Source organism: Merdimmobilis hominis (assembly GCF_016901855.1).
GTDB lineage: Bacteria > Bacillota > Clostridia > Oscillospirales > Ruminococcaceae > Paludihabitans.
Genome location: NZ_JACJKY010000004.1, coordinates 114,371 through 168,766, shown reverse-complemented (window position 1 = coordinate 168,766; position 54,396 = coordinate 114,371). Strand labels below are relative to the sequence as shown.

Annotated in this window: 59 protein-coding genes and 1 tRNA gene (1 of these 60 running past the window's edge); 11 read left to right on the top strand and 49 right to left on the bottom strand. The window is 46.2% G+C overall.

Annotation, left to right across the window (positions count from 1 at the left end; genetic code table 11):
* Positions 1-133: 133 nt before the first annotated feature.
* From H6A12_RS03990 to H6A12_RS03970, 5 genes are all read right to left on the bottom strand, one after another.
* A complete protein-coding gene (locus H6A12_RS03990) occupies positions 134-862 on the bottom strand; it encodes a hypothetical protein (protein ID WP_204444993.1) in 729 nt (242 codons plus the stop codon).
* Positions 863-934: 72 nt separating this feature from the next.
* A complete protein-coding gene (locus tag H6A12_RS03985; protein WP_204444990.1) occupies positions 935-2,401 on the bottom strand; it encodes a TasA family protein in 1,467 nt (488 codons plus the stop codon).
* A gap of 183 nt (positions 2,402-2,584) precedes the next feature.
* Positions 2,585-3,364: an alpha/beta hydrolase gene (locus H6A12_RS03980; RefSeq protein ID WP_204444988.1), complete on the bottom strand. Its 780-nt coding sequence runs from the start codon at positions 3,362-3,364 to the stop codon at positions 2,585-2,587.
* Positions 3,365-3,399: 35 nt separating this feature from the next.
* Positions 3,400-3,939, bottom strand: a complete 540-nt coding sequence (locus H6A12_RS03975; RefSeq protein WP_204444986.1) for a hypothetical protein — start codon at positions 3,937-3,939, stop codon at positions 3,400-3,402.
* A 191-nt stretch (positions 3,940-4,130) separates the two neighbouring features.
* Positions 4,131-6,713 (bottom strand): glycoside hydrolase family 3 N-terminal domain-containing protein, encoded by a 2,583-nt coding sequence (locus H6A12_RS03970; protein WP_204444983.1) that lies wholly within the window; start codon positions 6,711-6,713, stop codon positions 4,131-4,133.
* Between the two features lie 213 nt (positions 6,714-6,926).
* On the opposite strand from H6A12_RS03970, the gene H6A12_RS03965 reads away from it, so the two are divergent.
* The 4 genes from H6A12_RS03965 to H6A12_RS03950 are packed head-to-tail and all read left to right on the top strand — an operon-like array spanning position 6,927 to position 12,464.
* A complete protein-coding gene (locus tag H6A12_RS03965; RefSeq protein WP_204444981.1) occupies positions 6,927-8,318 on the top strand; it encodes a polysaccharide biosynthesis C-terminal domain-containing protein in 1,392 nt (463 codons plus the stop codon).
* 25 nt (positions 8,319-8,343) lie between these two features.
* Positions 8,344-9,798, top strand: coding sequence for a nicotinate phosphoribosyltransferase (locus H6A12_RS03960; RefSeq protein WP_204444979.1), 1,455 nt, complete (start codon positions 8,344-8,346; stop codon positions 9,796-9,798).
* A 21-nt stretch (positions 9,799-9,819) separates the two neighbouring features.
* Complete coding sequence (locus H6A12_RS03955) at positions 9,820-11,562, top strand: DUF4838 domain-containing protein (protein ID WP_204444977.1); 1,743 nt, start codon at positions 9,820-9,822, stop codon at positions 11,560-11,562.
* A complete protein-coding gene (locus tag H6A12_RS03950; protein WP_204444974.1) occupies positions 11,559-12,464 on the top strand; it encodes a radical SAM protein in 906 nt (301 codons plus the stop codon). Before H6A12_RS03955 ends, H6A12_RS03950 begins: the two co-directional genes overlap by 4 nt.
* A 41-nt stretch (positions 12,465-12,505) precedes the next feature.
* On the opposite strand, the gene H6A12_RS03945 is transcribed toward H6A12_RS03950, so the two are convergent.
* The 3 genes from H6A12_RS03945 to H6A12_RS03935 all read right to left on the bottom strand — a co-directional run bounded on the left by H6A12_RS03945 (position 12,506) and on the right by H6A12_RS03935 (position 13,694).
* The gene (locus H6A12_RS03945; protein ID WP_204444972.1) at positions 12,506-12,781 is read right to left on the bottom strand and encodes a hypothetical protein; all 276 of its coding nucleotides are present in this window, start codon (positions 12,779-12,781) and stop codon (positions 12,506-12,508) included.
* A gap of 164 nt (positions 12,782-12,945) precedes the next feature.
* Complete coding sequence (locus tag H6A12_RS03940; protein ID WP_345941219.1) at positions 12,946-13,281, bottom strand: inorganic diphosphatase; 336 nt, start codon at positions 13,279-13,281, stop codon at positions 12,946-12,948.
* An 8-nt stretch (positions 13,282-13,289) separates the two neighbouring features.
* Complete coding sequence (locus H6A12_RS03935) at positions 13,290-13,694, bottom strand: hypothetical protein (protein WP_204444970.1); 405 nt, start codon at positions 13,692-13,694, stop codon at positions 13,290-13,292.
* A 430-nt stretch (positions 13,695-14,124) separates the two neighbouring features.
* On the opposite strand from H6A12_RS03935, the gene thrS reads away from it, so the two are divergent.
* The 3 genes from thrS (at position 14,125) to H6A12_RS03920 (ending at position 17,867) form a co-directional block, all read left to right on the top strand.
* Positions 14,125-16,065, top strand: a complete 1,941-nt coding sequence (thrS, locus tag H6A12_RS03930; protein ID WP_204444968.1) for a threonine--tRNA ligase — start codon at positions 14,125-14,127, stop codon at positions 16,063-16,065.
* A gap of 494 nt (positions 16,066-16,559) precedes the next feature.
* A tRNA-Ser gene (locus H6A12_RS03925) sits at positions 16,560-16,648 on the top strand.
* Positions 16,649-16,727: 79 nt separating this feature from the next.
* Positions 16,728-17,867 carry a DUF4238 domain-containing protein gene (locus tag H6A12_RS03920; protein WP_204444966.1) on the top strand — a complete coding sequence of 380 codons (1,140 nt, stop codon included), beginning with the start codon at positions 16,728-16,730 and terminating at the stop codon, positions 17,865-17,867.
* A gap of 49 nt (positions 17,868-17,916) precedes the next feature.
* On the opposite strand, the gene H6A12_RS03915 is transcribed toward H6A12_RS03920, so the two are convergent.
* The 6 genes from H6A12_RS03915 to H6A12_RS03890 form a co-directional block, all read right to left on the bottom strand.
* Positions 17,917-18,456 (bottom strand): hypothetical protein, encoded by a 540-nt coding sequence (locus H6A12_RS03915; protein WP_204444964.1) that lies wholly within the window; start codon positions 18,454-18,456, stop codon positions 17,917-17,919.
* A gap of 45 nt (positions 18,457-18,501) precedes the next feature.
* Positions 18,502-19,698, bottom strand: coding sequence for a tyrosine-type recombinase/integrase (locus tag H6A12_RS03910; protein WP_204444961.1), 1,197 nt, complete (start codon positions 19,696-19,698; stop codon positions 18,502-18,504).
* Positions 19,658-20,020, bottom strand: coding sequence for a helix-turn-helix domain-containing protein (locus tag H6A12_RS03905; protein WP_204444959.1), 363 nt, complete (start codon positions 20,018-20,020; stop codon positions 19,658-19,660). The genes H6A12_RS03910 and H6A12_RS03905 overlap by 41 nt, the downstream gene beginning before the upstream one ends.
* An 11-nt stretch (positions 20,021-20,031) precedes the next feature.
* Positions 20,032-21,525, bottom strand: a complete 1,494-nt coding sequence (locus tag H6A12_RS03900; RefSeq protein ID WP_204444957.1) for a relaxase/mobilization nuclease domain-containing protein — start codon at positions 21,523-21,525, stop codon at positions 20,032-20,034.
* Positions 21,513-21,848 (bottom strand): plasmid mobilization protein, encoded by a 336-nt coding sequence (locus H6A12_RS03895; RefSeq protein ID WP_204444955.1) that lies wholly within the window; start codon positions 21,846-21,848, stop codon positions 21,513-21,515. Before H6A12_RS03895 ends, H6A12_RS03900 begins: the two co-directional genes overlap by 13 nt.
* Before the next feature lie 234 nt (positions 21,849-22,082).
* Positions 22,083-23,171 (bottom strand): AAA family ATPase, encoded by a 1,089-nt coding sequence (locus H6A12_RS03890; RefSeq protein WP_204444952.1) that lies wholly within the window; start codon positions 23,169-23,171, stop codon positions 22,083-22,085.
* Between the two features lie 126 nt (positions 23,172-23,297).
* On the opposite strand from H6A12_RS03890, the gene H6A12_RS03885 reads away from it, so the two are divergent.
* On the top strand, positions 23,298-26,357 hold the full coding sequence (locus tag H6A12_RS03885) for an RNA dependent RNA polymerase (RefSeq protein ID WP_207753186.1): 3,060 nt from the start codon (positions 23,298-23,300) through the stop codon (positions 26,355-26,357).
* On the top strand, positions 26,350-27,189 hold the full coding sequence (locus H6A12_RS03880; RefSeq protein ID WP_204444949.1) for a hypothetical protein: 840 nt from the start codon (positions 26,350-26,352) through the stop codon (positions 27,187-27,189). Before H6A12_RS03885 ends, H6A12_RS03880 begins: the two co-directional genes overlap by 8 nt.
* 11 nt (positions 27,190-27,200) lie before the next feature.
* Here the strand turns inward: H6A12_RS03880 and H6A12_RS03875 are convergent, their stop codons facing one another.
* The 25 genes from H6A12_RS03875 to H6A12_RS03750 form a co-directional block, all read right to left on the bottom strand.
* Entirely contained in the window at positions 27,201-27,524 is a 324-nt protein-coding gene (locus H6A12_RS03875) for a hypothetical protein (protein WP_204444946.1), read from the bottom strand.
* Entirely contained in the window at positions 27,514-27,798 is a 285-nt protein-coding gene (locus H6A12_RS03870) for a DUF6809 family protein (RefSeq protein WP_204444943.1), read from the bottom strand. Before H6A12_RS03870 ends, H6A12_RS03875 begins: the two co-directional genes overlap by 11 nt.
* The gene (locus tag H6A12_RS03865) at positions 27,785-28,057 is read right to left on the bottom strand and encodes a hypothetical protein (RefSeq protein WP_204444942.1); all 273 of its coding nucleotides are present in this window, start codon (positions 28,055-28,057) and stop codon (positions 27,785-27,787) included. Before H6A12_RS03865 ends, H6A12_RS03870 begins: the two co-directional genes overlap by 14 nt.
* Before the next feature lie 65 nt (positions 28,058-28,122).
* Complete coding sequence (locus H6A12_RS03860) at positions 28,123-28,464, bottom strand: MBL fold metallo-hydrolase (RefSeq protein WP_204444938.1); 342 nt, start codon at positions 28,462-28,464, stop codon at positions 28,123-28,125.
* Positions 28,465-28,842: 378 nt separating this feature from the next.
* On the bottom strand, positions 28,843-29,760 hold the full coding sequence (locus H6A12_RS03855; RefSeq protein ID WP_055263063.1) for a serine hydrolase domain-containing protein: 918 nt from the start codon (positions 29,758-29,760) through the stop codon (positions 28,843-28,845).
* Between the two features lie 106 nt (positions 29,761-29,866).
* Positions 29,867-30,895 carry a glycoside hydrolase family 172 protein gene (locus H6A12_RS03850; RefSeq protein WP_224761702.1) on the bottom strand — a complete coding sequence of 343 codons (1,029 nt, stop codon included), beginning with the start codon at positions 30,893-30,895 and terminating at the stop codon, positions 29,867-29,869.
* Between the two features lie 113 nt (positions 30,896-31,008).
* Complete coding sequence (locus tag H6A12_RS13295; protein WP_215672965.1) at positions 31,009-31,107, bottom strand: hypothetical protein; 99 nt, start codon at positions 31,105-31,107, stop codon at positions 31,009-31,011.
* Positions 31,108-31,344: 237 nt separating this feature from the next.
* Positions 31,345-31,536: a hypothetical protein gene (locus tag H6A12_RS03840; RefSeq protein WP_015520126.1), complete on the bottom strand. Its 192-nt coding sequence runs from the start codon at positions 31,534-31,536 to the stop codon at positions 31,345-31,347.
* 375 nt (positions 31,537-31,911) lie between these two features.
* Complete coding sequence (locus tag H6A12_RS03835; RefSeq protein WP_204445004.1) at positions 31,912-32,304, bottom strand: pyridoxamine 5'-phosphate oxidase family protein; 393 nt, start codon at positions 32,302-32,304, stop codon at positions 31,912-31,914.
* A gap of 64 nt (positions 32,305-32,368) precedes the next feature.
* A complete protein-coding gene (locus H6A12_RS03830) occupies positions 32,369-33,718 on the bottom strand; it encodes an ATP-binding protein (RefSeq protein ID WP_204444932.1) in 1,350 nt (449 codons plus the stop codon).
* Positions 33,719-34,384: 666 nt separating this feature from the next.
* Positions 34,385-35,551, bottom strand: coding sequence for a tyrosine-type recombinase/integrase (locus H6A12_RS03825; RefSeq protein WP_204444928.1), 1,167 nt, complete (start codon positions 35,549-35,551; stop codon positions 34,385-34,387).
* A gap of 91 nt (positions 35,552-35,642) precedes the next feature.
* A complete protein-coding gene (locus H6A12_RS03820) occupies positions 35,643-35,861 on the bottom strand; it encodes a helix-turn-helix domain-containing protein (RefSeq protein ID WP_087375964.1) in 219 nt (72 codons plus the stop codon).
* Positions 35,858-36,223, bottom strand: a complete 366-nt coding sequence (locus H6A12_RS03815) for a type II toxin-antitoxin system PemK/MazF family toxin (protein ID WP_117705380.1) — start codon at positions 36,221-36,223, stop codon at positions 35,858-35,860. Before H6A12_RS03815 ends, H6A12_RS03820 begins: the two co-directional genes overlap by 4 nt.
* 564 nt (positions 36,224-36,787) lie before the next feature.
* On the bottom strand, positions 36,788-37,216 hold the full coding sequence (locus H6A12_RS03810) for an RNA polymerase sigma factor (RefSeq protein ID WP_204444922.1): 429 nt from the start codon (positions 37,214-37,216) through the stop codon (positions 36,788-36,790).
* Positions 37,217-37,684: 468 nt separating this feature from the next.
* On the bottom strand, positions 37,685-37,873 hold the full coding sequence (locus H6A12_RS03805; protein ID WP_204444919.1) for a cysteine-rich KTR domain-containing protein: 189 nt from the start codon (positions 37,871-37,873) through the stop codon (positions 37,685-37,687).
* Between the two features lie 22 nt (positions 37,874-37,895).
* Entirely contained in the window at positions 37,896-38,612 is a 717-nt protein-coding gene (locus tag H6A12_RS03800) for a flavodoxin family protein (RefSeq protein WP_204444917.1), read from the bottom strand.
* 2 nt (positions 38,613-38,614) lie between these two features.
* Positions 38,615-39,187: a TetR/AcrR family transcriptional regulator gene (locus tag H6A12_RS03795; RefSeq protein WP_204444915.1), complete on the bottom strand. Its 573-nt coding sequence runs from the start codon at positions 39,185-39,187 to the stop codon at positions 38,615-38,617.
* Between the two features lie 101 nt (positions 39,188-39,288).
* Entirely contained in the window at positions 39,289-39,489 is a 201-nt protein-coding gene (locus H6A12_RS03790; RefSeq protein WP_345941218.1) for a cysteine-rich KTR domain-containing protein, read from the bottom strand.
* On the bottom strand, positions 39,470-40,267 hold the full coding sequence (locus H6A12_RS03785) for an alpha/beta fold hydrolase (protein WP_204444913.1): 798 nt from the start codon (positions 40,265-40,267) through the stop codon (positions 39,470-39,472). Before H6A12_RS03785 ends, H6A12_RS03790 begins: the two co-directional genes overlap by 20 nt.
* On the bottom strand, positions 40,264-40,608 hold the full coding sequence (locus H6A12_RS03780; RefSeq protein WP_204444911.1) for a hypothetical protein: 345 nt from the start codon (positions 40,606-40,608) through the stop codon (positions 40,264-40,266). Before H6A12_RS03780 ends, H6A12_RS03785 begins: the two co-directional genes overlap by 4 nt.
* 155 nt (positions 40,609-40,763) lie before the next feature.
* Positions 40,764-41,084: a hypothetical protein gene (locus tag H6A12_RS03770; protein WP_204444909.1), complete on the bottom strand. Its 321-nt coding sequence runs from the start codon at positions 41,082-41,084 to the stop codon at positions 40,764-40,766.
* Complete coding sequence (locus H6A12_RS03765; protein ID WP_204444907.1) at positions 41,044-41,406, bottom strand: helix-turn-helix domain-containing protein; 363 nt, start codon at positions 41,404-41,406, stop codon at positions 41,044-41,046. The genes H6A12_RS03770 and H6A12_RS03765 overlap by 41 nt, the downstream gene beginning before the upstream one ends.
* Positions 41,403-41,849, bottom strand: a complete 447-nt coding sequence (locus tag H6A12_RS03760; RefSeq protein WP_204444905.1) for a hypothetical protein — start codon at positions 41,847-41,849, stop codon at positions 41,403-41,405. The genes H6A12_RS03765 and H6A12_RS03760 overlap by 4 nt, the downstream gene beginning before the upstream one ends.
* 305 nt (positions 41,850-42,154) lie before the next feature.
* Entirely contained in the window at positions 42,155-42,454 is a 300-nt protein-coding gene (locus H6A12_RS03755) for a plasmid mobilization protein (protein WP_204444903.1), read from the bottom strand.
* Positions 42,451-43,533 carry an AAA family ATPase gene (locus tag H6A12_RS03750; protein ID WP_345941217.1) on the bottom strand — a complete coding sequence of 361 codons (1,083 nt, stop codon included), beginning with the start codon at positions 43,531-43,533 and terminating at the stop codon, positions 42,451-42,453. Before H6A12_RS03750 ends, H6A12_RS03755 begins: the two co-directional genes overlap by 4 nt.
* Positions 43,534-44,065: 532 nt before the next feature.
* Between H6A12_RS03750 and H6A12_RS03745 the strand changes: the two genes are divergently transcribed.
* The gene (locus tag H6A12_RS03745; RefSeq protein WP_204444899.1) at positions 44,066-45,031 is read left to right on the top strand and encodes a DUF6076 domain-containing protein; all 966 of its coding nucleotides are present in this window, start codon (positions 44,066-44,068) and stop codon (positions 45,029-45,031) included.
* A gap of 99 nt (positions 45,032-45,130) precedes the next feature.
* On the top strand, positions 45,131-45,784 hold the full coding sequence (locus tag H6A12_RS03740) for a hypothetical protein (protein WP_204444897.1): 654 nt from the start codon (positions 45,131-45,133) through the stop codon (positions 45,782-45,784).
* A 220-nt stretch (positions 45,785-46,004) separates the two neighbouring features.
* Here H6A12_RS03740 and H6A12_RS03735 read toward each other — a convergent pair whose 3' ends face one another.
* The 10 genes from H6A12_RS03735 to H6A12_RS03690 all read right to left on the bottom strand — a co-directional run.
* Positions 46,005-46,289, bottom strand: a complete 285-nt coding sequence (locus H6A12_RS03735; RefSeq protein ID WP_204444895.1) for a DUF6809 family protein — start codon at positions 46,287-46,289, stop codon at positions 46,005-46,007.
* Positions 46,276-46,548 carry a hypothetical protein gene (locus H6A12_RS03730; protein WP_204444893.1) on the bottom strand — a complete coding sequence of 91 codons (273 nt, stop codon included), beginning with the start codon at positions 46,546-46,548 and terminating at the stop codon, positions 46,276-46,278. The genes H6A12_RS03735 and H6A12_RS03730 overlap by 14 nt, the downstream gene beginning before the upstream one ends.
* Before the next feature lie 86 nt (positions 46,549-46,634).
* Positions 46,635-47,750 carry an ABC transporter permease gene (locus H6A12_RS03725; protein ID WP_204444891.1) on the bottom strand — a complete coding sequence of 372 codons (1,116 nt, stop codon included), beginning with the start codon at positions 47,748-47,750 and terminating at the stop codon, positions 46,635-46,637.
* An 11-nt stretch (positions 47,751-47,761) separates the two neighbouring features.
* Positions 47,762-48,787 carry an efflux RND transporter periplasmic adaptor subunit gene (locus H6A12_RS03720; protein WP_204444889.1) on the bottom strand — a complete coding sequence of 342 codons (1,026 nt, stop codon included), beginning with the start codon at positions 48,785-48,787 and terminating at the stop codon, positions 47,762-47,764.
* A 15-nt stretch (positions 48,788-48,802) separates the two neighbouring features.
* Positions 48,803-49,654: a carbohydrate ABC transporter permease gene (locus tag H6A12_RS03715; RefSeq protein ID WP_204444887.1), complete on the bottom strand. Its 852-nt coding sequence runs from the start codon at positions 49,652-49,654 to the stop codon at positions 48,803-48,805.
* Positions 49,655-49,669: 15 nt separating this feature from the next.
* The gene (locus tag H6A12_RS03710) at positions 49,670-50,560 is read right to left on the bottom strand and encodes a carbohydrate ABC transporter permease (protein ID WP_243415282.1); all 891 of its coding nucleotides are present in this window, start codon (positions 50,558-50,560) and stop codon (positions 49,670-49,672) included.
* A 27-nt stretch (positions 50,561-50,587) separates the two neighbouring features.
* Complete coding sequence (locus tag H6A12_RS03705; RefSeq protein ID WP_204444885.1) at positions 50,588-51,910, bottom strand: ABC transporter substrate-binding protein; 1,323 nt, start codon at positions 51,908-51,910, stop codon at positions 50,588-50,590.
* Positions 51,911-51,953: 43 nt separating this feature from the next.
* A complete protein-coding gene (locus H6A12_RS03700; protein WP_204444883.1) occupies positions 51,954-53,267 on the bottom strand; it encodes an ABC transporter substrate-binding protein in 1,314 nt (437 codons plus the stop codon).
* 57 nt (positions 53,268-53,324) lie between these two features.
* A complete protein-coding gene (locus H6A12_RS03695; RefSeq protein WP_204444881.1) occupies positions 53,325-53,588 on the bottom strand; it encodes a hypothetical protein in 264 nt (87 codons plus the stop codon).
* A gap of 98 nt (positions 53,589-53,686) precedes the next feature.
* On the bottom strand, positions 53,687-54,396 hold the 3' portion of the coding sequence (locus H6A12_RS03690; protein WP_204444879.1) for a hypothetical protein. It continues 595 nt past the right edge of the window; only the last 710 of its 1,305 coding nucleotides appear in the window; the start codon falls outside the window, past its right edge — the gene reads right to left on this strand; its stop codon occupies positions 53,687-53,689.

Sequence of the window (54,396 nt, the reverse complement as noted above, 5' to 3'; positions counted from 1 at the left end):
TGTGATAGCATGTCTATAGGTATAGCGAGCATCGGATTGAGATACCACAATCTGAAAAGAAGTTAAATACAAAGCAGTTGGGGCACCTTCCTTACGGAGGGTGCCCCAATGAAGCGTTCTTTTTTATCAGTGATTAGTTTACTTTGCAGAACGTTTTGTTTGTCTCTCCATAGGAGAATTCATCATCTGTTGCAAACTGTTTTACGTTGTAAGTCATGAGATAACGCAGATGAACCTGTCCATCTGCATGGCGTGTAACTTTGACAGTCAAGGTGCCGTTCTCATCGAACGAATAGCTGTCAACGGTTACTTTGGACGCATCAGAAGAAATGATTTCTACATCAGTAAAGTCTTTGACATCGTTATAATTACGGATTCTCTGACCTTTGCTGTCATGGTCAAATACGATTGTTGTTGATTCGCCTGCTTCAAGGTCGTGTGTTGCACTGTAACCGCCAATGGACACACCATAGAATTTTGCATCAACCTGTGCAACCTGTACGTCGTCTGCATCTTTATATGTCAGTGTGTAGGTAGAAACACCCGATGCAATGCTTGTGCCGATGCTCAGATATTTTCCTTCTGATATGCTGATCAGCTGTGCCGGACCGTCTTTTAATTCAATTTCAAGACTTTCTGCGCCTTCCACAAATGCAACCAGATTCAATCCACCCCAAGAGCCCTGATCCAGTACAAGACCATTTTCAAGTGTCAGGCCGTGAATCATTCTTCTTGCATAGTAGCTGTTTGTTTCTGTGGAAGAAGAAAGCAAACCAGCATCTTTGAGAATCTGTGCTTTTTCTTCGTCTGTCTCAGCTGTTTCATAATCTTGAGCTTTTTCGCCGAGTACGTCTTTGATCATATCTTCGGTTACAACAGCGCCTTCTTCGTTATCATATGTTGCATCTTCGTCTTTGCAGGAGCAGGAAATGGATTAGTTTTTCTCAACTGTCCAGTAATAATATACGGTGCCGTCCGGATCGTCTACCCAGTGCGCCGGTGTTTGGGTTTCGGCATCATAACGAACATATGCTTTTCTGCTGGTCATTTCGCATTCGTCACCCTGAACCAGCTGGTATCCTTCCGGAATTTTGCTGTTGATTTTGCTGCCAACGTTATACCATGTGCCGCCGGTTACCTCAAGCGGTGCATTGTTATAAAATACTTCGTCAATCGTTGTGCTGTCACAGAATGTACGGCCATTCTCGTCCATATACGGGCAGTCAAAGAAGCCTCCGGTAACGCGTTCGATTCCGTTTTTGTTATAGTTGCGGAACGCAACCGAAGATCCCTGGAAATAGCCGCCCGAAATCAGTTTTACAACTGCATTGGAGCCGTTATAAAGACCGCATGCGCCTGTAATGGACGAGGCATATACATCTGCATGTCCTGCATAGCTGCCGCCTGCGATTTCCTCGATCACGCCATTGCTTCCAACATACTCGCCATCCTGCCAAGTGCCTGTTCCATTGTTGATGGCATCACTTGTGACTGATGTAATATTGCAGTTGAGCAAGCCGATGTTTGCGCGGTTTTCAAGACCATAGCCGGACTCTGCAACGATGGTGCCGTTTGTGAGGCTCTCAATTGTACCGAGATTTCTGATTCCGTAACCGGAAATCGTTTTTCCGCCCAAATCAATCGAAACAGTAACACCCTCCGGAACAACTGCCCGAGATGTCAACACGATATCCTTTCCCAGTGTAATCTCGCCGCCTTTTTGCAATGCAGCTGTGAATTCTTCTGCCGTATTTACAACACCTTCAAATGTTGCATTCTTGTCGTAATCGCTCGACTCAAAGCCGTCTTTTTCAACGGTTGCCTGTTTTGCACGCAGATAGATATCGAATGTAACTTTTGCACCCTGATAATCGTTATTTGCGTCCTCTTTCATTTTAATCACGACAGAGAACTCTTGGGTGTTATTTCTGTCTTCTGCTTTCAGCTGACCGCTGGTTACAACGCCGTTGTTCAAAGCAGACAGTTTTGCCGGTGTGCCTGTTACTTCGTTCGCATTGACATCGAGCACATAGACGTCGAGCACATCTGCGATATTGACATTGTTTGTGCCGCCTTCGGATTTGATGTTCTGGAACGAAAGCTCCCAGTCAAATGCCAGAGAACCTGCGTTTGTAACTTTAAAATCATAGCCAAACGATTTACCCGGCTCCCATTTCACATCGTTGAACAGTGCTTTGCTGTCCACTTTTTTGTAATTTTCGGCGGTCGTTTCCGTCAATCCGCGGTAATCGAATTGAACATCCAAATTGCCCGCCTGAATGACGTTGTCTTTGTTTGTTACACTGTCTGTAAACCATGCAAACGTTGTACCCAGAAGCATTACAACGCAAAGCATCATCGAAACAGCGCTCAGCCAAAGACTTTTCTTTGTTGTTTTCATTGCTTTTTCCTCCATTTTTATTTGATTTCAGTACAGTTTTTGTACTATGTGTTCATTATAGCACGCAAAACTAGTAAAATCAAGAATAACATTTTACAATATTAGTGTACAGACTTGAAAAATTATCCATGATTCAACACAAAAAAGCCTGAAAGAAACTCGTTCTCTCAGGCTTTTCTTTGTTTATCGTTCAATCGGAAGCCAACGCAGTACCGTCTGGATTTTTTCATCCCAGTAATTCCACGCATGATCGCCGGCAGACTCCTCGTAGGTCAGGTCATAGCCGAGCGACAGCAGATGATCGCGCATGCGCACGTTCTGCTCGTATAAAAAGTCCTCCGTGCCGCACCACTGATACATCTTCGGCAGCGGCTTTCCGGACGCTTTCAATCGTTCTGCTGCGGCAAACAGATCATTTTCACTGCCCTTGACCTGATCGGCAGGACCGAAAATCTGCTGCCAGATCGGATTGTCGCTGTTTTTGCGGCAGGTATCGACCACATCCAGCCCGCCCGAAAGCGATGCCACCGCACCAAACGATTCCGATGCACAAAGTCCAAGCTTAAACGCGCCGTAGCCGCCCATCGAAAGACCTGCCGCAAAGTTGTCCTCGCGTTTGTCGGACATGTTCGCAAAAAAGCTGCGGCATTTTCTCGGCAGCTCCTCACTGATAAACGTCCAGTAACGGTTGCCCTGCGCCATATCGGTATACCACGCAAGGTGCACCGTCGGCATAACGACCGCGATGCCCAATTCGCTCACATACCGCTCAATCGAAGTACGCCGCTGCCAGATGGTATGATCGTCGCTCATGCCGTGGAGCAGGTAAAGCGTCTTATACGGTTTTCCGCTTGCAACACCTTTCATACCGATCTGCGCCGTTGTCTGTTCGGGCAGAATCACGTCCATCGACATGCACATCGACAGCGCTTCCGAGAAAAAGTTTACATGAAACAGTGCCATTTTAAAAAACATCCCCTTATAGTTTTTCTATGGCACTATTCTACCATACCCGCAAGCAGTTTTTCAACCGAACCATCCAGCAATTCCGTATCATACGAAACAAGATGCACCACATAGCTGTTGTCAAACTGCGACACGTTCACCGCCACACCGCGCGGCAGTTCGCTTTCGTCAAACTCGATCTTCTTGACCGCATTGTTTCCGGCATAGACGATGTGGACAGCATCCGAGACTCCCACATATCCGTCCGCGTCCTCAAACCACCCGATGCCCGCCCACAAATCCTCGGGAGCGGCTGTTTCCACGTTATCCGCCGTCCAGAATCCGAGCGCATTTTTCTTTAGATGCAGCAGCATCGGTCTGCTGCCTTCATCGTTTGTCTCCGTACGGATCACCTTGTACTCCCCGTTTACATCATCCCATGCGTGGGTGATCGTCTGCACGCAGGAAGCGTTTGTTCTTCCGCCCGCAAGCGAAATCGCAATCGAATCGCTCACCGACGCAAAAATCCACCACAGCACAAGCAAAAACACCAGCACGACACCCGCAATGACCAACACTTTTTTCTTTGTCATGACCATTCCTCCGTTTCATTAAAAAAGGGCGCACGAATCGTACGCCCCTCTTTTTTTCTGTCTGTATTTCCCGGAAAACCGCTCCGGTGCTGTATCGGACAGCTTTCTGATTCGAGTATACCAAATCCTGTATCAAAAAGCAAGTCATTCCCGAAGCTTTTTTAAATGGATGACAAAAAGTGATTTCCCGATTATTCCTCGACTGCAAAATCCGCCGAAAGCAGAATCTCGCCGGCGTTTCTGCCGATCATTGCCGTGAAAGTACCCGGCTCGACTTCCCATTCGTAATTGCGGTTTAAGATGCACAGCTCTTTTGGCGTGAGCGTCATGGTAACCGTTTTCTGCTCACCCGCCAAAAGCGATACGCGCGCAAAGCCTTTTAATTCCATAATCGGCTGAACAACGGAGGTGTAGTGATCGTCCACATACAGCTGAACGATCTCGTCGCCTGCGCGGTCGCCTGTGTTTTTGACATCGACGCTGACCGTGAGTGTGCCGTCTTTTTTGATCGTATCCGCAGAAAGCCGCAGGTTTTCATACGCAAAGCTTGTGTACGACAGACCGTAGCCGAACGGATACAGCGGGTTCCAGTCCATTTCGACATATTTTCTGCCGCCCGCCGGTTTGCGTGCATAGTGGCACGGAATCTGGCCGACGGTGCGCGGATACGAAAGCGTCAGTCTGCCTGACGGGTTTACGTCGCCGAAGAGCACCTGTGCGGCTGCCAGTCCGCCTTTTTCACCGTTGAAGCCCGCCTGTACGATTGCCGGCAGATGCTCCTGCTCCCATGTGCACGAAACGGGACGTCCGGTATTCATGACAAGCACGACCGGTGTGCCGGTTTCATAGACGGCTTTCAAGAAGTCGAGCTGTTTGCCCGGCAGGTCAAACGATGTGCGGTCGAAGTTTTCGCCGCTTGTTTCGGTCGAATCGCCGAGTGCAACGATTGCGACATCGCTCTCTTTTGCGAGTGCAACGGCACGGTCAATCGTTTCCTCGCCGTCATCGACGCCGAAGATCACGCGCACACCGCGTGCATCATTTCGAAATTCGACGCGGATGCGATATTCACGGAAGCTGTCAAAATGGAACGGCACCATCTGGTTTGCGTCCTTTTCCTCCCAGCCGTCTACGATCAGTTCATCGTCGATATACAGCCGCATGCTGTCCGGGCTCGAAAGGCCGACACGACCATCGAATGTTTTTCCAAGATGCAGCGTACCTGTCCAGCGCACACAGAACTGTTTCGAATCGATCACATCGTGCGGTTTATGGTAGATCCAGTTGAAGTTGATCTGCGGGTCAAGGCGTGTGAGCACCGGTTCGCCCGAGAAGTCCGGGCCGTTAAAATATTCGCCGGTGAAGCCATAGTCGATATCGCGGATGCCGGCAGCTTCGTTGGGCACTGCGTGCATCCACCAGCGCTCGACCGGTTTGATCTCAGCGCCTAAGATGTTGCAGCCCTTATCATACACCACTTCGGTGTTCTCACCGACCAGCTGACGCACGCCGTCGAGCAGACTTACCGTTTTGTAATCCGGTTCGACGCAGTAGTCGCCCATGACGGCACGATCCGCATTCGGACCTAAGACTGCGATCTTTTTCACGTCTTTCGAAAGCGGCAGAATGCCGTCATTTTTTAAAAGCACGACGCTCTTTTGTGCGATCTCAAGTGCTTTTTGCTGGTGTGCTTCGCTGTGGATGACGTTTGCTTCGTTTTCTTCGTCCACATACGGGTTTTCAAACAGTCCGAGCATGAATTTGCAGCGCAGCATACGCGAAACGGACGTATCGATATCGTCCATCGTGATTTCGCCGCTTTCGAGCATTTCTTTCATCAAACGGCGGTAGTCCTCGTGCGAATAGTCGGCAAACTGCACGTCGACACCGGCTTTCACCGAGTTTTTAAGCGCCTCTTTCGGCGTTGCAGCGTTGTGGTGTGCGGTATGCTGCATGATGATTGCCGTCATGTCCGCGCGGACAAAGCCCGGCATACCCCATTTGTCACGGAGCACTTCGGTCAAAATCTCGTGATCGGCAATGACCGGGAATCCGTCAATCGAGTTATACGATGCCATGACGTTTGTCGCACCGCCCTCGACGACTGCCGATTCGAACACCGGCATACAATAGGAAAACACGTCATGGCGGCCCATAGTGGTCGGCGCACAGTTTAAGCCGCCGATCGGGTTGCCGTAGCCGGTATAGTGTTTAAGCTCCGACAGCACGGCATCCGGTGCAGACACGTCGCCGTCTTTCTGCAAGCCTTTGACAACAGCAGTACCAAGTTTTGTGCTCAAATAGACATCCTCGCCGTATGTTTCCTCGGTTCTTCCCCAGCGCGGGTCACGTGCCAAGTCGAGCACCGGCGCAAACACTTCGCAGATGCCCTTTGCACGGGATTCTTCTGCGATGGCACGTCCCATGTCGTATGCAAGTTCGGGCGAAAACGTGCTTGCCAGTGTAATCTGCTGCGGGAAAATCGTTGCATCCGAACGATGCAGGCCGTGCAGCGCTTCCTCGTGGATAAAATACGGAATGCCTAAGCGTGTGTGCTCAACGGCATAGCGCTGCAACGCGTTGTGCACGCGGGAATCCGATTTGCGTTTTTCCATTTTCTCTTTGCACTCACTGCGCAGCGGTTCTTCGATTTTCTCCCAGTCAATCGTCGAAAAATCCTGATCAATCTGATCGAGCTTTTCGTCTAATGTCATGCGGGAAAGAAGATCACGGATACGCGCTTCAATCGGTGCGTTTTTGTCTTTGTAAAGCATAGAAATACTCCTTTCTGTCTGTTTCGTGCCTGCACACGACTTTGTTACTGCAAGTATAGCACGCCTTTTTTATTTTGCAACTGTTTTTTCGTCAAATTTCGTATGAGTTTTCTTGCTTCCTCTTTCTTTTTATTAAGGAGATGTGGTATAATCAAACAAAAGAAATGCACAAAATAATGGAAACGCATTCTGCGTTTTGACAGGAGGAGTATTGTGGACAAATATAAACGCCTTGCCTCAAATACTGTGATTTTCGCAATCGGTACATTCAGCTCAAAGTTTTTGGTCTTTCTGCTGATGCCGCTTTATACATGGGCGCTGTCGCCTGCTGAATATTCCGTCACCGACTTGATTGTCCAATGCGGCAACCTGCTCTTGCCGCTTGTCACACTCGGAATCGTCAATGCGATCATCCGGTTTGGCCTTGATAAATCCGTGCGCAAAAGTGAAGTCCTCACAAACGGATTTTTAACGCTGTTTATCGGCTTTATCCTGCTTTTGTGCTTTGCGCCGCTCATTTCGATGGTCAAAACCATCGCAGGCCACACATTGCTTGTCTATATTTTCATACTGACTTCGTCGCTTCGGTCGATCTGCTCGCAGTTTGTGCGTGCAAGAGGACTCGTCAAGCTCTTTGCGTTCGACGGCATTTTAAGCACGATCACCACGATTTTATTCAACATTTTATTCCTTGTCGTGTTTAAATTCGGCGTCATCGGCTATATTATGGCGATCGTCTGCTCTGATCTTCTGTCCTCGGTTTTCTTGTTCTTCATCGCAAGTCTGTGGCGCTATGTAAACTTTAAACACATCAATCTTCCGCTGTGGAAAGAGATGATCCTTTATTCTCTGCCGCTCATTCCGAACATGCTCTGCTGGTGGATCACAAACGTATCCGACCGTTTCATTGTATCGTATATGCTCGGCAACGAAGCAAACGGCTTATATGCGGTGTCCTATAAGCTGCCGACCATCATCAGCGTATGCTCAAGCATTTTCATCAGCGCATGGCAGATTTCCGCCATCACCGAGGAAAAAGGCCGCAACCGCTTTTTCTCAAAGATCTTTAAATCGTACAGTGCGCTCATTTTCATGGCAGGCGCGGCGCTTATCCCGTTTTCAAAGCTCGCCGTCATCCTTTTAGCACAGGACAGCTACTACGGTGCTTGGGCATACATCCCGTTTTTGGTGCTGGCAACCGTTTTTAACTGCTTCGGCGCATTTGCAGGCAGTGTGTATACCGTCGAGAAAAAGAGTATTTTCTCGTTCTTGACGATCTCTGTTGGCGCTGTCATCAACGTCGTTTTGAACCTCATCCTGATTCCTGTCTGGGGTGTAAACGGTGCGGCATTCGCAACGTTCTTCTGCTACTTTGTGGTGTTTATCCTGCGTGTCATCACTGCGCGCAAATTCATCAAAATGCGCGTCTATCCCATGCGCACAACGATCAATACCGTCATTCTTTTGATTCAAAGCCTTGTCATGATTTTTGAAGTTCCCGGCTGGATGTTCATTGAAGCTGTTCTGGTGATCGGGCTTTTGATCTTCAATTTAAAACCAATCATTCAGATTCTTTTGACGATTCTCAAGCGCAAAAAACGCTGAGAAACGGTTTAGGAGGTTTTTCTTCATGGATGCATATACCGAACGAAATTATACACTGCTGTGCGACTTTTACGAGCTCACGATGGGAAACGCCTATCTTGAGAGCGGCCGCAGCGGTGACACGGCCTATTTTGACCTGTTTTTCCGCACCGTTCCGGACAATGGCGGCTTCGCGATTGCGGCAGGTCTTGAACAGGTGATCGATTATATCAAATCCCTGCATTTCACCGCAGAGGATATCGAATACCTGCGTCAAAAGCAGCTTTTCTCGGAGGATTTTCTCTCGCTTTTAAAAGATTTCCGCTTCACGGGTGATCTTTACGCGGTACCGGAAGGCACACCGATTTTCCCGCATGAACCGATCCTTACTGTCTGTGCACCCGTCATCGAAGCACAGATCGTCGAAACGTTTCTGCTTCTTTCCATCAACCACCAGTCGCTGATTGCCACAAAAGCAAACCGTATTGTCCGTGCCGCAAAGGGCCGTCCTGTTTCCGAATTCGGCTCCCGCCGGGCACAGGGTGCTGACGGCGCGGTTTTAGGTGCGCGTGCGGCATATATTGCAGGCTGTTCTTCTACCGCCTGCGCGCTGTCCGACCGTGCCTACAGCGTTCCGGCCGGCGGCACAATGGCACATTCGTGGGTGCAGATGTTCGACAGCGAATACGACGCATTCGTCACCTACTGCCGCACCTATCCGCACCAGGCAACACTCTTGGTCGACACATACAACGTCTTAAAAAGCGGTGTACCGAACGCGATTCGTGCATTCAAAGAAGTACTGCTGCCGCAGGGCATCACCTCGTGTGCCATCCGCATCGACTCAGGCGACATCACCTATTTATCACGCAAGGCACGCAAAATGCTCGACGACGCGGGACTGCCGTTTTGCAAAATCGTTGCGTCAAACTCGCTCGACGAATATATCATCGAAACACTCATCGAACAGGGTGCGAAAATCGACGCGTTCGGCGTCGGTGAACGGCTTATCACCTCAAAGAGCGCACCGGTGTTCGGCGGCGTTTACAAATTAAGCGCTGTAAAGCCGGCCGGCAGTGACGAAATCATTCCGAAAATCAAAGTGAGCGAAAATACCGCCAAAATCACAAACCCGCACTTTAAAAAGGTGTATCGCCTGTTTGAAAAAGAAACCGGCAAGGCGATCGCCGATCTTCTGTGTGTACACGACGAAGTGATCGACGAAACACAGCCGCTCGAGCTGTTTGACCCGGACGCCACCTGGAAACGCAAAACAGTGACCGACTTTATCGCAAAAGAACTGCTCGTTCCCGTGTTTTTAAACGGCGAATGTGTGTATGAGTCGCCCGACATCGAAACAATCCGCAATTACTGCGCCGAACAGATCGAAACACTCTGGGACGAAGTCAAGCGTTTTGAAAATCCGCACACCTATTATGTCGACCTCTCGCAGAAGCTTTATGACATCAAGCACGATCTTTTGAAAAAAGCACGTGCATAACAGAAAGAAGGCACATCAGCTATGAAACTATCGGAAAACGGACGCGCATGCGCATCCATCCAGATTGCGCCGGATGCAAGCGAGCCGGTTCGGTATGCCGCACAGGAGCTTGCGCACTTTTTGTCGCAGATCTGCGGCGACACTTTCCCGGTTTCCACCGGTCATATGGAAAAAACGGAACCTGAGATTTTGGTCGGCACAAGCCCGCGCACCGATGCACTGGACATCACCGGCGAAATCCTCGCACTCGGTCAAGAGGGCACGCTCATCCGTGTGGTGGATGACAACTTGGTGCTGGGCGGAAACGGCCGCGGCGCGCTCTACTGCGTCTATTCATTTTTAGAGGACTGTTTGGGCGTCCGGTTCTTTACACCAAATGACACCTATGTACCCGAACAGCCGACCATGGAAATCGCCGATCACACCGACTGCACGTATCATCCGGTGCTTGAGTACCGCGATCCGCATATAGGCGAAATGATGCACTATCCTGATTTTGCAGTGCGCCGGCGGGCAAACGGATGGTCTGTCCCGTTTGAAGCACAGCATGGCGGCAGTGTTCGTTATGCAGACGGCTTTTTTGTCCACACAGTGACAAAACTTCTGCCGCCCGATCAGTATTTCGACGAACATCCTGAATATTACGCCCTGCGTGACGGTGAGCGCCTGCGTGAAAAAACACAGCTGTGTCTCTCCAATCCGGAAGTGGTATCGCTGGTGATCGAGCGCGTAAAAGGAGAACTGCGCCGTCAGCCGGATGCGACAATTTTCTCCGTTTCGCAGGACGATAACTATAACGTCTGCACTTGCGACAAGTGCCGCGCGATCGACGAAGAAGAAGGCAGCCATGCCGGCACAATGATCCGGTTTGTAAACCAGGTCGCAGAAGCCATCGAAGAGGAATTCCCGAACGTCGTCATCGACACACTCGCATATCAGTTCACCCGCACGCCGCCGAAGAAGACAAAGCCGCGCAAAAATGTGTGTGTACGTCTTTGCACGATCGAATGCTGCTTTATCCATCCGCTGCGGGAGTGCCGCACCGATGATCCGGACGCACCGATGCCAAACGGCGAAGTGAGCCTTGCAGAGGACATCATCGGCTGGAGCAAAATCTGCGACCGGCTGTACATCTGGGACTATGTGACGAACTTCTCGCACTACTGGATGCCGCACCCGAACTTCCATGTACTCGCAGACAACATCCGCTTTTTTGTGGAGCACGGCGCCAAAGGCATTTTTGAACAGGGATGCCCTGCACCAAACGGCGGCGAAATGACCAATCTGCGTGCATACATCATTTCAAAATGTCTGTGGAATCCGAATACCGACGAGCAGAAAACGGCAGACGAATTCCTCACCTATTTATACGGTCCGGCCGCACCGCTCATGAAAGAATACATGGAAACGGTTTATCATGCGGCGCTCGATAAGGGCTGTCATCTCTACTGCTTCAACCACCCGGACAAACCGTGGCACACCATGGAACTGGTCGAACAGTGTGAATCGCTGTTTAACCGTATGGAAGATACTGCATCTTCCCCGGCAATCCTGTGGCGCATCCGCCGGGAGCGTATGGCGGTGCGGTACTTACGCATTCTGCTGACCGAAAAAGGCAGTGATGCGCGCGCACAGCTCCTTGACGCGTTTGAACGCGATGTCAAAACATACGGTGTGGACCAGCTGTGGGAACACGGCACAATGGAATTCTGCCTGGATGTCCTGCGCGGAAACAAAGAACCGGGATACTGGTGGGGCAAATGACCGACGCCTACCGTCGCTGCACGCTGTGTCCGCGGATGTGCGGCGTTGACCGAACTGCCGGACAAATGGGTGTATGCGGTATGACCGATACGCTGATGGTTGGACGGGCGGCGCTTCACTTCTGGGAAGAACCGTGCTTAAGCGGCAGCCGCGGCTCGGGAACGGTGTTTTTTTCAGGCTGCAATCTGCGGTGCGTATTCTGCCAGAATTACGCATTAAGCACCGTCCATGACGGTGTTGCAATCACAGCTGAGCGGCTCGGCGAAATCTTTTTGGAACTCGAAGCCCAGGGTGCGCATAATGTAAATCTCGTGACACCAACGCATTATGTCCCGCATATCATCAAAGCAATTAACTATGCGTATTCTCATCACATTTCTATCCCGTTTGTATATAACTGTGGCGGATATGAATCCGTCGAAACGCTCAAAATGCTCGACGGGCTCATCGACATCTATCTCCCCGACTGCAAATACGATCATCCGGACTATGCCGCCCGCTATTCGAGTGCACGGGATTATCCGGAAGTGGCACGTGCGGCAATCGCGGAGATGGTACGCCAATGCACCCCAATCGAATGGGATAACGACGGAATGATGCGCCGCGGCGTGATTGTGCGGCATTTGATGCTGCCGGGACGAATGAGCGAAACAAAGGAGATTCTCCGCGATCTTTATGATGCGTACGGCGACCAAATTTTTATAAGCCTTATGAATCAGTACACACCGCTTCCGCATTGCAGTGCCTTTCCCGAGCTTTGTCGGACGATCACGGCAGAGGAATACGATGAAGCCGTTTCGTTTGCACAGCGCATCGGCATTCAAAACGCATTCATCCAGGAAGGCGGCACGCAAAAAGAAAGCTTTATCCCGTTATTTGACGGTACAGGCTGTGTGAAATAAAAAAGCGCATGAACCGTTTGGGTTTATGCGCTTTATTTTCGTTATCGATACCGCTCTCCGCAGTGATGGCACATGCGGCCTTCGTTGCCGTATCCGACCAGCGGCAGAAGCTTTTTGCAGTTTGGGCATCGATAGAAAATCAGCCAGACTGCAATCAGAACTGCGGCAAGCACTGTATTTCCTATCACCACAGGCATCACAAGAAAGGAAAGCGACGGGAAAAACCGAATCACTGTACTCACCACCAAAAGTGCGAGAATCAGCCAACAGCCTCCCTTGAGAATCACTCGGACTGCACGCAATGTCATACGCCGCATGATGATGTCCCCTTTCGTTTTATAAAACATCCAATCTTCTGTGTCTATGGTATCAGGACTCCAATGCATTTTCTATCAAGTAAAGGTTAAATGGATGTAAAAACAAAACGTAAAAACGCCCGTCTGCTGACGAGCGCTTTTATTTTTCTTGATGGGAAACGCTATCATGGCTTGAGCATGATGATTTCATGTACAAAATACTGCTCCTGAAACGAAACCGCCGCTTCGATTTCGTCTTGTGTGTATGTGCAGCCGTCCACAACAGCCACCCACTTTTCTTCGATATCGTCCTCCCGGTGGATAACGGCAATCACCGTAGCACAAACAGAAGAAACCGCTCCCTCCACGCCGAGTACATACACGTCCTGTTCCTCGCTGTCCGGCGCCATGATGCCTTCCACATAGCCGTAATTCACAGGATAAATCAGATGCGGATACTTCGGATGACGGCTTCCAAGCGGGCGGTCAATCGTAACCGTCACGCGTCTTTGCTTCATCATAGGCTTCCTCATGTCTTTTTGATAAATTCTGTTCCGCATTTCGGACAGCGCACCCGCACTTTACCCTTTTTGCGCGGAACACGCAGTTTTTGCTTGCAGGTCGGGCAGGTGAAATATGCATAGTGCAGATGATCCTTAAAAAACGCAATCGGATGCGTAAAAAATCGCTTTACGCCACCCCATATCCGCAAAAACACCTGATTTTCCTGATAACGCGCCGCTGTCCGTTTGGACATAAACCGATAAAAATATACAATCAGTAATAAAAGTGCCGGAATCATCAGAATGAGATTGTTTAACGCACTCGACAAAATGGATAAAATCAAATAGCCAATGAGCGTCGCAAATCCCAGCGCATCATTGCCGTACCGGCCATATAAAAACCGACGAAGAAAATCAAACAATCGGTTCATCTTCGCTTCTCCCCTTTATTCTCATAAATGATCGTTATTTTTCAGTATAGCATAACAAAATTGCGGGATATGGACAGTTTGTAAACCTTTTTTGGCTTGACTTTGCAAACGACTCGTGCTATCATAAATCCAAACGACGATGAGGGACGCGTGCCTTTTTTCCTCAGCCAGAGAGAAACCCCGCCGGCTGAAAGGGTTTTTGAGCGAACAGGGCAAACCGCTACCACCCTCGGAGTGCACGGCAATCGATAGTTCGAGGAACCGTGCCGGGCGAACCTGTCCGTTATTGCAGGTATGAGTGGCCGGATTGTCCGGCAATTTGGGTGGAACCATGGAGTGTTATGCACTTCATCCCTTGTGTGACGGGATGAAGTGCTTTTCTTTTTCCCGTCAAAACGACGACTTGATTCACAGAAAGGGAGATCCGAACATGAACATCACATTAAAAGATGGCAGTGTCAAAACGGTGGAAGCCGGCATCACTGCCGCAGACGTTGCAAAAGAGCTGAGCATGGGTCTTTACAAAGCCGCTTGCGTTTGCGAAGTAAACGGCGAGATCTGCGACCTGCGCACCCCGCTTACTAAAGACTGCACGCTCTCGATTCTCACATTCGATGATGCGGAAGGCAAAAAAGCTTTCTGGCACACTGCATCCCACGTCCTCGCACAGGCAGTCAAACGTTTATTCCCGGCTGCAAAACTCGCAATCGGCCCGGCAATCGATGGTGGTTTTTACTATGACTTCGACGTCGAAAAACCGTTTTCTCCGGACGATCTTGTAAAAATCGAAGCGGAGATGAAAAAAATCATCAAAGAAGGTCTCGCACTCAACACCTTCACACTCTCGCCGGACGAAGCACTCGCAAAACTGCGTGAGATGGATGAGCCGTACAAAGTCGAGCTGTGTGAAGAACACGCACAAAAAGGCGAACCGATCCGTTTCTATGAGCAGGGCGAATTTGTCGATCTGTGTGCAGGCCCGCACCTGATGACAACTGCACCGATCAAAGCATTCAAACTGACTTCCTCAACCGGCGCTTACTGGCGCGGCAGCGAGAAAAACAAAATGCTCTGCCGTGTGTACGGTACTGCATTCCCGAAAGCATCCATGCTCGAAGAACATCTGACCCGCATGGAAGAAGCCAAAAAACGCGACCACAACAAACTCGGCCGTGAATTGGGCTTCTTCACAACTTCCGATCTGATCGGTCAGGGTCTGCCGATTCTGCTGCCGAAAGGCGCACGCGTTATTCAGCTTTTACAGCGTTTTGTCGAAGACGAGGAGCAGAAACGCGGCTGGCAGCTCACCAAGACACCGTTTATGGCAAAAAGCGACCTTTACAAAGTATCCGGTCACTGGGATCACTACAAAGACGGTATGTTCGTTTTGGGCGACGAGGAGAAAGACAACGAAGTCTTTGCACTTCGTCCGATGACCTGTCCGTTCCAGTATCAGGCATACCTTGCAAAAGGCCGTTCCTACCGCGAACTGCCGCTGCGCTACAACGAAACCTCGACGCTGTTCCGCAACGAGGCTTCCGGCGAGATGCACGGCTTGATCCGTGTTCGTCAGTTCACGATTTCCGAAGGTCACCTGATGTGCACACCGGCACAGCTCGAGGACGAATTCCGCAGCTGCCTTGAACTTGCAATCTACATGCTCAAAACACTCGGCCTTTATGACGATGTGTCCTACCGTTTCTCGATGTGGGACCCGAACGACCGCGAAAAATACATCGGCACCGAGGAACAGTGGAACGAAGCACAGGATATGATGCGCAAAATCCTCAATCACTTAGAAATTCCGTTTGTGGAAGGCGTCGGCGAGGCTGCATTCTACGGCCCGAAACTCGACATCCAGATCCGCAATGTCCACGGCAAAGAGGACACGCTCATCACCATCCAGATCGACCAGCTGCTCGCAGAAAAATTCGGCATGGAGTACACCGATGCAGACGGCACAAAGAAAACGCCGTACATTATTCACCGTACTTCCATCGGCTGCTACGAGCGTACACTCGCACTGCTGATCGAAAAATATGCCGGCGCGTTCCCGCTGTGGCTTGCACCGACACAGGTCAAAATCCTGCCGATCGGCGAGCGTCAGCACGCATATGCAAAAGAGCTGCTTGAAGCACTTAGTGCACACGGCTACCGCGTGGAACTTGACGACCGCAACGAGAAAATCGGCTACAAAATCCGCGAGGCACAGCTTGACAAAGTGCCGTACATGCTTGTTCTGGGCGACAAAGAAGTGGAAGCACGCACCGTTGGCGTTCGTTCGCGTAAAGACGGCGATTTAGGTCAGCTTTCGCTCGACGAGTTGTTTGCAAAACTCGACGAAGAGATCCGCACAAAAGCAATTCGATAAGAAAAAACCAAAAGCACGTTCTTTTTCACGAAAGAACGTGCTTTTTTCTTTAAAAAAACACTTGCAATGCATGAGAAAATCTGCTATAATAATTAAGCATTCGATTTCGGATGCTTTTTATTCGGAGAGGTATCGAAGTGGTCATAACGGGGCTGACTCGAAAATTTTCGAAAAAGTGTCAGTTTTGTCCACCTAAAATCCAGTGTTTCTGCGGGCTCCCGCAGTTCGAAAAACCGAATATTTCGCAGTTCTTTCCGTCAGTTCTTTCCAAAAGTTTTGGGAACGATTTTCGGATTGACATATGGAGAGTTGTCCGAGTGGTCGAAGGTGCAGCACTCGAAATGTTGTGCTGTTTTGAGAAGTCAAAACTTTACAAAGCCGTTAACAATGCGGGTTTACCACATACCAGCAGTTTCAGAATACGCTGAGTTCTAATGAAAATTCTAATAAAATTAAATAGTGCGTTAACCTCGCGAAAGCGAGTTAACATATACGGAGACGTATCGAAGTGGTCATAACGGGGCTGACTCGAAATCAGTTTGCCGGCAACGGCACGCGAGTTCGAATCTCGCCGTCTCCGCCAGAAACCGCTCTGAAGGTGTCTTCAGAGCGGTTTTTTTCATACCATGTTCCTATTTATTTTTTAATAAGGAGACAGTCTGATGGCATACGAAAACAACCACTATGTACCGCAGTTTATATTACGGCAGTTTGGAGATTATTTGAATGTATATAATGTCAAAGACTGTTCTCTCCATTCAGGAATGCTGACAAGCAATATCTTTTCCGAAAGAAAAATCTATCCCGCAGATCTTGAAAAAGCCATAGGATATAATCTGGAGTCCCCGTTTGCAAAACTTTTTCATGAAAAACTCATGTCCGGAAAATGCGGAGAAAAGATAATTCTTTCAAGAAAAGAAATAATGCTAATGAAACGGTTTTTCCTATTGGAAACAATCCGTGTCTCTTCAATGCTTGAAATTACAAAACAAGAAAAGACTATTTCAGAAATATATTCTCCTTTGTTTCCTTCTTTCAAAGAAAAAATAATTTCCGGTGAAACCGCATCCGACAGGTGGCACAGAAATATCAAAGTTGTGGTAGAGTCAGAAGATCTGTCACATCTTTCAGAACATCCATTATGTACTTTAGAACTGCTGAAATGGGGATATATATTTAATTCCGGTTATTTTGCTATTTGGGACTGCTCCGAATCCGGTGTTGATTTTTTAATTTCCGATATCGGTATGACATCAGAAGTGGAACCTTCAAAACTGACGGACGGCTACGAACACACAAAAATCGACGAGCTGCGTAAGATTATAAAACGCGAATTGAACTCATATAAAAAAGATGTATATAATTCTATATTATCTGCTCAGAATCTGTTTCATGAGAATTTTTATATGTTTCCGCTTTCAAAAAACCGTATGATAGTTACTGTCAATCCGTTTTTCAGATTATATGACAGAAAAGAAAAACTTATAAAGCCTGTAGGAGTTTGGTCCACGAAAATAACCGACAAGCGTCTGTTTGAGAAAAACGAGTCTCCCAAAGTCACTGTAATTATGGGGAAACCAGTTTATAAAGAAACTGATGAATTCAGATATACAATTCAACGAGTAAAAGCGGAAGATGCGGAGTATATCAATATGCTTATGCTGGATCGTATCGATACTTATATGGGATATTCAAAATGGGATAAGATTGAAACCAGTGTTAAAAGGTATATTGACTTTTATAATGAAATTAACATGAAACCGCCTGTCAACTACGGTCCCCTCACAGAAAAAGGAAACTAATATCGGCAAAAATCAGCTCTAGATTAACGGAAAGCATCAAAATTCACATCTAACTATCGCTCTTTATAAACCTTCCCATCAGACTTTTATATGCTTCATTCTGTACCAAAGCGATTTGCTTCGGCGATGAAATGTATGAGATAAATTCGCTTTTGGATATGTACTGTACTGCACGGACAATAATGCCGTGCAGTGCTTTTTCTTTGATCAGTTTATGAATCCGTTGAGGAGCGAATCCGGCAAGTGATGCTGCCGTTTGTGTAGGCAGAGCTTCCGGAAGCTCTGCCCACTCTTTTTCAAGCCACAGGCGGAAGGCTTTGCTGTTTTCCGCAGTCGGCTCTAAGATACGGCGCGGGTGGTGCTCGGTACGATTTGAAAATTTGCCGACAAGCTCTGCTAAAAAGCCGTCCTCTGTTTCCATACGGTACTTAAATTTTTCTGCCTCTTCTCTGCTCACACGGTACTTATGCGTCGCATGTCCTGTGTTTTCATGCGGGATATAATCATGATCCATCAGATATTTCATCTTCCGGGTAGAGATGTGCAGATACTGCCTCAGTTCGCTCCCGCTCATAAAATCTTTTTTCATATTGCACTCCTTATGTAACAGGCACTCCGCAGAGTGCCTTTCTTTTTATTCTTTTCCCATACTCAGAATATCCGTCATGATATCTGCGCTCGCCTGCTTGCTCGCTTTATCCAGGTGCGCATAGATATTGCTGGTGGTGGCAAGGTCAGAGTGTCCGAGGAAGTTTGACACATTGATCAGCGGCACGTTCTGGCTGATGAGAAGGCTCGCAAAGGTGTGTCTTAAGTCATGAAACCGTATATGCCGCAGACCGTATTTCTTTAACAGGTCACTGAAGTGCTGTGTCACATAGCTCGGCCGTATCAGTTCTCCCAGTTCATTGACGCAGACGAAGTCGTCATATTTTCGGTTGTAACTTCCCTTGAACATCCTGCGGTACATGTCCTGTTTTTCCTTTTCTTCCGTCAGCATCTCATATACCGGATCGGGCAGAGGCAGTGTACGCCTGCTTGATTTGTTTTTCATTTCCTCTTCGGGCCGGACGATAACCTTGCCGTTTTCTTTGTACTCGACGATTTTGGTATCCAGCAGGACGGTCTTCTTCTCCCAGTCGATCCGCGACCAGCGAATCCCCAGTGCTTCGCTCCGGCGCAGTCCCATACCGCCTGCAAGGAGAATTGCCGGATAGATCACATCTGTCCGCGTCAGTTCCAGCAGAGTTACAAGCTCTTCCTTACTGTAATTTGCGCCGTGGAATTTATTTTTTTTCGGACGGTCAATGCGGTCAAAGGGATTGACATCAATCATTCCGTCCTTGAACGCCTGCTTAAACGCGCGGTGCAGAATGGCGTGATAGTGGATTACCGTGTTGGAAACCACACCGTCTGCATAGAGAGTTTCATAAAAATCTTCTACATTTTTCACGGTGATGTTTCCAACTGTCAGATGGCTTCGGGCAGAAAAATACCGCCGAATCTTACCGTAAATCATGGAATGGTAACTTTCGACGGTGTTCTTCTGCAGATTCTGCTGTATCTTTTTGAGATAGCCGCACATATATTCAAAGATCGGAATATCTGACGGCTGACGGTTTCCCCGGGCAAGCTGTTCGGCGTATTCCTCCTCAAACTGTTTGACTACCTCGCGGAAGGCTTTGTTCACTTTAGACTTGTTGCTTCCCTCCGGCAGTCCCAGAGAGCGCCAGACCGGTTTGCTTTTCCCGTTTTCTCTTGTCTGGATCACGGCATAGAGCCGTCCTTTTTTAGGCTGTACGCTTGCAGGAAGGGTGTTTGATGCTGCCATGGTTCTTAGCTCCTTTCTTACTTTTCTTCTCCGCGACACACACAATACCACAAGTGTTTTGAGAAGTCCAGACAATATTTGAAGCCATTTTCGTGAAAGTTACGCCGGGGTGCGAAGATGTTTTTTCTCCATGTCTGAGATACTTTATCAGTTCCGATTTTGCGATTCTGTTTTCCCTGCCGACCTTCACAGCCGGCAACTTTCCTTCTGCGATCAGCTTATACACCGTCTTGGTGCTGACGCGCAGAATCTGTGCCGTTTCTTTTACATTGAGTGCGGCGGGATAGCCGCAAAGTGATTTTGTGATTTCTTTTTTGGTCATAGATTTTCCTCCTACATATTCATTGTAAGTTCCTGTTCCTCTGTTTCTTTTTCTTCCGCTGGTGTGTCGTCACGGTGTGTAAGTTCTGAGACAATACCCACGGCAAGACCGATGAGAGCGCCGGCATTGGCCCCGGCTTCCTGCGCTTCGATCCGCTTCCGGCGTTCCTCCGGATCCTCGGTGTCGTTTTCGATTATCCTGCCAGCTGCCAGAATACCACGGATATGATCACCGATAACAAGACCGCCGTCACTGATGTGCCGATCAGAATCTGCATGAACCTGCGGTTCAGCCTGTCGATCACCGTAGTTAAATTCCTGATTTCTTTGTCCATAGCCGAAGAGAGTTTCAAAATAAATTCTTCTTGATTCTTCCCAGCCTGTTCGGCGGATGCCTGCATCTCCTGCACCGTCATGCTGTTTTCCTCGATCAATGTTCTCACTGCTTTCTGATTTTCCGCTGTCAGTTTCGCAACTGTATTCTCCATATACGACACTTCGATTTCCTGAATCTTCTGAAAGCGGTCTTCCAGCTCTTTCTTGGTTGCCAGTTCGTCGATCATCCGATAGAGCGTCGGCTGAAAGGTTACGATCTGTTTTGCCAAATTGAGTTCCGTTGTTCTCTGCGTTACCGGTATCGCATAGACCACCGGCTGGTACGGCTGAAGTTCCAGTTCTGTTATGGCTTCGGCATTCTTCTGTATCAGCAAATCCACTGCACTGTTTTTCTGTGATTTGTTCTCTGAGTTGTAATTCATATTCTAAATTTCCTTTCCGATATTTTTCGTCGTGCAGTTTGATATCCCTGCACTTCATTCCGTTGGGACAGGTGAACGTGATATATTTTCGCTCATCTGTCCATGTGATTTGGTAGCCGCGGCGATTCATTTCAAGGATAAAGTCCGCACGGCTTCCGCATTTCTGCATTGCCTTTTCGATGTCTGTCATCAGACGAAACTTCCAGCTTTGGCCTTTTGCCGCCGCACGGTATTCCCGGGAAGAAAGTTTTGTACCTGATTCTTCATAAGGCTTAAGTGTTGAAAGCCCGTGCCGCGAACAGATTTCATCACTGATCTCCCGAAGGATTTTGAGCGTGTTCGGATTTTGTCTCAGCTTGTATCCGGTTTCAAAGCTCACCGAGTTGATGACAAAGTGAGAGTGAATGTGTTGGGCATCCGAGTGTGTTGTGACCAGCACCTCATAACCCGGCCACGCTTTTTCGGCAAACTCCAGGGCAACCTCGTGTGCTTTCTCAGCCGTGACTGATTCCTCCGGAGAAAAGGACTGCACATACTGATAAAAATTGATGCCGTCTGTCTTTTTGTACGCGCCTTTGGTTGCCATGAATTCCGTGAAGGCATTTTTACCATTGCAATTCACGCCGCCGACCAGCCCGCGTCCGCTTTGCCGGTCAAAGACTTTTTTGTCCTGCGTGCAGTAATCAATCACACCTTTCATTGCGCTCACGGTCTGTTTGCTTTCCCGAATATAGGTCACCGTTGCCATTGCCTGTTCCTCACAATCTCAAGCAGAACATCGTAGATTTTCTTCTGTCCGTCTATGACATCCTGAAAGTTATACGATGTGAAAGCGCCGGAATGAATTTTTGCCGCAATCTGATTGATGTTGTTGCCGATGCGTTTGAGTTCAATCAGCAGAGGTTTTATATCTTCCGCAACATGAATCGGTGTTTCCAGTGACAGTGCCACCAGATAATCTGTTACGTTTCTGTTCGCTTTTGCGGCATTCTTTCGGATGCGTTCCTTTTCTTTTTGCGTTACACGTATGGTCAGCGTAGTATCCCGTCTTCTTTTATCTGCTGTATTCATAAATTACGATCCTTTCTGTTGTTTTGTAAGTGGGTCCGGGCTTCCGCCCGTTATTGCGCGAACGATTCGCGGCGGTCGGCGGACAGCCGGACGCTCTGCTTGCCCCGGACTAAAGTCCGGGAAATTCCGTAATCTCAGGCATTCCCGCATTACGCCGAAATCCGCCCGTATTCGGCGTAAGAGTTGCAGGCGGATGTTTTCCCGCCCGGTGCCTTATCCTGCCTGAAACCGCCTTTATTCGGCGCACAGCGGCGTTTCAGTGACGAAAGGAACGGAAGGAACGCAATTTTCACCGCACAGCTGTTTTGCGTCATTTACGTCACTTTCGTCACCGTCAGAAGAAAAATAGGAAATATCCAGCAGTCTCTGCCCGTTGCTTCGGCGGTTTTCAAAGAAAACTCCACGCTCTTCCAGTGAGTATCGCCATCGGTTCATCATCTGCTTGAAACCTTTTACCGATACCGATTTTCCGTAATAAGCGCTGAACTGATCAGCAAAGTCAGAGTTCGTTCCGCTGAAAGAAATTTTCTCTTTCATAAAAGCAATCAGACTGTTCATTTCCTCCGGCAGAATAAGCTGTGGGCTTTCAAGGCTGTCCGACACAAGGTTCCAGACACAGGTCTCCGGCGAGAGCTGAAGCTCCAGTTCACGATAGCCGGTGTCGCGGCTTGTACAGATGAGCGTTGCTCCTGCGGCATTGCGCCTGCTCTTGTCAAGAATAAACAGCGCGTCCATGGCACCGCTGATACCGGTCGTGCCGGACAACTTATTCAGCGGATCGCTGTCGCCCTGCTTCCGCAGGTGATGCACAAGCAGAATGGAAATACCAAGTTCGTCCGCCAGCGCTTTGATCTGCCGCACTTCTTCATAATCGTTGGCATAGGAAGTATCAGCGGTACGGTTTCGGATGATCTGAAAGGTATCGATCGCAACCAGAACGGTATCTGGATGCTCTGATACAAAATTACGGATCTGATCGTCAAGACCATCTGTCAGCGTTCCGGCGGTAACGGCAAAGAAAACGTTGGGCGGAACCTCGTCGGTGATTCTGTTGAGCCGTTCCTGAACACGGCGCAGAGGATCCTCCAGACACAAATAAAGCGTGGTGCCTTTTTTCGTAGTCAGGTTCCAGATCTTTTCTCCTTTTGCGATACGGATGCACAGGTCAAGCACCATCCAGGACTTGCCGATCTTCGGTGCGCCGCCGAGCATGGACACACCCTGCGGTAACAGTGTTTCGACACAAAACCTGGTCGGTACAAGTCTCATGTCCATGAGTGTTTCACCGTCTATGACAGTGAGTTTGTTTTTGGTTTCATTCATTTCAAACCAATCCTTTCTGCAATATTTTCGGATACAAAAACTCCCGCCTTATAAAAGGTGGGAGCAGTATCCATATTGCAAACAGAAAGGTTTTTTGATAGAATATCCGTGAAAAGGAGGCGGTGCATGGTGCGGATCAAATATAAAATTTATACGCTGTCTGCAAGAGCAGTATTAAGTTATGCGAAAGAAAGAAACGACGGCATATATTCCATTTCGCTCAACAGCACCGCCACGGAAAAATGCAGAGTGTATTCCGCTTTGCACGAACAGGAAGACAACGCACTGTTCTTTCAGACCATGTGCGTATTGCACGGCAACGATTTTCAGATACCGTCCGAGCAAAATCTGATCACCGATCTTTCGGATATTCTTTTCTACATGGACTTTGCCGAAATCTTTGACCGGGACCCGAAACAGAAACGATATGCCGACCGGCAGAAAAAAGCGGAATCCATGTTCCGTCCCGAAGGAGTGACGCTGGATTTCGGAACCAGCCCACACCGCTATCTCGCCTTTGAGCGTTCCGGAAACATGAGCCGCAACGCAAGGCTTTCATTTATCCGGGAGGATTTTTATGTTCCCGTCCGACAGCGAATCATGCTTAATATGAAAATCGGCAGGTGTCAGCTTTCCAAGCTCTATGCCTATAACGGACTGATGCTTTCCGGCGGTGTACGGATCGACGGTGTGGATATTGACAGACCGCACCGCGTAATTGTTGTTGCAAACAACGAGTTTCAAAGAACTTCCAATGTGATCACTGTAGAAGAGAACGGCGGAACGGAGAGCATGCGCAAATACAAACGGGTAAAGAAAAACGAGACCTTTACCGTAATGGAATTTGACGGCGAAGGAATCATCGCAAAGGGATACGCCAAGACGATTGACAAGGCTTACTGCGGAAAACATATCCATACTTCTTTTCAGATCCGTATGCCCTATGTGAAAGGAATGCTTCACGAGGTGGATTTCAAAGATTTTCTGCACGAGTACGGCACAAAGGAAATTACCGATATATGGGGTGTGCGTCATCCGGTAGAGGATGTGGATATTATCCTGACAAAAAGCATGTTCAAAGGATACGGCTGGCTTACCGAAAATCAAATGACGTGGGAAGATTACTGGGAAGCATTCCGCCGTTACCGCCATGCACTGTATATCACCAATGTGAGCAAGGAAAAGCCGCAGAAATTCACCGAGCTGAATTATCAGTTTCTGAATACCGTCTCCATGAAAGCGGAGGAATTTCGTCCCCCTGATCTTCCCGACGGCTGGACGGAAAGCCCCGAAAGTGATTCCCGCAACTGGCTTACCAAGCAGACCGAAACAGAATACTACCGACTATGTGCCGACAGCGAATACCGCAGACAGCATTTTCTTTCTGCCCTTTCTCTGCGGGGCATCGATAAAAACAGCCGTCCGTACCTGCTCGGACAGATTCTGAAAAAGAATCCGTCGTTTATCGGTGAATCAGTATATGCAGACGAGCTTGATGCACTGGCAGAAAAAGTTTGTCGCAATTATTCCATGGGGATTTTGCGCATCGCCGGTGACAACCGGTTCCTGTCCGGAGACTTACTGCGCTTTTTGACTCTTCTCATAGATCCCGATATCAGAAAAATGAACACCGCCCAGCGCAGGCACTACGCGGCTCTGAGCGCTTTGACCTTTAAGGGGAATTCCTTTTATGCACCGAAAGCGGCATATGAACGGCCGGAGACCTGCACGCTTTTGCGCAGTCCGCACATCGCACGCAATGAGGAAATCCTGCTCCGTCCGTATGGAAAAGAAGAAGCGCTCCGCAAATACTATTTGGGCCATCTTTCCGATGTAGTGATGGTGGACTCTGAGATGTATGCGGCCGAACGTCTCGGCGGTGCAGACTACGACGGTGATATGATCAAAACGATTGCCGACCCCGTGCTGAATGCATGCGTCCAGCGAAACTATGACTTTGAATCACAGCTTGACAACACAAGCAATATGCCGTTCCTGAAAATCCCTGCGGCAGAGCCGCGCATCTGCGACGCCGACGATTGGCATGCACGGTTTGAAACCGTGAAGAATACTTTTTCCTCCCGTGTCGGGCAAATCTCCAACGCTGCGCTTGACCGAGGTATTATTGCCTACAATGAAAACTCGGACGCTGCGGAGCAGGAACGCTGCCGGGAAGAAACCGAAACACTGGCCATTCTGACAGGACTTGAAATTGACTCTGCAAAAAGCGGTGTGAAGCCGGACTTATCGGAATATCTCGGGCAGTCTGATTTCAAGCGGAATCTGTTTTTAAAATACAAATACCTGATAGAAAAAAACAGCGGCAGATCCCAATGGTATGAGCCGACGCCGCGCGAGAAGCTGGAGACGTTTATACAAAGCACAGACTGGAGCAAGGTTGATTCCAATTTAGAGCGGCTCCCATATCTTGCCTACAAGCTGAAAGCATGCACGCCGAAAATCAAGGCAAAGCCTGCGTCCGACAGTGAATTGTTTTCTTTTGCCGCCGATCCCGCTTGGAAAGACAGTCTCGATCCGTCACTCCTTTCTCTGACGGAAAATATCATCCGCGAGTACCATTCCTGTCTGAACCGTATCCGTATCAGCAAGGCGCCGGTTAAAAACCGTCAGAAGAAGAACGACATGGAACGGATTTTATTTTCCCGCGGTCAGGAGGAATCTTATACTATCGATGAACTATACACTGCGTTTTCGATATTGGAGCCAGAACACATTTCACAGCTCAGAAACATGCTCCGCGAGCAGGAATGGCACATGATGGATGCAGGCGAGCGGGAGTGTTTTCTGCGTGATAATCTGCCGGAGGACATCTTTGATGATTACGGCAGATTGCTGTGTGATTTTCGCTTTGGGGGTTATCGGATTCTCGGCGACCTGATCTGCGACATTGATGACGAAAACAAGAACCAGGAACGCAGGCGCTTAATCCGTGACGGAGATTCTGATCTCATGTCTGTTATGATAGAGTCCTACCAAACAAAACTGCCGGCGGAAAGTTATCGGGAAGCGACAGCCAAGGGATGCCGCCGGTACCTTGAGCAATATATCAGCCCAAGCCTTGCGGTGCGTTATGCCGTGGCGCTGGGCAAACGGGAATTCATATGGGACGTTCTGCTCGATAAAGCAGCAGAGAATGTTCGTGTACCGGAGGTGCGCCGTGATTAACGAAAAAGAAGAGTTTGATGCATACACGGGGACGGTGGCGTATACAGCAAAAAGTAAACAGGACACCGCTTATCTTGGACGGTTTACCTTTGACAGCATTCTGGACGTAGAAGGACTCGCCCGCGTGCTGACCGTTATCGCACGGGGATATCTGTGGCGTTCTGACTGTGATGCCGGCTATGCGCACCGGGCACTCTGTGCATGGTGCAGTATCCCGGACAGTAAAAAAGCCGCTCCGAAAGAAGAGTGGCAGTTTCAAAGTGATTTCCGTGATCTGTACGATGAGTTCCCCGAACTTGTAAGCAGTGACGGAGCAGGCTGGTTTTACCGCCATGTTCACGGTATCTCAGATTTTGTACTCAGTCATCCCGATAAAGTCAGCAAAACAGCCTATAAAAAAGCGGAACACATTTTCAAAGGCTGGGACAGGCAATGGCGCAAAAAGGTTGTACAGTATCAGGTTCCGCTGTTTTCGCCGGAGACAAAGGGCGGCTGGATCATTCGGTTTGATGACATCATCGCTGATGCACTGGAACTGGGCGCTTTGCGTGAGGAAGAAATATCACTTCCGCAGGAGCTGACAGATCGTCTTGCTTCTGCCGTACCGGAAATCCGTGACGATGTCCTTCCGACGCTGGTCCGATATTTTATCGCCAACAAACCCGATGATACCGACTGGGTTGTGCTTCCCGTCAGCAATTTTGACGCTTATTTCGGCACGACTTCTTTCAGCCGCAAGTGGCTGAGCAAAATTCCGTCTGAAATTATGGAACGGCAAAAGCAGAGCTTTGGCGTGTGCCGGTACCGGATCGCCGGAGATTGGCTGGTGTAATGAAATTAGTGTTATTTTATATTGTCGGTTGAATATGGTTTAATTTCTGCTGTTTTTCCCAAGGCTGAGATTATCACTGTATGCTCCGATTCGTTAATGATTTCAAACTCGTCTACATCGGAGTAGTAATTTTTAAGCCGATGCGGAGACAATATCTGAAAGCATATATTCATTTCTTCTCCGAACAACAGTGAGTCCTTAAACATTCCAATATGCTTAAATACTGTCAGCGGTTTGCTTTCACTGCCGTCATCATAAATGTAGGTGATCTTTTTAATAATATTTTCTTCATCATACAAATAAATCCTTGCCTTTAATGCTGTTTTACTGTTCATCTGTTTCCTCCGTGCAGTACATTCCTTCCACTGTCAGCTTCATGCCAAGCCGAAACCCTTCTATGAATGACCTAAGTTCGAATGCGCAGTGCATTTCACTCTCTGCATCTTTGCACTTTTGAAAGATGTCTTTTTGCTGTTCTGTGAGCGTTGCCAACAGGTCATTTTCGTTTTTGACTACGAGACGGAGCAGTGCGGATTCTCTGCCGGTCTTCTTTATATCCCGCTCATATGGATGAATATTTCCGTAATATAAATCTTCAAGCGTTGTCATCTGAAACTTCCTCCTCACGCAAAGAGAGCGGCTCTGCATCGGTCATTCCCGATACAAAGTCACCCTCTTGTTTCATTTTTTCTGCCGTTATTAGCGTGTGTTTTACGGTGAGAAGCTCTATCCAAAGCAATCCGTCATAACCGTCCGGAATGCCGTTCGTGAACAAATCCTTGATAACCGCTCCCATAATTCCGCCGGCACCGTACTTTTCACCGCCGCCCTCGCCCCGGTATAATTCTTCTATGCTGATTTGTGCCATGATAATACCTCCTTTGCAATACAAACACATACCACAAAGGAGGTAAAAAGTCCAGAGAAAAATGTTTATAATCTGATTGATTCGCCGGGCTTTACAATCAGAGCGCCGGGTACTGCAAGTTTTTTTGCCCGGTCCATATCAAACAGCTTTCCGGGCGACATATGCACGGGGATTGTATGATTTGCAGCAATCAGCTTCGCACAGCGGATCGTTTCCGGAACATCCATGGTGTAGGTAAAATCCATCGGTAAAACAGCATAATCAAGGTTTCGTTCTTCCAGATGCGACATCTGCTCTGTCTCTCCGGTGTCGCCGGCAAAATAAACCGAAACGCCGTCCACTGTTACGATGTAGCCGACGCATTCCGATTTGTTGTGATGATCTCCTTGTAACATAATTTCATTCATAATAACATATTTTATGTTATTTCTTTATAATCGACCTGGTTTCTATGCATATTTAGGTAAGGTATACGATTATTATTAAAAGTACAACCACATAATATGTATTGCAGTCAAATATCATAAACAAACCGACACTTAACCGACATTCAAACCGACATTTTTATGTAAGTGAAAAGAAGTCCCCGAAGGAACTTCTTTCGCCACAAATCATATTCTTTTTTATCGAGGGAAGTCCGGTTGATGATCCTACTGTTTTACAAAATAGGAGTACAATGGGGGGTACAAATCCCATCCACATTCCCTAAAAGCCTTGATTTTAAGCCTTTTCAGCCAAAAGTACGGTTTCTGGGCAAATTATAGCATATTGTTGCAAGTCTATTCTTACAATTCCATCAGAAAATGTTCATGCAGCGCACGTTTCACCTGATCGAAATTACCTCGCTCCGGACATTGGATGGAAACAACCAATCCCTTCTCTGGGAGAATCGTTGTAATCTGTCCGAATGCGCCATCAGCACGATAGGATCCTGGATATGGACTGATCCAGAACTGATAGCCGTATCCTACATGCCAGAGATCAGCAGATGGCTCGAAGGTAAATTTCGGGGTGGACACCTCCTGCACCCAGTCCCTGCTGACAATCTGCTCGCCCTTCCAGTTACCCTCAGCCAGATAGAGCTGTCCCAGTTTCATCATCTCGGTACAAGTCAGATACATACCTCCGCCGCCATTCGGATGTCCCTGTGGATCATGCTCCCAGAGCGGCCATCCCATATCAAGGGGCTGGAATACCTTCTCATACAGATACTCTCCCATCCGCTTGCCAACGGCCCGTTCTACCATATGAGCAGCCAGAATACTGTCGGCAGAGGAATAGCAGAATGCACTGCCTGGCTCCACAGGAACCGGCTGTGCCATCATATATTTCTCATAATCCGGTGCGCCGACGCCCGGACGTCTGTCCGCATTCATCAGAAGTGCCTTACCAAAGCCACTGGACATGCAGAGCAGATGTTTCAACTGAATCTTCTCCAGATTTGGATCCGGATTTGAAGGAAGTTTATCTTTAAACACTTCCGCCACATGATCTTCCAGGCTTAGTTTTCCCTCTTCCATTGCGAGTCCAACTGCTGTTACCGTAAAACTCTTGGTATGTGAATAAATATTTCTCGGTGCATTTGCTGCGTAGTGCATCTCACAGAGTACCTTGTTCTCATCTCCGACACTGATAGCTTCCAGCGGCAGATTGTGGCTGCTGGCATAACGATGAAATTCCAAAAACTTCTCTTCCAGTAACATAATACCTCTATCCTTTCCGGCAAATCTCTGATGTCAGTCCGATATAACCGATGCAACGTATCGCAAGGTTAAAACCAATCTATCTGACATCTCCAATCTGGTTCTATTATCTCATACACATCTCTGCATCTGTCGGCAGTGGCATCAGCGGTGCGGACGGCAGGGTCTGATACCAATAAGCAACACTGGTGTAATCATCGTAACGCGGTCCGGTCCAGCCCATGTTGTCGAGTGTCATACGAAACTTATTCTCAAAACGGATCGGGTCTGCAATATGGAAATGATACAGCAGGAATCTCTGTTGTCCGTTATAGAATTCCCGGTTGTCTCCATAGATTGCATACATGCCGGTATATAAGCCGCTGAAGGTCTGATAGCTCTTGATGATGATGTCATTTCCAAATCCATAGGAACCGCCGAAGTAGTCTTCAGTTCCGGTATAGTGGATAGACGGATACGGATCATCGTCCAGATACATGCGGGCTTCGCCTTCTACCCAACAGGTATTGTTGCCATTCATACCAGTTGCCAGAGTCACACCAACAAATTGTCCCCTGCCTTCGATTCCGTCAACGATTGTGTAGGTACGACCCTTCTGAACCGGGTGCTCTTGGCGATAGGTGGCATGGAAATAACCAGCCTCCGCCGGAATCTCCTGATAAGCTCCGGTGATAATATAATAGAGATTTTCATCCTTGTCACCACGGTTTTCCATCGTGACCCGAGCTCTCTTATGGAACGGCATCTCAAAATAGCTGTTATAGCCGCGACCAGGAGCTACCAGCATCATGGCAGAATTCAACACCGGATATTTGCCATCCCGGTCCACGAAATTTTCATCATATGCACATCCGAAGAATGCAGAGAGCGGAGCTTCCACAGACGGATATTCCTGATCATCCCAATACATACGGATGATAAAATGGTGCCCGACATATCCGGTAAACCACATATGCTGGATCACACCCGGTCCTGCAGCATCTACCAGAGTTACGGTTTCCCCTGCAGGAATCGTCACGGTCGGACGAAGCTTGGTGCAGTCACCGCCCTGGGAACCACCTGCGCGTACACCGGTTGGATTCTCTGCGGAAAATGCAAACGTTTTGGAGTTCTGGATCATACAATAGTTGTTCATATTCTTCTCCTCTCTGATCAAACCTGGATCATCTGAAATTATTGCTTACTACGCTATCGCATTTCTCTATTCACTATAACATTTATCTCCCATGAAGTGACAGAATTACAGAGTCATTCCGTCTGCGCCTTCTCATTTTCTTCCCGGATAATCTCCTTTAATTCTTTTCGCATCACATCCAGTGGAGCCTTCTGTCCGGTCCATAATTCGATCTGAGCAGCCCTCTGGAACTGGACATACCAAGACCATTCAGAATTTTGCAGCCCTTCTTCTCAGCATTTTTCAGGAATGCGGTCTTGGACGGGTTGTAGCAGGCATCAAAATAAAACTGTCCTGGCCTGATTAGTTCAAATCTTTGTATATGGGTTTTTGTATTGCCCGTGGTTTTGTGTTCTGTCACCGTATTGAAGGTTTTTCGGCTTTCTTAAGTGACTCCCTTGTGATCTTTTTCATATCAAGGAATGGCAGCCCGGATGATGCGTCTGCTCGACAATCTCCAATACAAGGCCGCCATCAATCGGCATATTCATCATGACGCATATAAGGTGCTGGCGGTTCTCATCCCCGATAGCGTTCAGCAGCTTCCGGCATTGTTTAAATTCCGCCTCCAGTTTATGGACCTCTTCGCAAAACAGATTCATGGTATAACCATCTCCTTTATTCAAGCGCTTAAACTGGTTATACCATAAATCTATGAACAAAGTTTATCTGTAAAGAAAATTGATACAGAGTTTTTCAAAATCGGTCCATCTGCACCAAAGCATCCTGCCAGCATTTCTCTCCTCCCCGCAGGAACTTCTTTCACCACAAATCATATTCATTTTTATCGAGGACAGTCCGGTTAACAAATTCCAACCCGAAAGCTTTGCTTTTAGGTTGTCGCGGTACACTCGCGCAAAATAGGGGTACAATGGGGGTACAAATACCATTCTCATTCCCCAAAAGCCTTGATTTTAAGCCACTTCAGACAAAAGTACGGATTCTGCCATGGCACACAAACATAATTTTCATATCCGTTAAAACTCAATCACAACAGGTTTGCTGGTAAAGGAGCTGATGGTAGCCGTTGCGTTTTTCATGTAGAATACCTGTGTGTTGCCGTCGTTTTCATGGTACATCCCGCGAAGATTCGGGTACGCGTCCAGCATGGACTTTTTCGCCTCGATACGGTCATCCTCCACAAGCTCACAGGCAACACGGATCCATTCCCCACCTGTAAATGCACAGATCTCCACCTTTGGGTTTACGGCAATCTGGTGGCTGACGGGTTTTACCTTGCCTGTCTGGATATAGAGTTTCCCCTCAAATTCGTTTATCGTCCCGAACGGACGCACTCTCGGCTGATCTCCCTCCACCGTCGCGAGATAATAGGTCTCTGCTTTTTTCAAAAAATCATAGACGCGTTTCATCATTTTTCTCCTTTCAAAAGTATATTCGTCAAAGAAAATAACATAATCAGCATTTGCCTTCACTTCAGAACTGCAAATTCTTATTACCCCAATCCGCGTTAAAAAACATAATGTAGTAGATCGGTATATAGGTTATCTTGCCTTTTTGCGTGACTTTTCTTTCGTTGGATACAACGAATGCTTTTTTGATATGATAATCTTCGTTTTGAACAAATGTATTCAATGCGCTGTGCACGGTATAGTCCTTACCCGACTTTACTTCGATCGGTACGGCAGAAAGGCTGTCATAATCATCAATCAGATAATCAACCTCACCCCTGCTGCGATTGTCATAATAAAAGAGCTTATGACCGTGCGCAATCAATTCACTGGCAACAACCGTTTCATACACAGAACCCAGATTGATACTTCTTTCATCATTCAGCACAGCTTTGATATTGTTTCCGTAAAGAATACCCGTAAGAATACCGACATCATTCAGATAAAGCTTCAGCAGATTCTTTCCGGTAGATTCGATCAGCGGGAATGTCGGATTGGAAATCGCCTGAACATTCAGTGCAATACCCGCACCGATCAGATAATCGAATTCATCCGCATAATGACCAAACGTCTTACCCCTCTTATTCTCTATGCTTTGTACGACAACTCTTTTTTTCTTATTCTCCATATTAGATGGAATCAGATCATAGATTCTGCGAATCTTCAATTTTTTTTCATCGTCATATTTTGAAGCATCTGCGGCATAGTAATCGTGAATTTCATTTTGAATATCACGGACTGCCTGAATGTTTTTTGTCTCAAGATAGGCGTTGACCGCATCGGGCAATCCGCCTACAAGCAAAAATTTGCGGAATAAATCTAGCATTTTATTGTGCATGGACTCATCTAATGTCTCCAATCGTTCAAACTTCTTACGCATGGAGGAAATCGCAAGTTCGTTCATTCCGTTCGCATAAAGGAATTCCTCAAAATCCAGCGGAAACATCCTGACCTTTCGGATGCTGCCCATTGGGATGGATGTGGTTTGTGATAGCGTAACACCTAAAAGCGATCCGCTCGCAATATAAGTGAACTTATTATCCTGCGATAAAAATTTCAGCAGAGTGAGCAAATGAGGATAAGCCTGTATTTCATCAATAAAAATCAGCGTGTTATCTTTACTCTTCATTTTATTCCCTGCGAGCATACTGACCTGCAGATAAAAATCTTCTACAGTTTTCGTATTTTCAAAAAGACGGTCGCCTAAAGAGTCCTCAATCATATTGATTTCGATATAATTTTCAAAGAGCTTGTTTCCAACATAATTGATGATGTAGGTTTTGCCGATCTGACGGGCGCCGTCGATTAAAAGAATCTTTTTAGAATCAGATTTTAAATGTTCTTCAATGAGAGATTCTATCTTACGATATAGCATAAAAATTCCTCCGTCGAAACTTTTCAAATACATTATAGCATAATAACAACGACATTTCAATATATGATTGCTATAACTTTTATGACATTTCAAATATATGAGATAGAATCCTCTGCTGAAATGAGTTTTTATTTTTAAAGGGAACCATCCCACACGACTTTTGGTGTTGTGCGGCGTAACACTGCTTTATTGATGCACTGCCAAACGGGTGATTTTAGGGACAAAACAGGGGCATTTCTATGCGGAGTTCTAATCATTTTCATTGGATTTTGATTAGAACTGCTATATCATGATAAAAATCCGCGACTTAAATAACGGAGGTGCTTCGGCAGATTTTAGGTGCAAAAAAGTCCGCAATCACGGGGGTTGCGGGAGTTCAGTTAAGGTATATTATCTTCCATCAAATTCCGCCAAGTTCGTTTTTTGACACTTGACTCGAAATCAGTTGTACCTTCGGGTACCGTGGGTTCGAATCCCACCCACTCCGCCAGAAAACTCAGTCTGCAAGCGGTTTTTGCCGTTTGCAGGCTTTTTCTTTTTTCTGCACCTTTGGGATTTTTCCGTGAGTTCTCTCCTGAAAATCGGTAGTTCTCTCCTAAATTTTCCGAGATTTGAACTCTGGATATGTAGTTGGCGTATCCTTAGTAAAGCGATACGCCGCAGAAGCTATGAAATAACCTCTAATGCGCCACTCAGACCGTTTACCATTGCGTCAGCCGATGACAGCTTGGAATTGTAATCCAAATGGGCATATACATTTGCCGTAGTTGAAAAATCGCTGTGTCCGAGCCATTCCTGTATCTGCTTCATAGGAACACCGTTCGCAAGAAGCAGCGAAGCACAACTATGGCGCAGGTCGTGGAAACGAATATGGCGCAAATTGTTCTTTTCAAGCAGCTTTGGAAATGATGCTGTGAGATAGTGCGGAGAAATCAATGTCCCCATCTCATCTACGCAGATATACTCCAAATACTTTTTGTTGTAGCATCGTCCGCATACCCGCCTGTATTCTTCCTGCTGTTCCTTGAGCTTTAGGAGCTTCTCTTTGAACGCAGGAACAAGGGGCAGCGTTCTCATACTCGATTTGGTTTTGGTCGTATCCTGTGCTATCTGGATATGCTTGCCGTCAAGGTTGCAGGAAGTAACGGTATGTCTAATGGTAATCGTATTGTTTTGAAAATCAATAGCGTCCCATTTTAATCCCAGAGCTTCACTTCGCCTCAATCCATAGAACGCACCAAGAAAAATCGGTATTTCAATCAGCGTTCCTTTGGCGGCTTCAAATAATGCCTGTACCTCGTTGCTATCATAGAAGCTGCCGATAAACTTATCAGCTTTAGTGCGTTCCACTTTATCCGCAGGATTGACAGAAATAAGGTCAATCTTTACGGCATATTTCAAAGCCCTATGGATAACGGAATGGTAGTGGATAACCGTGTTGGCTTTTACTCGCTTCAACTGTTTCATATAAAACGCCTGAATGTCTGTCGCCTTTATTTCGGAAAGTGTGATTTTTCTTTCCTTGAAATACGGAATGATAACGCTCTTTGCCATACCTGAGTACGATGAGTATGTGGTAAGTGCGATAGTCGGCTTTGCGATTTCCAACCATTGAAGCAGAAAATCCGAAAACAGCATATCGTCCTTTATGGGTTTACACTCAGGCACAAAGGTCTGCCTTGTTTCCATCAGCATCTTTTCCGCTTTCTTTTTATTTCCCTTGACAGGCAATCCTGTCGGCAACCATTTCGTTTTTCTTTTTCCCGCAGCATCGGGATAGCTCAAAACCATATAAAAATAGCCTTTTTTCTCTTGCAGATGTCCTGCTACCATAAATATAACCTCCTTTGCGTAGCACCGACTTCTGCTGTTGACCATATACATTGTAGCAATTTAAGCCAAAGAAGTCGAATGTGCAAATTCTTTAATTCTCCGCATTTCGCAGACCTAACCTCAAATAAGAAAGAAGATGGGCTTTTGGTACTTTGTACGCTCTGCCCACCTTCAGGTGTTCTATTTTGTTTTCACGGAGTAATTGATAACCTGTTTTTGTGCTGACACCAAGAGCCTTGCTCATTTCATCAACGGTTAAAATGTCTGGGTATTCTTTTAAGACTAACGCATATATATCTCCAAAGTTCATAAGCTCCTCCTTTTTTCAACTCCGATACTGATGAGGAGAGGAAATTCAAGCGATTTCAAATACTGCTCATCAAGGTGTGTGAGATGTTCTTTCAAGCGGCTTTTATCAATCGTGCGTAACTGCTCAAAGAGAATGATTGAGTTCGCAGGAAGCCCCTCAATTTGCCCCAAATATAAGTGTGTAGGTAATTTCTTCTTTTTGCGTACACGGCTTGTTATGGCGGCAATAATGACCGTAGGACTGTGCTTGTTTCCTATATCATTGGAGATAACAAGTACAGGTCGTGTTCCTCCTTGCTCCGAGCCGACAACAGGGTTTAAGTCTGCGTAGTAGATGTCACCACGCTTAATTGTTTTATCCATTAGTTTGACCTCCTATCTGGATATAAGCAGGTAAGCTCTGCCTATGTAATCAGCCAAACACAAGGAAGTTTTTAAGGTCGGGAGAGCATAAACAATTCTCTGTTTCAATAGACCGCCTTGTATTTGGCTTTATGATAGAAGCATCTCTATTTGTCCTCGACACCCCGAAATGCTATGGGAAGTCGCCAAACGGTCAGCAGCTAACTGACACCACGGGAGTTCCACCCCAACTGACGGTCTGCCAGAGCCGCCCTCATTGCCTGCGACGGTTTTATCACGCTCGGACTGTGACTGGACGGGAGTATCATTATCCTCTTTGCGGGTTACGGCGAAATCGGTAGCTGCCCGATATTTTGAGTAGGTAGTTATCGCTCTCTGCCTTGCGGCAGGTCGTGGCGTACCTCTCGACACGCTTATGCTCATCACAATCGCAAAGAGAAGGTATTTGACGAATGATTATTCGATTGTCAAGGGGCAGTCCTGTTTTTGCCACACAAAGGAAAACAGGGTGTGAGGATTTTGTCCTCTCACCCTGTAGCCCGTGGGGAACAGCGATTTTCCCCTCTACTCAAAAAACTTTTTTATTTTTTCTTTGAGCCTGTCCAATCGCCTGTAAACAGCTTTCTCCGTAATGTCGAGAGAATGAGCTATTTCACGGGTAGAATAGCCTTGTATTTTCATCAAGGCGATTTGCAGGGTCAGCTTGTCCACATTTATCAAAACCTGATAGAGCTGCTGGTTTTCGATACTGTTCAGAAAGTCCTGAATCGTCTTTATTTCGGGCTGCTGCATATCATCAGCAACTCCCTCAAGGTATGTACCCGCTTCCTGCATACGCTGATAGTACCGCCTGTCTGAATTGAAAATCGCCCAATCGTGAGAACGGAGCGTTTCAATAGTGCTTTCATCAACGCCGAGCTTTCTTAACTGTTTTTCTTCGGCTTCTTTCCAGAGCTGCCATTTCTTTTCTTCTTTGGCTTTATTGTAAGCCATACCGTTTTACCTCCAATCTGAATTTTTTGAAAAATCCAGATTGAAAGGTGGCGAACGGCAGCCCACGCCAGATATGGGCTTGTCCTTTATTCCGACAAATAACGACAAACAAAAAACCGCAAAGGCAGTCATACCTTTGCGGTTATAAGCAATATAAATTCTATTGTGTAGATATATAGCTTCTACTTTAGAAGCGTAATAGTACCACGAATAACTTAGGATTTTTTTAACAGATTATCCTCACTTATTCGTGATGCTATGTAGGTAACTGCTGCTTCTGATAAACAGCAAGGCGCTCAGGGCAGACCAGCGCATAAAAAATCCCTCCAAACTCAAAACGGGTTTAGAGGGCTGAGCTATTTTTATTCGGGCGTGACAGAACAGCCCACCAAAGCACCGTTTTTTTATTCGGTGGGCTTGTTCAAATATAAGAGAAAGAGCCGATGAGCTGTGAGTTAACTCACAAGTTCATCGGCTCTGCGTCTTTGCGTCTGGCTCTTTGATGACGGTTACATATAGTTCCTTTACATTTATCAAAGTTTCCTGTTTACATTTCGGACAGTAGAGAGGATAGTTCTTCAATACCGTATCCTCTCTAAGCCTGTCACGAGTTTTGCTGCCACAAACAGGACAGCGTATCCATTCTGTTTTATCCATAGGCGCACCACCATATATAAAATTATTTCCACGGTCTGACGCTACCAAGCCAGCCCTGTTCCGCCCAATACTTTCCGTCAAGGTATTCGGGGTCTGATTTATGTATGGATTTCTGCATCATACGACAGACAAAAAACTTAAATTTCGTAATCAGATTTGTGTATGCAGGTTTTGTATAATCTATATAGGCAAATTTACGGGATAGTTTTTGAATCTTTCCCGTAAGCTCAGCTTGTTTCTTTTGGGAAAGTTTTTCCCAAACAATATCGCCCATCAAAGCACCAGTAAATATCCCAATTTGAGAAATTCCCCACCAAGATAAACTATGCTTTATATCTTTCGCCGCTGATTTTGCTCCACTACCCAAGCATTGCGTTATGATAACAGCTCGCTTTTCAAACATTTCAGGAGCCGGGCGATGCGGCATCCAACGATAGGCGAGATGATCAAGAAATGCTTTCATTGCACCAGTAGCATGAAATACATAGGCAGGCGATGTCATTACAATCAAGTCTGATTCCAAAAGTGATTTTTCGATTTTTTCGATATGGTCAGCGTCCTTACAGTTTTTTTCACCCTTTAAGATACAGTTTGTGCAACCGATGCAGAAACTCGGACAATCCTTGGGGAGAAAATATTCTGTAATATTCGCTTTATCCCTAAATGCTACTAAAAACATCTCTTTCAAACGGTAGGTAACACCGTGCTTTTCTGTTCCGTTTATGACTGTGATTTTCATGATTACACCTCCAGAATGTCGTGAAGTATCTGCGTGTGAAAGGCGCTACGATTATCTTTTTGGCTCAAATCAATATTCAACATTTTTGATATTGTTTCGTGCCGCAAAAATGTTTGCTGCATAATAGTTATTAGGCAGAAAGTTTTTCGCCTTACAGTTGCCGTATCCCAATCGGGGCGGCAGGCAGAAACAAGCGAAAGATATGCCGCATAGGTTCTGTAAGTATTGTCGCATTCTTTCGGCGACTGCATATCCGTGAGAACTGAAATTCTGGATACAGCGGCGTGTTCAAACAAGAAATCCAGCGTCATATTTCCGAGATATTCCAACTTCTCAAAAGAGGACAGTCCTTCGATTTCTTCCCGTATATTCTGGAAGCGTTCTACGATTCCATTTATAATGCGTTCTACACACGCTTCTATCAGCTTATCCTTACTGCCAAAATGGTAATTTACAAGTCCTAAACCGACACCTGCATTTTTACATATATCACGGACGGTTATCTCCTCTAAATGTTCACCGTTTTCCTCAATGAGTTTAATCGTCGCCTGTATGATTGCTTCTTTATTATCCATACCAACATCTCCTTTTGAACGCCGTTCAATTATATTATACTGAACTGTGTTCAAAAAGTCAAGGGGTTTTAACATATCGACGACTGTGATTGCTCACAAGTTCATCGGCTCTGCGTCTGTGCGTCTGGCTCTTTGATGACAGCTATATGTAATTCCTTTGCATTTATCAAAGTTTCCTGTTTGCATTTCGGACAATACAAAGGGAAATTTTTTAGTTCGGTATTTTCCCTTATCATTGTTCGGGTTTTATTGCCGCAGACAGGGCAGCGTATCCAATTACTTTTAGTATTTGCCGTATCCACTTAACCAAAATTCCTCCATAGCTGCATTAAATTTATCTGGTGTGTCCATATTCACACAATGTCCAGCTCCCTCGAAAATAATCACACAGCATTCTGGTTCATTTTTCTTCCACATTTCTACTGCGGATAGTTCCATTGGAATATCATACTTTCCGCAGCCAATAAGCAAAGGATATTTCCTTGGTTCTGTCTGCCGAACATTTACCATACTGCTTAAAGAAGATAAATACATAAATGACTTTTTAGAAAATTGAATATTCATCTCGTAAAAATCCTTTTGAGCCTGTAAAGTATAAGCAGATATTTTTTTATTCGACTTTGCAAACCATTTAATTGAAAATATAGCTTTAAGCATCATAAGTGTCTGTGATGCGCTATTTTCTTTCTGCATTTTTGCATCAAAATTGTTTATATCATAACCGCCGAAACAAGCAAGTGATTGTACTGCTTCTGGATACTGGTTTGCAAAGTCTTGAGCTAATACAGCTCCCAATGAAATGCCGACAATATGTATCTTTTCAATTTTTTCTGTTTTTAGGATTTCGCTTATCCACGCCGACATTTTATCTATACTATCACCTTTTCGCACTTTCGTTGATTTACCGTGACCAATAATATCAAGAGTAAGAATATTGTATTTATCCCGAAAATAGTCGATTTGGGTTTGAAACATATTATGATTTACAAAAGCTGCGTGAATAAAAAGTATCCATTCTGTTTTTTCCTTTCTGCTGATATAATAAACAATAGGTGATTTCTCTAAATGGTATTGCTTCATATTTCTCCATTCCTCATCTTTTCTAATAAATTCTCGAACCAATCAATATTAAATTTGATTATATCTTTGCCATATAGTGCAGATACAAATTGATAATTATCCGTGTTTTTCAAATACAGTTCGCCGTATTCCGTGAGGATATTTTCTTCCTCTGTCAAGGGAACTTCTGGGGCGTTGCCGTCCTCTGCCTGTGCCTGCTCTACAATTTCGGCAATATTCTCAAAGGCTTCGGTCTGTTCGGCTTCGTCGGCATAATGGTCGTAAATGTGATAGCCGCAAAAAGCCGCCGTACCTAAAAGGCACACGGCGGCAATCAGACAAATATACTTTTTCATTTTCATACGGTTACACCTCTCCAAATTTGGTAGTCATCAGCTTGTAAAGCTCGGTATTGCGTGGGAACTTGTTGACGAACGGAACAAGGGAGCTGCCGACTTTGAGCAAGCCCTGACCTGCACCGACATTCGTGATATAACTCATCTGAAGGTCGGAGATATTAAATCATGGAATGGTAACTTTCGACGGTGTTCTTCTGCAGATTCTGCTGTATCTTTTTAAGATAGCCGCACATATATTCAAAGATCGGAATATCTGACGGAGGTCGGTTCCCTCTGGCAAGCCTTTCGGCGTATTCCTCCTCAAACTGTTTAACTACCTCGCGGAAGGCTTTGTTCACTTTAGACTTATTGCTTCCCTCCGGCAGTCCCAGAGAGCGCCATACTGGTTTGCTTTTTCCGTTCTCTTTCGTCTGGATCACGGCGTAGAGCCGTCCTTTTTTAGGCTGTACGCTTGCAGGAAGGGTGTTTGCTGCTGCCATGGTTCTTAGCTCCTTTCTTATTTTTCTTCTCCGCGACACACACAATACCACAAGTGTTTTGAGAAGTCCAGACAATATTTGAAGCCATTTTCGTGAAAGTTACGCCGGGGTGCGAAGATGCTTTTTCTCCCTGTCTGAGATACTTTATAAGTTCCGATTTTGCGATTCTGTTTTCTCTGCCGACTTTTACAGCCGGAAGTTTTCTTTCTGCGATCAGCTTATACACCGTCTTGGTGCTGACACGCAGAATCTGCGCCGTTTCTTTTACATTGAGTGCGGCGGGATAGCCGCATAGTGATTTTGCGATTTCTTTTTTGGTCATAGATTATCCTCCGTATCATTTTCTTTTTCATTTTCAAACCAGTTGTCGTTCAGCAGTGACTGCAGATCAATTTTGCCACGTGTCTTCGCCACGCGGACATTTGCAAACCGCCGGAGCAGTTCTATATCATCAGGACTCCATTCAGTATCCTGATAAGCAATGATCTGACACAGCATATCGAGCATAACGGCATAGCGGTAAAGCCCTTTGGATAACCGCGAAGCAATCGGACGGACTTCGTCCCGAATCGCCTGTGACAGTTCCTCGGTAAGCAATCTGCCGTGAGCACCTGTGATCAGCTTGTCAATATATAATTCCAATGCCTTTGAGACAAAATCGGAAAAAGATTTTGCGCCTGCTTCACCAAACAGAATTTCACATCTTCTGGCAAGCTCTTCGTCCATATAAACAGTCTTTCTGACTGCGTTTTTGTTTTCGTTCATATCAGTTTTCCTTTCTGGTTATTGTTTATTATCCGCCGTACTTCACACCCTGAAAACAGTCAAACACGGCGGTTATTGCCTGTTTTTCACACAATCGGGGTGTGACATCTTCTTTACAACCCGTTCGTCATAATACACAGTCTCTTTTTACAAATCCTTATTTTCAGCAGAAATCCCCGACCGGCACTGCCGGACGGTGTTGTTCGGGGCGGTGTGAGACACCGTCCCTTTCTCCTGCTTCATTTTCGACCGTCTGTCGGGGTGCAGTGCCGTACACCGTTTGTGCATAATACACGATGTCTTATTTACGCACCGCGGGCAAGACTGAACAGCTGTTGATAAATCATTTCCTGACGGTCTATGATTTCTTCCCATTCCAGATAACCGGATTCCGCATTTTTGCAAACAGCTTTTTGCACCTCGGTCAGTTTTTTTAATATAACTTTCACTTGTTCTGTCATCACTGTTTGTGTTGGCAAAGCGGACAGCAAAATATAATCGGTAACGGACAGTTTCATTTTTTCGGCTCCGGCTTTTAAACGGCTTTTTTCTTCTGCTGTCAATCGTATCGTAAGGCTTTCGGTACGGCTTCTTTGATTTTTCATTTGAGTACCTCCCGTGTGTCAGGGACGCAAGGAACGGAAGGAACGCAAATTTCACCGCACGGTTCCTTTGCGTCATTTACGGCACTTTCGTCACCGGCAGAAGAAAAATATATTTTCAGATACCGCTGTCCGTTCGAGCGGCTGTTTTCATAAAATACACCGTTTGTTTCAAGTTCATAGCGGCATCTGTTCATCATCTGCTTAAGCGATTTAACCGACAAATCAAAACCGGAATACAAACAAAACTGCTCAGCGAATTCTGTATTGTTTCCGAAATACTTTCCGGTGGACTTCATAAAAGAAATCAGCGCGGTCATTTCTTTCGGCAAGAGAATTTGCGGATTTTCAAGGCTGTCGGATACTGCTTCCCACAGACATTTTTCTTTACAGAAACGAAGCTCAATCTCACGGTAATCAATATCCCTTCCGGTGCAATAGAGCGTGGCGCCGTTCTGACTGCGTCGGCTTACATCCAGGATATATGCCGCGTCTGCCGCACCGCTGATTCCTGTCGAACCGGAAAGCTTATTAAACGGATCGCTGTCTCCCTGCTTACGGAGATGGTGGACAAGAAGGATTGTTATCTTTAATTCGTCCGCCAGTGCTTTTAACACACGGATTTCCTGATAGTCATTTCCGTAGGAAATATCGGTATCGCTTTTCCGGACAATCTGAAAGGTGTCGATTGCCGCAATCACGGTATCCGGGTGCTCCGATACAAATTCTCTGATCTGTCCGCAAAGTCCTTCCGCCATTGTCTTTGCACAGACGGAAAAGAAAATATTAGGCGGAACTTCATCGGTAATGATATTGAGCCGTTCCTGAATGCGGGCGTAGCTGTCTTCAAGACAAAGGTACAGCGCTGTTCCGCGTTTCGTTTCCATATTCCAGATCTCTTCACCCTTGGCAATGCGCACGCACAGATCAAGTACCAGCCAAGACTTCCCGATTTTCGGCGCGCCGCCGAGAACACACAGTCCCTGCGGCAGTAATGTTTTCACAGCATATGCAGTCGGTTCAAGCCGCATATCCATCAGTGTCTCACCGTCGATGACAGTGAGTTTTTCATTTTCTTTCACAGATATATTTCTCCTTTTCATTTTAATTCCTGTTGCTGACTTTCTTTCTGCTGACAAAACACCCATATCTGTCATCAACTCCTTGCTCTTAAATTAGGCTTTTCAGAAAAAGCTGTACGGCATTTCTGCCACTTTGTAATCCCATGATTTGTTGTTTATTCTTTTCTTCTGTTTTGCACCGCAACGGCTATCGTTCACCTGTAATGTTTTGCCTTCATTACGTATTCATCAGAAACCCGTTAAAGTTCCTTACCCGGACGCAGAGATAAAAACAGCCGACGCGCTCGCATGAAGGTCATCGCGCATTCCCTTTTCGCTGTTCGCTCGCTCTCCGCCAAAGGCGTGTCATGGCGCAGCTCTTACTTTGTCCTTTGTATCTGTCACCGTTACGGCTATTCAATTGTCATTGGTGCTTTTTCTTTCTGCCTGTTTATGATATAATTGTAACAAGCAGAATCAGAGAATAAATGTGAGAGTAATCTTCACTGTTTTTCATAAAGTTTACTTCAAGACACGGGGATGGCTGCAAACCATGAATCAACCATACGGACTGTATGTAATCGCAGAAAAAGACGGCAGAATCAAAAGAAAGCTCGTCACAAAATCCGGAACGGAAACCGTTGATTCCGTTTCGGTTAAGGACGAGCTGATAAACTTTTCTGCACGCGATATGAGAACATATTTATATTTCATGAAAGAGACTGAAAAATGCGCCGATGCCATAACAGAAGCAATTTACGAAAATAACGGCGAAATCAATATGGATCATTTTGATGCATATCTGAAAGAGGTCAATATATTTCTGGAAAGTCTTAAACCCGAACCGGTCATTCAGACGCTGACGCAGGCGTTTCTGGAAGACAGTGTACAGGAAGATGACGGCTCCGCTATGTTTATATGTGAAGCTATGCCGGAAATACAATACTGCATTCAGGAACTGTACGCATTCAAAATTGTGCTCGACAATATTTTTCTTGATTATATGAAAGACGGGAAAATAGACGGCGGGCGTTATCCGTTTATGAGTCATTCGGAATTTAAAACAATTCATCTTCTTGACGGTACGGTCAAAACACAATATTTGTTCCGTGCTCCCGTAAAGTATTATGTTTTTCTTCTGATGCAGTTTTTATCGGAAAACCCCATGATTGCACGATGCGAAAACTGCGGAAATTTTTTCGTTCCGAAAACCAGAAAGAAAACACTTTACTGTGACCGTATTATTGCAGACGGAAAAACCTGCAAGCAGGTTGCGCCGAAGCAAAAGCATAAACAGCTTGCCGAGAGCGATCCGGTTATCGAAGCATACGACCGTACACAAAGAAAAATGTATAAGCGGCTGGAACGTGCCGCCGATATGCCTTTTCAAAATGTCCGGTACATGGACTATGAAATGTATGACAACTGGATGAAAACTGCGCAGAACGCAAAGAAGGACTATATTGCCGGCAATCTCACTGCAGAAGAAGCACTTGAGATAATAGAGGTAAACGATTAAAAAATTATGTTGACTTTTTATCTTTTTGCAGTATAATATAATGATTTAGCAATTATGCTATTTGGTCGGACGGGGGAATTGTTGAAAGGAAGAAAAGAAATGAAACATGATTTTCAATTTATATCAAAGCATTCCCCTGAAGTGAGCGAGGCGTATCAAAACATACAGCTGATATTAAATCAGGTGCACAGAGATCTTTCAAAGCATTACACATTTCAGGCAAAAGCAGTAGGAAGCTACTCCCGAAATATAATTACCAGGGATATGAAGGGGAATACCGGATTTGATTTTGACTTCAATATCTATCCCAATGACGATGAGAACAGCTTTTTGGCAAAAGAAATTAAGCTGTTATTTAAACAATCGCTGGATAAATTTGCACGAAACTACGAGTACGATTACGCAGAGGACTCGACCAGAGTTCTAACCATTAAAGTCAAAGACAGACAAAACTCCCGTATCGTGCACAGCGTGGATTTCGCGTTTGTAAATGATTATGAAGATGAGGAGGGAACCACCTGCCAGGAATATATTTGTTTCAATAAAAAACACAATTCCTACTCTTGGAAAGAACAATCGCAGGGCTTTTATATGCTTCCTGAAAGGATTGACTGGCTGAAAGAAAATGATCTTTGGATTAAAATGAGACAAGTGTATCTCGACAAGAAAAACAGAAACGAAAATCCGGATAAACATTCTCGGTCTTTATTTGCCGAAGCCGTAAATGAAACTTACAAAAAATTCTTTGACTGACCGTTGTAAAAGCACTGTTGAAAGATGTGATTTCAACAGTGCTTTTTGTTCCCGCTAAAACGGCGTAATTTCCGCCGTTTAGGGGATGAACATCTCTTTTTCGGCAACTTCCCTGTATATGGTGAATGCGCGTTTAAACGCGTGCACAGGTGCTTTACAGCGGGCGTTTTCGCCTATAAATAAAGCCAATTTGCAGCTTGTTTTGAATGCAGCTTTTGCTTTAATCTTCGTCTGTTTCCTCCGTACAGTACATTCCTTCCGCTGTCAGTTTCATACCAAGGCGGAATCCTTCAATAAATGACCTCAGTTCAAATGCGCAGTGCATTTCACTTTCTGCATCTTTGCACTTTTGAAAGATTTCTTTTTGCTGTTCTGTGAGCGTTGCCAGCAGGACATTTTCGTTTTTGACTACGAGACGGAGCAGTGCGGATTCTCTGCCGGTCTTCTTTATATCCTGCTCATATGGATGAATATTTCCGTAATATAAATCTTCAAGCGTTGTCATCTGAAATTTTCTCCTCACGCAAAGAGAACGGCTCTGCGTCGGTCATTCCCGGTACAAAGTCGCCCTCTTGTTTTATTTGTTCTGCCGCTGTCAGCGTGTGTGTTACGGTGAGAAGCTCTATCCAAAGCACTCCGTCATAACCGTCCGGAATTCCGTTCGAGAACAAATCCTGGATGACCGCTCCCATAATTCCGCCGGCACCGTACTTTTCACCGCCGCCCTCGCCCCGGTATAATTCTTCTATGCTGATTTGTGCCATGATACCCTCTCCTTTGCAATACAAACACATACCACAAAGGAGGTAAAAAAGCCAGAGAAAACTGATAATAATCTGAATCATCGTGTTCACTTGTTTTCCTTCGCAAGCCATGAAATCTTTCGCACCATCCGAAGCACGACAGCAAACAGTACTGTGTACAGGACCCATGTACAACCCGCAAGCAGGAAGATCCACTTTCCGCTCACAAACGCATACGACCGCCATTCATCAAACAGCGCGCTCCCGTGAAATTCCTGGATGTTTCCGATCCACTTCGTGATATAGTGGGAAACATCAAACAAATTCTCTGTCGGCAGCATTGCAGATGGAAGCGCCGCATCAAACGATGAAAGCCAGAAAATCAGGATAGCGCCCAGCAGAAATCCAAGAGAAGCACCCCAATACGCTTTTGGAATCCGCTGTGTTTTGATATAGCGCAGATATCCCTTTTTTCCCTGCCGCCACGCATAAAACAGCAGTACCACAATCACAAGGCTTCCCGCATAGAACCAGAACAGCCCTGTTAAAAACCGGTAAACCGCGCGCAAATCCCGATAATTGGTGCATGTATCGGCATCGACCAGCTGTCCTGTCCACTCATATACGCGGTCGGACGCCTCCGCCGTAAACGCAGCCGCATCCGGATCAATGAGCAGCGTCTGACAGCGCAGTGCTTTCCAGTTTTCGAGCGCACCGTACGGCACATACACCGTTTCCCTGTTGTCCGCCGAAAACTGCCGAAGCAAGGAATCATCGCTTTGATATACGCCGCAGACGGTGTATTCCTCTTCCCCGATTGTAAGCGATGCACCGACAGCATCCGTTGTAAAAAACAGTTCGGTCGCTGTCTTTTCACTGATGACTGCCCAGCGGTTTTCCTCCACGCTGTCGGCAACCGAAAAATAATTCCCGTTCACAAACGAAAGCGAAACCCGTTCACCAAACCGCTCATCGGTAAAAGTAATCTGTGCCGGAACCGGCTGTTCACTTCCCGGCTTTGCAATCATTCCGTTCTGCGTAAAGGAAAGCGACATCTGCTCCGATTTTAGATCGGTAAACCGCATATAAACCGTTTCATCAAGCGGAAAGCTGATCGCATCGGGATATGTGCGCTCCGCCGCTTTGATTAGGTTCTGCCAAGCGAAAAACGAACCGAGGAACAACAAAAGACAGCTGCACGCGCAAATGATGTTTCGTTTCATATTCGCTCCCTCTATTCTACAATCTTCACATCCGCACCGTCAACCAGTGGTTTTGATGTATTCACAACAATGCGGTCTGTCCGTTCGAGTTTCACCTGAATTGCCGCATACCGGTTGTTCTGTTCGAGCACTGTCACAGGCATGAGCCGCACCGTCAGATTCTCGCCGAAAATACCAGGCTGCGCATTCACCACATAAATGGCATCGCCGTCTCCTGTTTTTTGCAGGCTCGAACGCGGCACAACCGTTTCATAGGTTGTAGACGGCGGTGTCATTGTGACAGTTGCTGCATCGGTCGTAAAAATGTCGCGCTGTGCCGCAAACGCCGCTGTCATGGTCACCATGCCTGTTTCGTCCGGCAACGAGATCTCAGAAATGGGCGGCTTGCCTTGAAACAGCAGTGATTCACTGTTTGAAACAATGCATTCCACAGTGTCCTCAAGCTCAAATTTGCCGGCATTCTGCATCGGCACTTCCCACGTGACATCATACGATGTATGTGCCGTTTTTACGCGCACAAGCGTCCCGGTCACTGTCTGGTTCGGCTTGCAGCTTACCTCGCATACGATTCCGTCCTTTTTCGCGACAACGATCCCGTCTTTCGGATAGATCTCATCGTGTTCACGAAGTGCAAGTTCCGCTTTTTTAAGATCAATCTGCGCCTGTTCCCGTTCCATACCCGCCGTACTGTTTACACGGGCTTGCGCCATTTTCTGATTCAGCACAAGCTGCTTCCGTTCAAGATCCGCTTTCTCCGATTGAACCGTCATCAGTTGCTGTCCGGCTTTTACTTCGTTTCCGACCTGCACATCAACGGTGAGCACTTCCCACTCCACCTGTGCAGTCACGTCCTCTGTGTTTCTATATCCGATCTGCGCGGCGTAGGTCATCGGGTCTGTCAGCGACCGGGTTGTGGGAGAGGCAACGCGCACATCCGGCAGCATCAGACGATATACCGTTCGCGACAGCATGGTGCACACAACCATGAGAATCAAAAAACCTACCGTCAATCGAATGATGATCTTTCTCTTTTTCACAACACTCCCGCCTTTCTATTTCAGACTCGAAAAGGCAATGCCTTTGGTCAAATCGTTTTCAAACAGCCAGAATAACAGCAGTACCGGAATCATCGCCAGTACGCCGCACGTAAACGACAATCCGAGATTCGACGAATTAAAGTGCGCCAAAAACACCGACAGCGGATAACGCGACGGATCGTCAAGATAAATAAGCGGCTGTTCTACCATATTCCAATAATCAATAAAGCTTAAAATGACAAGCGAAACAATTCCGCTTTTACAGCTTGGCACGATGATTTTTCGAATCAACTGAAACTGATTCGCACCGTCAAGCTTTGCGGCTTCCAAAATGGCGTCCGGCATCGTCGAAAGGATCTGCCGCATCAAAAACACGCCGAACGGCGAGAAAATACCGGGAAGCACCAGTGCCCAATAGGTATTCAAAAGACCGATTTTTTCAAGCACAATATAATTGGAAACGAGCGTAACCTGATACGGCATCATCATCAGTGCAATAATGACAAACATAAAGAAATTCCGGAATGGAAGCGCAAATTTTGCGAGCGCATATCCCGCCAGCACGGAAACCACAAGCTGTCCGATGACGATTGCCGACGTCAAAAACAGCGAAATCCAGAATTTCATCAGATAGTCCGGCCGTCCGATAAACACCTTATAATAACTGTCAAGCGAAAACATGTCCGGAATCAGATGAAACGCCGTCGTACCGTTTTGCGCGTTGATTCCCGCATAGTAATGGTTAATCTCCGACGTTGCCATAAACGAATTGCACACCGTGTATACCAGCGGCAGCAGGATCACCACCGAACATATGAAAAGCATTCCATGCTTGCCGTAGAAAGCAAATCGTCCTTTTTTCTTCATGCGATCAGCTCCTTTCTACATCTCATATTCAAAGAATTTTTTCCGGGCGAAAAAGTACAGGCAAACTAAAGAAATAATCACCAAAAACGTCAGAAATGCCGCCACCGAGAGCCGCTGATAGTTTAAATTTTCAAAGTTATTGTTCATGAAATGCTGTAACAGATAAATGCTTGTATGCGGCAGTGTACCCGACAGCAGAAATGCTTCCCGGAAGCTTTTGAACGAATTGATGATCGAAATAATCACCACGAAAAACATCGTCGGCATTAAGAGCGGCAGTGTCACATACCGGAGCGTTTGAAACCGTGTCGCACCCTCTAACCTGCTCACTTCATACAGCTCATCCGGAATGCCGTTGAGTCCTGCCAAAAGCAAAATGATGTTATAGCCGACGTTTTTCCAGATATACAGTCCGACCAACAGGCTGAACGCCATATCGGAGTCGAGCCAGTTCACCGGCACAAGTCCGATTTGCTGCAGCCATGTGTTCACGACGCCGGAATATGCGAAGAACACCTGGAATGCCATGACCGCCGATGCCACTGGGATGACGAGCGGAAGCAAGAAGATACTCCGATACCACGACACACCGCGGAATGCACGGTGCAGCACCAGTGCCAGCAAAATCGACAGCACCATAATCAGCGGTACGCCGATGAGCAGAAACTTGAACGTATTTGTCGCTGCAATCTGAAACGCCGGAGACTCGAACACTTCGGTATAGTTATCGAATCCGACAAACGTAAACTCCACAACGCCTTTTGTAAACGAATACACGACGCTCAGCAAAAACGGTGCGACATAAAACACAACGAATCCGATCAAAAACGGCGAAAACAACGCAAATCCAATGAGCTTGTTTCGCTTTGCCATCGTGAGTCCGCGATGTTTTATCCCTGTGCGCATATGATCACCTCCAAACGCTGTTTCTGTTTACTCCGTAATATACACTTCAAGGCGCTTCTGCACCTGATTCATAAATTCGTCTGTTTCCATGTTTCCTGCATAGTAACTGTCAAACAAATCCGACAGCGCATACTGCCAGGTACTCGGTATGACGATATTTGATGTTTTTGATGGTTCAGGAATCTGATCCCGATACGGTTTATATCCGTGATCCACACAATTCCAACTGTATCCATTGTTCACAACATTCTCTTCAAGCAATGCTTGAATATAATCATATGCGATCGTTTGATTTTTGCTCGACGCAGGAATTGCTACCCAACGCAGTGCATAATGGCATGTATATAATCCGTTTATATCTTCTACTGCAATACTCACCCAATCTCCCATCATACCATCCCTTTCCGGATCTTCCGGATAGGTTCTATATAACAGATATTTTTGCTGTTTATATGCTTCCTTCTCAAAGTCATATGTTCCCTGATCTCCGAGTCCTGAATTCTCAATATCGGTTGAGATTGTGCGCAATGCTTCCACAATCCGTTTGACCGTCGGATTATCAAAATCTACTTTTCCGGTCTCATAATCTGCAATTTTCAAGCCGCAGACGTCAAATACTACCGATTTCAGTATATGAAATTGATAATCCGGCATGATCGATGGTGCATTTGGATCATCGCCATGCTCTTTCACCCAATCCGCACATAACTCTAAAAACTTTGTCATTTGGGCGCTTAACATATCCGGATACTCCTCAAGAGTCGGTTCCGGCAATGAAAACCCCCATTTTTCCGCAAGTTCTCTCGTTGTCCGATATACGAGAAAAGAATCTAATATCGGTACAAATGTCCATTGGTTTTCTGACGCAATTGCTGAATCAGAATTCACTCTCATATATGTCGTGGTGTCAAGCTGACCGTTTTCCTCTGCCAGTGGATTTAAATCCGCAAAGGCACCGTTTTTCATCAATTTATACCAATCGGGCGGTGTTGCTTCCGGCCACTCAAGATATGTAGCATCTCCCATTACAATATCGCCCGCCTGCCCTTTTCGTAAATCGGAAGTGATCTTGTCATAATACTCCTGAAGCGGCGTAATATCTGTATCTTTATTCTCTCGCGAATCAAGCATCATATATTGTGATGCACTCCACCACTTTGGATCGGTTTCGATATCCGGATATGTCTCCAGTACATTTTTCTCTGCTGCCATATACCATGGATCATTTCCGTTAGAAAGAAAATAAAAGGAAAGCGAGTCATTTTTCTGCTCCACGGTTTTGCCGCTGCATCCACTTAGTAAAATAGAAATTGTCAACGCGATTGCCATGATACCTGTTCTTTTTTTCATTGTCATTTCCTCCCTTCTTCAATGAAGCCATTTGATTTGTTGTTTATTCCGTAATATACACCTCAAGGCGTTTTTGCACCTGATTCATAAATTCGTCCGTTTCCATATTCCCTGCGTAATAGTTGTCAAACAAATCCGACAGCGCATACTGCCATGTGCTTGGAAGAACAATATTTGACGTTTTTGATGGTTCAGGAATCTGATCCCGATACGGTTTATATCCGCGATCCACGTCATTCCAACTGTAGCCATTGTTCACAACATTCTCTTCAAGCAGTGCTTGAATATAATCATATGCGATCGTTTGATTTTTGCTCGACGCAGGAATTGCTACCCAACGCAGTGCATAATGGCATGTATATGATCCGTTTATATCTTTTACTGCAACACTCACCCAATCATCCGTCGTGTCACCTTGTCCCGGATAAGCCCTATATAACAAATATTTTTGCTGTTTATATGCTTCCTTCTCAAAGTCATATGTTCCCTGATCTCCGAGTCCGGAATCCTCAATATCGCTTGAGATTGTGCGCAATGCTTCCACAATCCATTTGACCGTCGGATTATCAAAATCCACCTTTCCGGTCTTATAATCCGCAATTTTCAAGCCGCAGACATCAAATACGACTGATTTCAGTATACGAAACTCATAATCCGGCATGATCGACGGTGCATCCGGATCATCTCCATGCTCTTCCACCCAATCCGCGCATCGTTCTAAAAACTCTGTCATTTGAGCGCTTAATATATTCGGATACTCCTCAAAGGTTGGTTCCGGCAACGAAAACCCCCATTTTTCCGCAAGTTCTCTTGTTGTCTGATATACGAGATAAGAATCTAATATCGGTACAAACGTCCACCGATCTTCTGAAGCAATTACGGAATCAGAATTGACTTTCATATATGTCGTGGTGTCAAGCTGACCGTTTTCCTCTGCCAATGGATTTAAATCCGCAAAGGCACCGTTTTTCATCAGTTTATACCAATCGGGCGGTGTTGCCTCCGGCCATTCGATATATGTAGCATCGCCCATCACGATATCACCCGCCTGATCTTTTCGTAAATCAGCAGTGATCTTGTCATAATACTCCTGAAGCGGCGTAATATCTGTATCTTGACGCTCCCGCGAAAAAAGCATCAGATATTGTGTTGCACTCCACCACTTTAGATCGGTTTCGATATCCGGATATGTCTCCAATACATTTTCCTTTGCTGCCATATACCACGGATCATTTCCGTTAGAAAGAAAATAAAAAGAAAGTGAATCGTTTTTCTGCTCCACTGTTTTCCCGCCGCATCCGGTCAGCAAAATCGAAATTGTCAGAATAATTGCTGTGATGCCTGTTCGTTTTTTCATCTCGATCACTCCTTCTTTCAAAAAATGATCATGGAGGAGGAATTCCTCCTCCATGATTTAGCCCCAAAGACTAACGTTGCTGCTTACATTTGAGTATACATTGTTGAATGTGGAAGAATTAAGTGCATTGTGTATTTGATTTCTTTTTGGTGCTTCGTTATTACCAGACTGACCAGCAAAGACTTCTGTTCCTCCTGTACAAGTACATGTACAAGACGCTGTACACACCTCACACGAACAACCACATGACGATCCACAAGCACATGCAAATCCAACAACAGAATCCAACCGTTCGGGCTGATGTTTCATCAATCGTTTCATTTATTTCACCTCCTTCTTTTTCATTTATACAACATAAATTTTCAAAAGAAAATTACATCCATAATCAGTAAAAATGTTTTTCTCGTAATTCAATGATTTTATTCCGTAATATACACTTCAAGGCGGCTTTGCACCTGATTCATAAATTCGTCTGTTTCCATGTTTCCTGCATAGTAACTGTCAAACAGATCCGCCAGCGCATACTGCCAGGTACTTGGAAGGACGACATTTAATGTTTTCCGATTTGGATCCTGACGCTCCGGCGGCAATGTTTGATATCCACTGACCATAACCAATCCATCACCCGCATTTGTTGGCTTTACAGAAAGGAGTGATTGAATATATTCATATGCAATGGTCTGGTTTTTACTGGATGAAGGAATTGCTACCCAGCGCACCGCGTACCCACATGTATATGTATCATTGATATCCCGAAGCCACAGCATAGCCATATCATCGACATCTTTTATCGTATTTCCATACAACAAATACTTCTTCTCCTGATATGCATTCTGCTCAAACGCATATGTTCCCTGATCTCCGAGTCCGGAATCCTCAATATCGGTTGAGATCGTTCGCAGTGCTTCCAGAATGCGTTTCACGGTCGGGTTGTCAAAGTCCACCTTTCCACTCTCATAATCGGCAATCGTCAGACCGCACACATCAAACACCACCGATTTCAGTACCTGAAACCGAAAATCCGGCATGATCGACGGCGCATTCGGATCATCTCCATATGTTTCGACCCACTCGGCACATTGCTCTAAAAACGTCACAATGTTGATGTCCCGATGCACAGGTTCTGCGG

Bases quoted from the DNA above. Each gene is read 5' to 3' on its own strand.
- H6A12_RS03830 (WP_204444932.1), bottom strand. From the start codon at position 33,718: ATGCTATATCGTAAGATAGAATCTCTCATTGAAGAACATTTAAAATCT.
- thrS (WP_204444968.1), top strand. From the start codon at position 14,125: ATGAACATCACATTAAAAGATGGCAGTGTCAAAACGGTGGAAGCCGGC.
- H6A12_RS03865 (WP_204444942.1), bottom strand. From the start codon at position 28,057: ATGGCACAAATCAGCATAGAAGAATTATACCGGGGCGAGGGCGGCGGT.
- H6A12_RS03855 (WP_055263063.1), bottom strand. From the start codon at position 29,760: ATGTTACTGGAAGAGAAGTTTTTGGAATTTCATCGTTATGCCAGCAGC.
- H6A12_RS03875 (WP_204444946.1), bottom strand. From the start codon at position 27,524: ATGAACAGTAAAACAGCATTAAAGGCAAGGATTTATTTGTATGATGAA.
- H6A12_RS03970 (WP_204444983.1), bottom strand. From the start codon at position 6,713: ATGCTTTACAAAGACAAAAACGCACCGATTGAAGCGCGTATCCGTGAT.
- H6A12_RS03975 (WP_204444986.1), bottom strand. From the start codon at position 3,939: ATGACAAAGAAAAAAGTGTTGGTCATTGCGGGTGTCGTGCTGGTGTTT.
- H6A12_RS03760 (WP_204444905.1), bottom strand. From the start codon at position 41,849: ATGAACGAAAACAAAAACGCAGTCAGAAAGACTGTTTATATGGACGAA.
- H6A12_RS03980 (WP_204444988.1), bottom strand. From the start codon at position 3,364: ATGGCACTGTTTCATGTAAACTTTTTCTCGGAAGCGCTGTCGATGTGC.
- H6A12_RS03825 (WP_204444928.1), bottom strand. From the start codon at position 35,551: ATGGTAGCAGGACATCTGCAAGAGAAAAAAGGCTATTTTTATATGGTT.
- H6A12_RS03735 (WP_204444895.1), bottom strand. From the start codon at position 46,289: ATGACAACGCTTGAAGATTTATATTACGGAAATATTCATCCATATGAG.
- H6A12_RS03815 (WP_117705380.1), bottom strand. From the start codon at position 36,223: ATGGATAAAACAATTAAGCGTGGTGACATCTACTACGCAGACTTAAAC.
- H6A12_RS03755 (WP_204444903.1), bottom strand. From the start codon at position 42,454: ATGAAAAATCAAAGAAGCCGTACCGAAAGCCTTACGATACGATTGACA.
- H6A12_RS03870 (WP_204444943.1), bottom strand. From the start codon at position 27,798: ATGACAACGCTTGAAGATTTATATTACGGAAATATTCATCCATATGAG.
- H6A12_RS03730 (WP_204444893.1), bottom strand. From the start codon at position 46,548: ATGGCACAAATCAGCATAGAAGAATTATACCGGGGCGAGGGCGGCGGT.
- H6A12_RS03780 (WP_204444911.1), bottom strand. From the start codon at position 40,608: ATGAAAATGAAAAAGTATATTTGTCTGATTGCCGCCGTGTGCCTTTTA.
- H6A12_RS03905 (WP_204444959.1), bottom strand. From the start codon at position 20,020: ATGACCAAAAAAGAAATCACAAAATCACTTTGCGGCTATCCCGCCGCA.
- H6A12_RS03850 (WP_224761702.1), bottom strand. From the start codon at position 30,895: ATGAACAACTATTGTATGATCCAGAACTCCAAAACGTTTGCATTTTCC.
- H6A12_RS03955 (WP_204444977.1), top strand. From the start codon at position 9,820: ATGAAACTATCGGAAAACGGACGCGCATGCGCATCCATCCAGATTGCG.
- H6A12_RS03835 (WP_204445004.1), bottom strand. From the start codon at position 32,304: ATGAAACGCGTCTATGATTTTTTGAAAAAAGCAGAGACCTATTATCTC.
- H6A12_RS03805 (WP_204444919.1), bottom strand. From the start codon at position 37,873: ATGGATAAAACAGAATGGATACGCTGTCCTGTTTGTGGCAGCAAAACT.
- H6A12_RS03810 (WP_204444922.1), bottom strand. From the start codon at position 37,216: ATGGCTTACAATAAAGCCAAAGAAGAAAAGAAATGGCAGCTCTGGAAA.
- H6A12_RS03700 (WP_204444883.1), bottom strand. From the start codon at position 53,267: ATGAAAAAACGAACAGGCATCACAGCAATTATTCTGACAATTTCGATT.
- H6A12_RS03935 (WP_204444970.1), bottom strand. From the start codon at position 13,694: ATGAACCGATTGTTTGATTTTCTTCGTCGGTTTTTATATGGCCGGTAC.
- H6A12_RS03895 (WP_204444955.1), bottom strand. From the start codon at position 21,848: ATGAATACAGCAGATAAAAGAAGACGGGATACTACGCTGACCATACGT.
- H6A12_RS03990 (WP_204444993.1), bottom strand. From the start codon at position 862: ATGATCAAAGACGTACTCGGCGAAAAAGCTCAAGATTATGAAACAGCT.
- H6A12_RS03740 (WP_204444897.1), top strand. From the start codon at position 45,131: ATGAAACATGATTTTCAATTTATATCAAAGCATTCCCCTGAAGTGAGC.
- H6A12_RS03770 (WP_204444909.1), bottom strand. From the start codon at position 41,084: ATGGCAGCAGCAAACACCCTTCCTGCAAGCGTACAGCCTAAAAAAGGA.
- H6A12_RS03800 (WP_204444917.1), bottom strand. From the start codon at position 38,612: ATGAAAATCACAGTCATAAACGGAACAGAAAAGCACGGTGTTACCTAC.
- H6A12_RS03950 (WP_204444974.1), top strand. From the start codon at position 11,559: ATGACCGACGCCTACCGTCGCTGCACGCTGTGTCCGCGGATGTGCGGC.
- H6A12_RS03715 (WP_204444887.1), bottom strand. From the start codon at position 49,654: ATGAAGAAAAAAGGACGATTTGCTTTCTACGGCAAGCATGGAATGCTT.
- H6A12_RS03900 (WP_204444957.1), bottom strand. From the start codon at position 21,525: ATGGCAACGGTGACCTATATTCGGGAAAGCAAACAGACCGTGAGCGCA.
- H6A12_RS03920 (WP_204444966.1), top strand. From the start codon at position 16,728: ATGGCATACGAAAACAACCACTATGTACCGCAGTTTATATTACGGCAG.
- H6A12_RS03695 (WP_204444881.1), bottom strand. From the start codon at position 53,588: ATGAAACGATTGATGAAACATCAGCCCGAACGGTTGGATTCTGTTGTT.
- H6A12_RS03745 (WP_204444899.1), top strand. From the start codon at position 44,066: ATGAATCAACCATACGGACTGTATGTAATCGCAGAAAAAGACGGCAGA.
- H6A12_RS03840 (WP_015520126.1), bottom strand. From the start codon at position 31,536: ATGAATCTGTTTTGCGAAGAGGTCCATAAACTGGAGGCGGAATTTAAA.
- H6A12_RS03985 (WP_204444990.1), bottom strand. From the start codon at position 2,401: ATGAAAACAACAAAGAAAAGTCTTTGGCTGAGCGCTGTTTCGATGATG.
- H6A12_RS03705 (WP_204444885.1), bottom strand. From the start codon at position 51,910: ATGAAAAAAAGAACAGGTATCATGGCAATCGCGTTGACAATTTCTATT.
- H6A12_RS03910 (WP_204444961.1), bottom strand. From the start codon at position 19,698: ATGGCAGCATCAAACACCCTTCCTGCAAGCGTACAGCCTAAAAAAGGA.
- H6A12_RS03940 (WP_345941219.1), bottom strand. From the start codon at position 13,281: ATGATGAAGCAAAGACGCGTGACGGTTACGATTGACCGCCCGCTTGGA.
- H6A12_RS03765 (WP_204444907.1), bottom strand. From the start codon at position 41,406: ATGACCAAAAAAGAAATCGCAAAATCACTATGCGGCTATCCCGCCGCA.
- H6A12_RS03820 (WP_087375964.1), bottom strand. From the start codon at position 35,861: ATGAACTTTGGAGATATATATGCGTTAGTCTTAAAAGAATACCCAGAC.
- H6A12_RS03725 (WP_204444891.1), bottom strand. From the start codon at position 47,750: ATGAAACGAAACATCATTTGCGCGTGCAGCTGTCTTTTGTTGTTCCTC.
- H6A12_RS03960 (WP_204444979.1), top strand. From the start codon at position 8,344: ATGGATGCATATACCGAACGAAATTATACACTGCTGTGCGACTTTTAC.
- H6A12_RS03710 (WP_243415282.1), bottom strand. From the start codon at position 50,560: ATGCGCACAGGGATAAAACATCGCGGACTCACGATGGCAAAGCGAAAC.
- H6A12_RS03945 (WP_204444972.1), bottom strand. From the start codon at position 12,781: ATGCGGCGTATGACATTGCGTGCAGTCCGAGTGATTCTCAAGGGAGGC.
- H6A12_RS03795 (WP_204444915.1), bottom strand. From the start codon at position 39,187: ATGGATAATAAAGAAGCAATCATACAGGCGACGATTAAACTCATTGAG.
- H6A12_RS03915 (WP_204444964.1), bottom strand. From the start codon at position 18,456: ATGAAAAAAGATTTTATGAGCGGGAGCGAACTGAGGCAGTATCTGCAC.
- H6A12_RS03860 (WP_204444938.1), bottom strand. From the start codon at position 28,464: ATGAATGAAATTATGTTACAAGGAGATCATCACAACAAATCGGAATGC.
- H6A12_RS03785 (WP_204444913.1), bottom strand. From the start codon at position 40,267: ATGAAGCAATACCATTTAGAGAAATCACCTATTGTTTATTATATCAGC.
- H6A12_RS03890 (WP_204444952.1), bottom strand. From the start codon at position 23,171: ATGAATGAAACCAAAAACAAACTCACTGTCATAGACGGTGAAACACTC.
- H6A12_RS03885 (WP_207753186.1), top strand. From the start codon at position 23,298: ATGGTGCGGATCAAATATAAAATTTATACGCTGTCTGCAAGAGCAGTA.